Here is a 46,424-nt window from a genome sequence, read left to right on the forward strand (position 1 = left end):
GATTGCTTGAACTCATCGGTGTAGATCTTTGGCATGACTTCCATCCTTCCTGGAACTTATCCAGTCGTGAAGTCAACTAAACCCTCAGCAGTCCCTATGTATTGAGACAGGTGTTGACGATGTACTGAGACTCAACACCGCTAGCCCGACAGATTTTTCCGACACAGTGTCGGAACCGTAGGTCCGGAATCCACAGGGATTCCGGACCTCCGTCATTCAGTGCACCTGACGCCCTCCGCGTCACCGCAGCCCCCTCCTTCCTCGCCCCTTCCTCACCCCTTGACCGGCGTTAGAACATGTGTTCGAATCGTTGTATCGGGCGCAGAGCGCGCCCCGCGCTCCGACGATGCAGGCGCCGGTGGTGCGCACAGCGCCCGGCAGCAGGAGGGCGGCGGCAGGTGGACGGAGGACGACCATGAGGTGGAACCAGCAGAGCGTCCTCGATCCGATGGCGATGGTCAACGTCCGCGGCCTGCTCCGCACGGTGAGCACGCCGGAGTTCGCCGGGATGACCTTCCACGAGGTCCTCGCCAAGACCGCGCTCAACAAGGTCCCGCCGGCCAGCGCCATGCCGTTCCCCTGGACGGTCAACCCCTACCGCGGCTGCTCGCATGCCTGCGTCTACTGCTTCGCGCGCAATACCCACCGCTACCTCGACCTCGACGCGGGTGAGGACTTCGATTCGCAGGTCGTCGTCAAGGTCAATATCGCTCAGGTGCTCGCCGCCGAGCTCGCGCGGCCCCGCTGGGTGGGTGAGCACGTGGCGCTCGGCACGAACACCGATCCCTATCAGCGGGCGGAGGGCCGCTACGCGCTCATGCCCGGGATCATCGACGCGCTCGCCGCGCACGGCACCCCGTTCTCGATCCTCACCAAGGGCACCCTGCTGCGCCGCGACCTGCCGCTGCTCGCCCGTGTCGCCGAGGACGTCCCGGTCGACCTCGCGATGTCGATCGCGGTGTTCGACGACGCACTCCAGCAGATGGTGGAACCCGGTACCCCGACGACGGCCGCCCGGCTCGCCACCGTGCGCGCCGCGGCAGACCTCGGGTTCCGGGTCACGGTGTTCCTCATGCCGGTCCTCCCCTACCTCACCGACTCCCCCGCACAGCTCGAGACCGCGGTGCGTGCCATCGCCGCATCCGGTGCGACCCGGGTCGTCCACGGCGCCCTCCATCTGCGACCGGGTGCGCGCGAGTGGTTCCTCGCCTGGATCGACCGTGAGCACCCGCACCTGAGCCGCCGCTACCGCGCCCTCTATGCGCACTCCTCCCACGCGCCGCGTTCCTACCGCGCCCAGCTGTCCCGGCGGATCGGCCCGCTCCTCGACCGGTACGGGCTCAGTTCGCGGGCGGACGACGACTACGCGCGAGGACGCTCCCGGGATCGGCAGGCAGTTCCGGCCGCCGCCCCCGCGCTCACACCGACGCTCTTCTGACGAGGCCTGCACCCGGAACACGGACTGCAGCAGGAACTGCACCGGCGGGCGGAGACTGTGCAGGCTGCGCCCGCCGGTGCGGTTTCCATCGCACTCCCCCAGCACCCAGCGACCACGCGGGCTCGAACCCCGGAATACCCCGCCGGGGCGTGCTGTTGGGGTTGATGGACACGGCCGCACCAAGGCCTCTGCAGCCTCGACGGACACCGACCGCATTCGACGAAGGGACCCCCATGGGCTTCAGCATCGCCACCACCGCGCTCCGCGCCATCCCCGGCGCCTTCATCCTCAACTCCGGCGTCGGCAAGCTCGGCATGCCGCGCGAGATGGCCGAGGGTCTCCAGGGCATGGCCGCCTCCGGCGTGCCGAAGCTCGGCGAGCTCACCCCGGAACAGTTCGCGAAGTTCGTGAGCTACGGGGAGATCGCGGTCGGCGCGGCGCTGCTCGCCCCCATGGTCCCCAAGCGCATCGCCGGAGCCGCGCTGGGCACCTTCGCCGCAGGGATGCTCGCGATGTACTTCCGCAACCCGGCGATGACCGAGGAGGACGGTGTGCGTCCCAGCCAGGACGGCACCGCGCTGGCCAAGGACGCCTGGCTCGCCGCGATCGCGATCGCGCTGATCTTCGGCCGCAAGTGACGCGCCTCCTCCGGCCGTGACACGGCAGCGCTGAGCGCGGCCGCACGACGGGCCCGAGTTCACGAGCGCACCCTGAGCACGATACAGGCGGGGCACCCGGATTCCGGGTGCCCCGCCTGTGTCGTCTGAACCTGTCCCGGCTCGGGCCGATCCGCCCCCGACTTGCGATCCGGAGCCGGTCCCGAGGCGGGAACCGCGGGTCAGGCTGTGCTCACCCCGACCGTGGCCTTCCGGGCGCGCCGCCGCAGGGCCTTGTCGACCTCGACGGTGAGGAACACGACGACCCCGACGATCACCGGAAGCAGCCAGCCGCTGAGCGGCACGGCGGTGGTGGCGAACGCGACCTGCATGAACGGAAGGTACCCGAAGGCGAGCTGCAGCCCGATCATCAGCGCGACGCACAGCCACGAGATGCCGTTCGTCGTGAACAGCTCACGGCGCATGCTGGACGCGGTGGTGAACCGGCTGGCGAACAGGTAGAAGATCTGCCCGACGACGAGCGTGTGCACCGCGATCGTCCGCGAGGTCTCGAGGTCGAGCCCACCGGACTGCGCGAGCAGGAACGCCCCGATCGTCGCCCCGCCGAGCAGCAGGGACACGTAGGCGATCCGCACGACCGCCTCGGAGTCGAGCAGGGAGGCCCGCGGATCCCGGGGCGGCCGCTCCATGATGCCGGGCTCCGAGGGCTCGAAGGACAGCGCGAGCGACAGCGTCACCGCGGTGATGAGGTTGACCCACAGCACCTGGAGCGGGGTGATCGGCAGGGTCATGCCGGCGACCATCGCGACGAGGATGACGAGACCCTGCGCGCCGTTCGTCGGGAGCATGAAGATGATCGCCTTGCGGAGGTTGTCGTAGATCGTCCGGCCCATCTCCACGGCGGCCGCGATCGAGGCGAAGTTGTCGTCGGTGAGGACGATGTCGGCGGCCTCCTTGGTCGCCTCCGTGCCCTTGATGCCCATCGCCACGCCGACGTCGGCGCGCTTGAGCGAGGGGGCGTCGTTGACGCCGTCGCCGGTCATCGACACGACCTCGCCGTCGGCCTGGAGCGCCTGCACGAGCCGCAGCTTGTGCTCCGGGCTCGTGCGCGCATAGACGTCGTGCTCGCGGACGATCTCCCGCAGTTCCTCGTCGGTGCTCGCCTCGAGCTCCGCCCCGGTGATCGCGCGATCACCGATCCCCATCTCCCGGGCGATCGCGGTCGCGGTGCCGGCGTGGTCACCGGTGATCATCCGCACCCGAACGCCGGCGCGCTGCACGGTGCGGATCGCCTCGATCGCCTCCTCGCGCGGCGGATCGATGATCCCGAACAGGCCGAGGAGCACGAAGCCGCCCGCATCGACGTCGTCCGTGGTGAGCTCATCGGTGCCCGGGTCGGCGCGCCGTTCGGCGGCGGCCAGCACGCGCAGGCCCGAGGCGCCGAGCCGGTCGATCTCCGCCTCCCAGTGGGCCCGGTCGAGCGGGGTGCCCGCATCGGGGCCGTCCCCCTGCCGGTCGCAGCGGTCGAGGAGCCGGTCGGGTGCGCCCTTGAGGTGGACCAGCCGGGTGCCGTCCGCCCCGGCATCGAGGGTGGCCATGTACTTGTACTCGGAGTCGAAGGGCACCTCGGCGAGCCGCTCGGCCTGCGGGTGGGCGCCGGACTTGAGGGCGAAGGTGCGGATGCCGCCGTCGGTCGGCTCCCCGTTGAGGACCCATTCCCCGTCGCGCTCGACGACACGGGAGTCGTTGGCGAGCGCGGCCACCTCGGCGATGGCGGCGAGCCCGGGGTGCGCTGCGAGCTCGATCGTCCCGCCTGCGGCGGCGTCCTCGGTGCCGGCACCCGGGGCGCCCGCGGTGGCAGGATCCGCGGCGCGGATCTCGCCGTCGGGCGCGTACCCGATGCCGGTGACCTCGAACCGGCCGGCGGTGGTGACGACCTCGCGCACGGTCATCTCGTTGCGGGTGAGCGTGCCGGTCTTGTCCGAGCAGATCGTCGTCACCGAGCCGAGCGTCTCCACCGAGTTCATGCGGCGGGTGATCGCGTTGCGCGAGGCCATCGCCTGCACGCCGAGGGCCAGGGTGATCGCGAGCACGGCGGGCAGGCCCTCGGGGATCGCGGCGACGGCGAAGCCGATCGCGGACATGAGCAGGCGCGGCCACGGGTGGTCGTAGAGGAGCCAGGACAGGAGCACCATGCCGACGGCGAGCACCACGGCGACGATCGCGAGCAGCGAGGAGAAGCGGGTCATCGAGCGGGTGAGCGGGGTGTCCATCGACTCGACCTCGCTGAGCATCGTGGTGATGCGCCCGATCTCCGTGCCGGTGGCGGTGGCGGTGACGACGCCGGTGCCGGAGCCCGCGGCGACGACGGTGCCGGAGTAGGCCATCGACGAGCGGTCCCCGAGCACGGCGTCCGCGGCGACCGGGTCGACGGCCTTCTCCGCCGGCACCGACTCCCCGGTGAGCGCGGACTCCTCGATGCGGAGGTTGACGGAGCGGAGCAGCCGGAGGTCGGCAGGGACCTTGTCGCCGGCGCGCAGCCGCACGATGTCACCGGGCACGAGCTCCTCCGCGTCGACCTCGGTCCAGTCGCCGTCGCGCAGCACCTCGCTGTCGAGGGACAGCATCGAGCGGATGCTCTCGAGCGCATCGGCGGCCTTGCCCTCCTGGAAGAACCCGACGAGCGCGTTGATGAGGACGACGGCGAGGATGACGATCGTGTCGATGACCTCGCCGAGGATGCCGGTGAAGACCGCGGCGGCGAGCAGCACGTAGATCATCGGGTCGTGGAACTGGCGCAGCAGCCGCTGCAGCGTCGTCTCCTGCTCGCTCGGCGGCAGCGCGTTCGGGCCGGTCGCGGCGAGGATCTCGGCGGCGCGCGTCGAATCGAGTCCGGAGTCGTCGGTGTCGAGAGCGGAGAGCACGTCCTGCTCGGGCAGCGCGTGCGGCGGGCGGTCGGCGGAGAACAGCTGCGGGCTTGCGGTCATCAGGTCTCCTGCCCCGGTCGGCCTGCCGGCCGGTTCCGGGTATGCGTCGGGTACGGGTCCGACCGGGCGGTTCGGGGACCGGTCGGACGGCATCCGACCCGGCGCCCCCGGCGACAGGGTTCCTTACCGCTCACGAGGTGGTGACCAGCGGTTTCCCCGTCCGGATCGGCTCTGTCGTCCATGCTACGCCCCGACTCCGGTGCGCCTGCTCGCCGGTGTCCCGGAATGGGACGCGCCGTCCCGTCGCACAGCACCCCTCGGTCCCGGTGCACCGCACCTCGCGCCGGGCGGGTGACGCGGGGCGGGCCGTGGACTACCGTGGCCGCATACCGGAGAGAGGGACCGCCATGACCGATCCGACCAGCCGCACCACCGAGCCCGGCCCCGCCACGGGATCCGCGAACGCGGCGCCTGATCCCGCTCCGCTCTCCCCCGTTCTGCCGCCGGACACCGTCGCCGCGTGGGTCGCCGCCGACCGTGTGCAGGAGACCGCGAGGTTGCGCGCCCAGCTCGCCCCGGTCGTCGAGCTCGTCTCCCCGCTCACCGACCGGTTCCGGTTCACCGGCCCGGGTGAGGTCATGGCGGTCCTCGAGTCCGCGTTCGAGCTCCTCGACGACATCGAGATCACCGCGCTCACCGGTTCCGGCCGCGACTGGGTGCTCCACGGGACGAACACCCTCGACGGCGCCAATCTCGAGGAGATCCAGTGGCTCCATCTCGCCGCGGACGGCCGCATCGACCGCATCACCCTGTTCATCCGACCGGCGCCGGCGGCGATCTCCCTGCTCGCGAAGATCGGCCCGCCGCTCGCGCGCCGCGGCGCGCTGCTGCCGGGAGCGGCCCTCGCCTCGCGCGCGGCCGCCCCGATCGCCGCGGTGCTGCGCCTCACCGAACGGGTCGTCATGGGCCGGCTCAAGCGGAGCTGACCCGCACCGGGGCCGGCGTACGGCACCCCGCGGGGCGGGCGCGGCTCAGCCGTCGAGGAAGTCCTCGAGCCCGGTGAGCAGCCGGTCGACGTCGCGCTCATCGGTGTACGGGGCGATCCCCATCCGCAGGCCCACGCGGTCGAGCAGACCGAGGCGGGAAACCGCCTCCCAGGCGTAGAAGTCCCCGGCCGGGGCGAGCACCCGGTGGGCGTCGGCGAGGTGCCGGTAGGCTGCGCGGACGTCGCGGCCGGGCAGGGTGACGCACACCGTCGGGGTCCGTTCCCGGGCCCGGGACCACGACACGACGCGCGGCCCGAGCTCCGCCAGGCCGGTCTCGAGGCGATCGAGCAGCCTGTGCTCGTGCGCGGCGATCGCGGCATAGGACCGGGCGAGGCGTGCCCTGCGACCGGTCTCCCGGCCCGGTGCGATCTCGGCGAGGAAGTCCACGGCGGCGGTCACCCCGGCCATGAGCTCGTACGGCAGGGTGCCGCGCTCGTACCTGTCGGGTACGGCGTCCGTCTGCGGCGTGAGCTTCTCCGGGGTGATCGCGGCGAGGAGCGCGGGGTCGGCGGCGAGCGCGGCGCAGTGGGGGCCGAGGAACTTGTACGGCGAGCACACGAGGAGGTCCGCGCCGAGCGCCTCCCGGTCGATCAGGACGTGGGCGGCGAGGTGCACGGCGTCGACCCACACGAGGGCGCCGTGGGCGTGGGCGAGGTCCGCGACCGCGCGCACCGGTGGGATGGTGCCGAGCAGGTTCGAGGCGCCGGTGAGCGCGACGAGCACGGTGCGCTCGCCGATCACCGCGCGGGTGCACTCGAGGTCGAGCTCCCCGGTGTCCGGGTCGAGGTCGATCCAGCGCACGCTCGCCCCGGTCCGCTGCGCGGTCTGCACCCAGGGACTGATGTTCGAGTCGTGGTCGAGGCGGGTGACGACGACCTCGTCGCCCGGCCCCCAGTCCCGGGACAGGTGCCCGGCGAACTCGTAGGCGAAGGTCGCCGCGGAGCGCCCGTAGACGATGCCGAGCGGGTCGGAGGACACGAGGTCGGCGAGCGCGGACCGGAACGCGGCCATCGCATCGAGGGCGTTGCGCTCGGAGTCGATCCCCGCGCCCTTGTTCGACAGCGGCCCGGTGAGGGTGGAGGCGACGGCCCGGCCCACCGCGGCCGGGGTCTGGGTTCCCCGGGGCCGTCGAAGTGGGCGATCCTGCTCGACTGCGCGGGGAACGCGTGGCGCAGGGCTGCGAGGTCGTAGGTCATGGCGGAGTTCCTCTCCCGGGCGGCCCGGTCCCGGCCCTCGCCTCACACGCTAGGTGCCGGGACGTCGGGAGGGAAGGGGTGGCCGTCGGGCCCGCGGGTCCGTCAGTCCGCCTGCCTGCTCGCCTGCCCGCTCGCACGGTGCGCGGTGCTCACGAGCACCGGATCGTCACCGCCGGCGAGGTGGTCGGCGAGTTCGACCTCCGGATGACTCGTGCAGGTCGGCGGGTCCCAGGGCGGGCCGAGGACGATCGCAGCGGGGTCGAGACCGCCGCGGGCGGTGTCGAAGCCGGTGCCGAGCGCCTTGAGCACCGCCTCCTTCCGCACCCAGGTGCGCAGCAGTGCGGCGAGGCGCTCGGCCTCGGTCGCACCCGCGGCGGCGCGGAACCAGATCCGCTCCTCCGCCGCGAGCGCGACATCGGCGAAGGAGCCGGCGCGGGTGCCGGAATCGCGGAACGGGGCCCACGCCTCGGCGTCGATGCCCACGCTGCCGGGCTCTCCCGGCCCGCTGCACGCCGCGGCGACCCAGCCGGCCGTCCGGGACAGCGACACTGCCACCGGGGCGGCGCCGGCCCGGGCCCGCCGGCCGCGGACGGTCGCTTCGATGCGCACCGCCTCGGCCGACACCGAGTGCACGCGGGCGACGAGACCGGTGAGGAGGGCGTGCGCGGGGTCGACGCCGTCGGGCGCCTGCTCGATGGTCCACTCCACGACATCCTCCTTCCCACCCGCGCGCCCCTGGGGTCCGACTCCGCGCGGTCGGGTCCAGTATCGCCGACCCGGCGCCCTCCCCTCCTCGCTGTGGCCGACGCCTCGGCGCGGGTTCCGGGCCCCGTCACCTGCCCGACGTAGACTCCGGGTGAGACATCGCCGTTCGCACGAGATCGAGAACGAGGCCTGTGAGCATCCACCCCCCGCAGTTCCCCGGCACGCACCGCACCCCGCTGCCGCGCACCCTCATCGACATCATCCTCTCCGTCGCCGCGACCCATCCCGAGGCGCCCGCGCTCGACGACGGCCGCCGCAGCCTGAGCTACACGGAGCTCGTGTCCGAGATGCGCGCTCTGGGCTTCGCGCTCCACGAGGCCGGCGTGGGACCCGGCGACAAGGTCGGCGTCCGCGTCTCCAGCGGTACCCTCGACCTCTACGTCTCGATCCTCTCCGTGCTCATGATCGGCGCCGCCTACGTCCCCGTCGACGTCGACGATCCCGACGAGCGCGCCCGCACCGTGTTCTCCGAGGCCGGTGTCGCCGCGGTCGTCACCGACCCCGCGGCGCCGAGCGAGGAGATCCGCCCGACGATCACCCGCACCACGGACCGGCCGCTCGCCGACACCCCTGCCCTGCGCGCCCCGGAGCCGGGAGACGACTGCTGGGTGATCTTCACCTCCGGGTCCACCGGCACCCCCAAGGGCGTGGCCGTGACCCACCGCTCGGCCGCCGCGTTCGTCGACGCCGAGGCCCGGATCTTCTGCATCGCGGAACCGCTGGGCCCCGGCGACCGGGTGCTCGCCGGCCTGTCGGTGGCCTTCGACGCGAGCTGCGAGGAGATGTGGCTCGCCTGGGGGCACGGCGCCTGCCTGGTGCCCGCCCCGCGCGCCCTCGTCAAGTCCGGCATGGACCTCGGCCCGTGGCTGTCGAGCCGCCGCATCACCGTCGTCTCCACGGTGCCCACGCTCGCCGCGCTGTGGCCGGCGGAGACGCTCGACAACGTGCGGCTGCTGATCTTCGGCGGCGAGGCCTGCCCGCCGGAGCTCGCCGCCCGCCTGTCCGACGGCACCCGCGAGGTGTGGAACACCTACGGCCCGACCGAGGCGACCGTCGTCGCGTGCGCCGCCCCGCTCGGCGCCACCGGTCCGGTGCGGATCGGGCTGCCGCTCGACGGCTGGGACCTCGCCGTCGTCGACGCCCAGGGCGTCCCCGTGCCCGAGGGGGCGACGGGTGAGCTCATCATCGGCGGGGTGGGCCTCGCCCGCTACCTCGACCCGGTCAAGGACGCGGAGAAGTACGCGCCGATGCCGACCCTCGGCTGGGACCGCGCCTACCGCTCCGGCGACCTCGTCGTCAACGACCCGGCCGGCCTGCTGTTCGTCGGCCGCGCCGACGAACAGGTCAAGCTCGGCGGACGGCGGATCGAGCTCGGCGAGGTCGACTCGGCTCTCCAGGCGCTGCCCGGGATCGCCGGCGGTGCGGCCGCGGTGAAGACGACGCCCAGCGGCACCCAGCTGCTCATCGGCTACCTCGCTCCCTCGCAGCGCCCGGCCGCGGCGGACGAGCCCGCACTGCTCGCCGCCTACGCCGAGCAGCTCCGCCGGGTGCTCCCGCCCGCGCTCGTCCCCCGCCTGACGATCGTCGACGAGCTGCCGACGAAGACCTCGGGCAAGGTCGACCGCAACGCCCTGCCGTGGCCGCTCGCCGCGGTCGCCGAGGACGAGGCGGCCGGCCCCCTGCCCGCGCACGCGGAGTGGATCGGTCAGCAGTGGGCGGCGGTGCTGGGCGGCACGCCCGGCATGGACACCGACTTCTTCGACGCCGGCGGCGGCTCGCTCGCCGCCGCCCAGCTCGTGTCCCGGCTGCGCACCGAGCACGCGCAGGTCACCGTCGGCGACATCTACGCTCACCCGCGCTTCGGGGCGCTCGTCGAGCTGTGCACCGGCGCCGACGCCCCGGAGAACGTCCACCGCCGGCCGCGCCGGGTGCGCCGCACCGCCCGCACGATGCAGCTCCTGCAGACGCTCCTCGGGATCCCGGTGCAGATCCTCTCCGGCATGCGCTGGGTCGTCCTCACGCTCGTCGTGTGCAACGTCGCCGGGGCCCTCGGTGCGCCGCTCGTCACCACCCCGTGGTGGTTCGTCATCGCGCTCTACCTCATGTTCGTCACCGCGTGGGGCCGCATGCTCATCTCCGCGGCGGCCGCGCGCCTGCTCCTGCGCGGGGTCGGCCCGGGCGTCTACCCCCGCTCCGGCGGCGTCCACCTGCGGCTGTGGCTCGCCGAGCACATCGCCGAGCAGGCCGCGGCCGTGTCCGTCGCCTCCGCGCCGTGGGTCACCCGCTACGCCACCCTGCTCGGCAACCGGATCGGCCGCGACGCCGACCTCCACTCGATCCCGCCGATCACCGGCCTGCTCACGCTCGAGGACGGCGCGGCGATCGAACCCGAGGTCGATCTCAAGGGCTGGTGGGTCGACGGGGACCTGCTGCGGATCGGCCCGATCCACGTCGGCGCGAACGCCACCGTCGGCGCCCGCTCCACGCTCATGCCCGGCGCCCGGGTGGGGGCAGGCGCCCACGTCGAACCCGGCTCCGCGGTCACCGGCAAGGTGCGGAAGAACCAGGTGTACTCCGGCTCCCCCGCCGCCCGTGTGGGCAAGGCGAAGAACACGTTCCCGGACCCGCCCTCGCGCCGCCGCCACACCCCGTTCTGGTTCTACGCCGTCGGCTCGATCTTCCACGCCGCGATCCCCTACGCCGCGGCCGTGCCCGGGCTCGCGCTCATGGTCGCCGTCTCCGGGGTCGAGGTGTTCGCGGCTCCGCTCGCGCTGCTCGCCTGGGCGCCGGTGCTCGCCGCCGTGTGGTTCGTGTGCACCGCGGTCCTCATCGTCCTCGCCGTGCGCGGACTGGCGCTCGGCCTGCGCGAGGGCACCTACCCGGTGCGCTCGGCGATGGGCTTCCGGGTGTGGGCCACCGAGCGGATCATGGACATGGCCCGCGACCTCCTGTTCCCCCTCTACGCGAGCCTGCTGACCCCCGTGTGGCTGCGGATCCTCGGCGCCCGCGTGGGCCGCGGGGTCGAGGCCTCGACGGTGCTGCTCGTGCCGAGCATGACGCAGATCGCCTCCGGGGCGTTCCTCGCCGACGACACCATGGTCGCCTCCTACGAGCTCGGCCACGGGTGGATGCGGATCGGCCGGGCCAAGGTCGGCAAGCGCGCCTTCCTCGGCAACTCCGGGATGGCCGCCGCCGGGCGCCGGGTGCGCGCGAACTCGCTCGTCGCGGTGCTGTCGGCCGCCCCGCAGAAGGCGAAGAAGGGCAGCTCGTGGATCGGCTCTCCGCCCGTCGAGCTCCGCCGCGCGGAGGTCGCCGCCGACGAATCCCTGACCTACGATCCGCCGCTGCGGCTCAAGGCGCTGCGCGGCACCTGGGAGACGCTGCGGATCCTCGCGGTGCTCACCGCCGGGGTCGTCGTCGCCGGAGTGTTCCTCGCCCTCACCGGTCTGCTCACCGCCGCTGCCGAGGTGACGGGCGCCGGCCCGGCAGCGGGCGCCTCGGGCACGGGACCGGTGACTGCCGGGGTGTGGCCGGCGATCGTCATGACCGCCCTGTCCGGTGTCGTGATGATGCTCGCCGGTGCGGTCACCGCCGGGATCGCCGTCGTCACCAAGTGGCTGTTCGTCGGGCGGGTCAGCGCCGGGGAGCACCCGCTGTGGTCGTCTTTCATCTGGCGCAACGAGGTCGCCGACTGCTTCGTCGAGCTCGTCGCCGCCCCGTGGTTCGCGCGCTCGGCCGTCGGCACGCCGGCGCTCGTGTGGTACCTGCGGGCGCTCGGGGCGCGGATCGGACACGGCGTGTGGTGCGAGACCTACTGGCTGCCTGAGGCCGACCTCGTCGACCTCGCTGACAGTTCGACGGTCAACCGCGGCTGCGTCGTGCAGACCCATCTGTTCCACGACCGGGTGATGGCACTCGATACCGTGGAGCTCGAGGCCGGAGCGACGCTGGGACCCAACAGCGTGATCCTGCCGGCGGCGACCCTCGGGCGGTCGTCGACGGTCGGCCCGACCTCGCTCGTCATGCGCGGTGAGTTCGTCCCCGCCGACGCCTACTTCACGGGCAACCCGGTGGTGCCGTGGGTCGATGCGCCCGCGCTGCCGGAGTCCTCGTTCGCCGCCGAGGCGCCCGCCCCGGCCACCACCGCTGAAGGGAGTCCGACGTGACGGTGCTCGACCGCTGCACCCCGCACTCGGGGACGGCCGCGGTGCGGATCGTGCACTACGATCTGCACCTCGACTACAAGATCCTGCCCAACCGGCTCGCCGGGCAGGCGACCCTGCGCGGTTCGATGCTCGCAGATGCCCGGACGATCGAGCTCGATCTCGTCGGCCTCGCGGCCGGTCGGGTGCTCGTCAACGGCCGCCGGCACCGGTTCAAGCAGACGCGGAACAAGCTCGTCGTCCGGGCGCAGGAGAAGTTCCTCGTCGACGAGCAGCTCGAGATCGAGATCCAGTACTCCGGCACCCCGGGGCCGGCGATGGGCACGTGGGGCGACGTCGGCTGGGAGGAGCTCACCGACGGCGTACTCGTGGCCGGCCAGCCGACGGGCGCGGCGACGTGGTTCCCCTGCAACGACCATCCGAGCAGCAAGGCGACGTTCCGGGTGACGATCCTCGTCGACTCGGAGTACACGGCGGTATCCAACGGCGAGCTCGTCGACACCCGCCGGCGGGCCGGGCGCACCGCGTGGACCTGGGAGTCCGCCGAACCGCTCGCCACCTATCTTGCGACGATGCAGATCGGTCAGTACCGGCGCGGGAGCGTCGACAGCGGCTCGCACGTGCCCTCGCAGGTGCCGATGACGCTCGCGTGCAGTGCGGGCCTGTGGCAGCAGGCGCAGCGGATCCTCGCCAAGCAGCACGCGATGATGACGGTGTTCGAGCGCCGGTTCGGCGAGTACCCGTTCGGGCACTACGGGATCGTCGTCACCGACGACGTGCTCGAGATCCCGCTCGAATCGCAGCCCCTGTCGATCCTCGGGCGCAACCACCTGGCGCAGACGTGGAACGCCGAACGGCTCATCGCCCACGAGATGGCTCACCAGTGGTTCGGGAACTCGGTGACGCCGAAGTCCTGGTCCGACATCTGGCTCAACGAGGGCTTCGCCTGCTACGCGGAGTGGATCTGGTCCGAGGAGTCGGGCCAGAAGTCAGCCCAGCAGCGCGCCCGCGAGCAGCACGTGCGGCTGGCGGACCTGCCGCAGAACCTCGTGCTCGCCGACCCGGGAGCCGCTGACATGTTCGACGACCGGGTGTACAAGCGCGGGGCGCTCACGCTGCACACGCTGCGCCTCCACATCGGGGACGAAGACTTCTTCCGGATCCTCCACCGCTGGACCGGGCAGTACCGGGGCGCGAACGTCACCACCGAGGCGTTCCTCGCGCTTGCGGAACAGGTGTGCGGCCGCCCGGTCGAGCCGCTCATCCACGACTGGCTCTACGCTAAGCCGCTCCCACCGCTCCCCGTGCAGTGGTGAGCGTGAACGGTGCCTGCCGGGACGTCCCCGCTGTGACGTCCCCACGGGGACGCGTCGTGCAGCGGTGAGGCGGTGCGACCGCTACCGGAGCAAGGATGGCATCGCTGTCGTTTTCAGGAGAATTGATCGTTGATCGCCGGCATTCGAATTGCAGATCCCGGCAGTCGCGACAAGCGCCGACTTACCGTCCGGAAACTCAACTCGCAGATGCTCAAAGTTCGGAAATCTTGACAAGAGGTTCGCTACGGTCATGCAATCACGCGCATTGCCCTCGATACTTTGATTCTGAGGAACAAGCTTTAGCAGCACCTCGCTCAGATTTCCATTAGGCACTCCATCTACAACGACGTATTCCGGATACGTCCAACGACCCACGACCAATGAGTGGTCCAACGATTCATCGGTAGAGGCTTTTGCTAGATCATCCGGCGTCAATCGAATCTCTGATTCCAGAGCATTGACATATTCCTCACAGGACCTGTAGGAGACTATTCGATCCTCCGAAACCCCCAGTTCTTGCACAGCAAATTTAGGGCCGTCGATATCCGGATTCACAATTGTCACTATGGAACCAGTATTTGACAGTCGCTCTTCAAACATTCCAGATGAAACCAGGTCCGTCGCCGGAATGCTGTAGCCGACCAGCGCCACATTAGCCGCCGAACCAATGGCATCCGACGCGTCCTTCCACAACTGACGAGTTAGAGGATTCCGGTAGTAGGAAGACTTTGCAGCGGCCGGAGGTACTATAAATGGCTCACGTCCAGGTAGAAGCTGATTCCGATCCACCACACGTGGCACTCCCGGAGCGCCGAATCGTCCATTATCATTCCACCGCCGAATAGTAGTCCCCGTTAGATCTCCGGGCACCCAATAGTTATCAATCGACCCATGCAACTTGATCAATCGAAACGTCTTAGCTGCCGGCAACCCGAATACCAGACCTCGATTCGGCGTTTCAGGCGGAAGAGGCATGTTCTTCAACGCATCCTCGGCTTGAGCTTCGTGCTCGAGATCGTCGTAGAGTCGGCAATACTTAAGCACCAACTCCGGAATCACGTCGTAGTTGAAGGTAACGACATTCGCCTGTCGAAAATGCAAAATTCCGATGAGACGCTGCAGCCACCACGATGGTTGCCCCTTGAGCACTTCATCCTGACATTCACGAATCACTTCTCTAATCGCGGATGTGACAAGTGAGAACATCTCTCGATTGCGAAGATTCTCCGATTCCGACAGATCCGGCTGTTGCTCTGCCAAGCGCGACAACCAAGATTCGAAACGGCGTCCTCTGAACGGTCTTACCGCGTCCTCGGATCGACCAGATTCGCGGATCCTGCGCATCACCCGAACCCCAAGGTCATCGGTCGCTGGAAACACGCCATCCGATGCAGCGATAGAGAAACCAGCGCCTAGAACCACAGTCAAACTCATAAGTCCAACGATACTAGAGATCGGCAAGCGTCACTCAACGGACGCTTAGATTCGAGGCAGTTGACGGACACATGTAATAAGCCTCGGACCGGTGCTATGGGCAGAACTAGGGCTTCGGTTAGGGCGTTATCAGAATTGCGAACCTGCAAATACCTGGCCCCGCTTCAAACAGGTACAGTTTCCAATCCAGTGAGGCTGCTCCCGATCGCCGTTGGCTCGCCAACCGCCCTGGCACGTCTCGTACAGCTCCCGTCTTACGCACCACTATGCACCCAATGCAACTCAGCAAGAAGACGCTCACCCAGATGGTAAGAGTCATCGCAATAAGATATCGCGTCGAAAGTGAAGCTGGTGCTGTCAACGACCGATCGAAGTTTCCAGCGCAAGGAACCGAGAGCAGCTTCTGCGAACGCGCAACCGCCACCTGCTGTGCCGTCCCCGGGGGACGCGTCGTGCAGCGGTGAGGCGGTGCGACCGTTACCATGAGAGCATGACCGACCCGACTCACTTTGACCCCCTCGCGCTCGAATCCCTGCTCGCCCTCGAGCACCGCGGGTGGGACGCCCTGTCCAGCCACCGGGGCGGCGCGTTCTACGGCGCTCTCATGACGCCGGAGGCGGTCATGGTCCTCGTCAACGGGATGGTGCTCGACCGTGAGACGATCGTCGCCGGTCTCGACGACTCCCCCGCCTGGGACTCCTACACCCTCACCGACGCCCGCGTGGTGCCGACCGGTGAGGACTCCGCGGCACTCGTGTACCGGGCGAGCGCACGGCGCGCCGCGGACCCTGCCCCGTTCGAGGCCCTCATGGCGAGCCACTACCGGCTGGTCGACGACGAGGTGCGACTCACCTTCTACCAGCAGACGACGATCACGCACTGAGCGCTGCACTCGGCGGAGTGGATTCGGCCCGCGGGCAGTGCGATGCTGAAGACTCCGTCCGAGCACGCGAGCCGCGCGGCTCGGTTCCGATGAACGAGGTGGCAGTTCGAATGATGGATCCGTCACGCGCGCAGCAGGTCGCCAACCCGCTCGAGGAGCTCGGGCTCGATGAGCTCCGGCAGCGGACGAGCATGAAGTGGCGCGCTCACCCCGCTGACGTGCTGCCGCTGTGGGTCGCGGAGATGGATGTCCGACTCGCCCCGCCCATCGCCGAGGCCCTCCACCGCACCATCGATGCCGGGGACACCGGGTATCCCGTCGGCACCGCGTACGCCGAGGCGTTCTCCGCGTTCGCAGCGGAGAACTGGGCGTGGAACGACCTGGCCGTGGAGCGGACCGCGATCGTCCCCGACGTCATGATGGGAGTCGTCGAGGTGCTCCGGCTGGTGACGGAGCCCGGTGACGCCGTCGTCGTCAACTCCCCCGTCTACGCGCCGTTCTACGCCTTCGTCACCCATGACGGCCGGCAGATCGTCGAGGCGCCCCTCGGTGCGGACGGCCGGGTGGACCTCGGCGTCCTCGAGGACACGTTCCGCCGGATCAGGCAGGGCGGGCGTGGGGCCGCCTACCTGCTCTGCAACCCGCACAACCCCACCGGAACGGTGCACACCCCGGAGGAGCTCGCGCGGATCGCGGAGCTCGCCCGCACCCACGGGGTCCGGGTGGTCGCCGATGAGATCCACGCCCCGCTCGTCCTGCCCGGGGCCCGCTTCACCCCCTATCTCAGCGTGCCGGGGTCGGAGGACGCCTTCGCGCTGATGTCGGCGTCGAAGGCCTGGAACCTCGCCGGTCTCAAGGCCGCGCTCGCGATCGCCGGGGAGGAGGCCGCCGCGGATCTCGCCCGCATGCCCGAGGAGGTCAGCCACGGCCCGAGCCACCTCGGCCTCATCGCCCACACCGTCGCGCTCCGGGAGGGACAGGAGTGGCTCGGCGCGCTGCTGCGGGGTCTCGACGCGAACCGGACGCTGCTGCGCCGGCTCGTCGCCGAGCACCTGCCCGAGGCCGGCTTCCGCGTGCCCGAGGGCACCTACCTCGCATGGCTCGACTGCAGCTACCTCGGCGCCGGGGCACCCGCCGCGCGGGACGGACTCGCCGTCGTGTCCGATCTCGCGGGACCGGCGCAGCTGTTCCTCGACGAGGCCCGGGTGGCGCTGAGCTCCGGTCACGTGTTCGGCACGGGCGGTGCCCAACACGTCCGGCTGAACTTCGCCACCTCACCGGCGATCCTCACCGAGGCCGTCGAGCGGATGGGTCGCGTGCGGCCGGTCGGCTGAGACCGGCCGGCCCACCGTGAGCTGATGCGTCGCCTCTGTGACGTCCTGGTCCATTGCCGAACGGCGTCGGACGTCACAGCGGGGACGTCGGTTCCGCGGGACGAGAGGGGTCCGCCAGTGCATAGGCGGAACAGCTCTCGCACCGTGTGATGAAGTTGTGCCGGCACTCTCGGACGTGCTCGCGGAACGCTTCCGCGGCGTCGAGCTCCGCCCGCTGCCTGCGGATCGCCTCGAGACGAGCGGCGATGACGCCGTCGCGCCCCTGCTCGTCGCGGTGCAGGATGAGGCGGATCTCCTCGAGACCCAGCCCGACGGACCGGCAGGATCGGACGACCTGCAGTCGGCGCACATGCTCCTCGGTATAGTCGCGATACCCTGCAGGGGTCCGGTCCGGCGTGATGCCGCACGCGTCCTCCCAATGACGCAGGACGTGGGTCGCGACGCCGAGGCGCCCTGCGGCCTCCCCGATCCTCATGACACCGTGCTCCTCACGTTCCCGCACCTCTTGCCTTCATGTCGACATGAAGGTCTAGCGTAGCGCGCATGACCGACCTCCCCGCCCCGCCCGAGCGCATCCCGATCCTCGGCACCGAGATCGCGACCTCCGTGCTCGAGCCCGAGACCGGCAACCCCGCCGGTGACGTCGTGCTCTGCCACGGGACACCGTGGTCGGCGGAGACCTGGCTGCCGGTGGCCCGAGCGCTCGCACGGTCGTTCCGGGTCTTCCTGTGGGACATGCCGGGGTACGGGAGGTCGATCCGCGGATCCGATCCGCCGGTCGACCTCGTCCATCAGCGCCACCGTCTCACTGCGCTCATCGATCACTGGGATCTCGATCGACCCCACGTCGTCGCGCACGACATCGGCGGTGCGGTCGCTCTCGGATCCCATCTGCTCGACGGCGCCGCCTTCGCCTCGCTCTATCTCCTCGATGTCGTCGCACTCGACCCGTGGGGCTCGCCGTTCTTCCGACTCGTCTCCGAGCACCACGAGGTGCTCGCCGCACTTCCGGAGAATCTGCACGCCGCCCTCGTCCGGGAGTACATCTCCGGCGCCGGCGGCGACACCCTCACCCCCGCGCGAGTCGAGGAGCTCGCCCGACCGTGGTGCTCGCCGCGCGGACAGGTCGCCTTCTACCGGCAGATCGCCGCACTCACTCCGGACCACACCGCGCCCATAGTCGCCCGACTCGCTGAGACCCGATGCCCGGTGCACATCGGCTGAGGCGCGGACGATTCCTGGATCCCCGTCGCCCAGGCGGCCGAGCTCGCCGGCCGGTTCCCCGGGCAGCCCGGCGTCACGACCTTCCAGGGGACCGGCCACCTCGTGCAGCTCGAGGCGCCGACCGAACTCGCTCTCGACCTCCGGCGATGGCTCGGGACCCTGCCGAGCTGACCGTCCGCCGTGAGCCGAGACGTCCCCGCTGAGACGTCCCCACGGGGACGTCGCAGCGGGCCTCCCCACCCGGACCGGATCGCCGTCCCCGTGCGTTCGCGATGCCGGCGGCTCCGCCGGGCGATGGGCGTCACCCCCGCCGCCTATCGGCGTGCGTTCGGACACTGATCGTTCGCACACCGACCGGCCCCGCGCGCCCCCGTGCCGCACGCGCCGGAGGATCTCCGCCTACGCGGCGGACCCGCGCGCCCGGATCCGCGGGTACACCCGGCGGAGGAGCCGGAACCACGGCGACCAGCGGGGCGGGCCGGTGACCCCAGCTGCGCGATCGAGGAGGTCCTCGAGCACGGCGTCGTGCAGCGGACCGACGAGCACCGCCCATTGCAGACGCCGCCACGGGCCGATGCGGAGCTCGAGGTCGTGCACGAGGCGGCTGCCGCGGGCGGAGGGGACGACGACGAACCGGTGGAAGCCGCGCCAGTGCCGCGAGCCGAGGATCGAGTCGAAGGCGAAGGTCACCGCATCCGGTGAACGCTCCGTGCAGTGGTAGCGCACCGGGCCGTGCCCGCCCGCCGCACCGACGAGGGGCGGGCCGTCGAGGCGCATGGGGAACCACAGGTGCACAGGCCACAGCCCGTCGTCCCGGGTTCCGAGCGTCGACAGCAGCGCCGCGACCTCGGCGGCGGGCCGGTCGAGGTCGCGGGATTGCCGGTTGCGGACCCGCACGGTCTCAGCCCTCGCGCGCCGCGAGGTCGAGCAGCATGACGTCGGAGCTCCCGTTGCGGCCGATGACCGCGAAGCCGAGCTCCTCGTACAGGTGGCGGGACCCGTTGCCGTCCTCGACGGCGAGGCTGATCGCCCGGACACCGGTGAGCCCGGCCATCTGGATGAGCGTCTGCAGGAGGCGGCGGCCGAGCCCCTCGCCCTGCGCCTCGGGCAGGACCGCGATCGAGAGCTCGGGGATGTCGTCAGCGACCCAGCCGAAGCCGGGCTTCTCCCCCATCGTGCGGATCCAGATCGCTCCGAGCGCCCGCGGCTCCGCTCCGGGTGCGGGCGCGTGGTCGCCGTCGGCTCCTGCCCCGGGCTCTGCCGCCAGCGCCATGACGCCGAGGTCACCGACCCTACCCCAGCCCTCGATGTAGCGGTTGAGGTGATCGTCGGCGCGGATCGCCTCGGCGTCGACGGGCGGGCGGTCCATCGACCAGCTGCAGCAGAGCTCGAGGAACGGCAGGAGGATGTGCTCGCCGTCGGACGGGACCGGAACGATGCGCATGCGGGGACTCCTCGGGACTGGGTGCGAGTACGCCCATCATCGTATCCGCGCCCGGGACCGAGGTCCGTGCGAGCGGGCCGCGCTCGCTCTCAGCTGCGGGCTTCGGCGCGACGGATCCAGCCGTCGTTGCGCACCCGCCAGCCGAGGCTGATCGCGCGGAAGGCGACGAAGCCGATCCCGAAGCACGCCCACAGCACGTGGACCGTCGACCACTGCGTGAACACGAGGAGCAGCAGGACCGCGTACCCGAGCAGCGCCCCGAACTGGGCGAGCGCCAGGTAGCGGGCGTCCTCGGCTCCCATGAGCACACCGTCGAGGGTGAAGACGTACCCGGCGATCGGCATCCCGGCGGCGAGGATGAGAGCGAGCGTGCCGATGAGGGCGGCGACCTCGGGATCGCCGGTGAACACCGCACCGAGGACCGGGGAGGCGGCGGCGAGCAGCACGCCGACGACCACCCCGAAGCCGATCCCCCACTGGATGAGCCGCCGGTTGATCGCCGCCACCCGCTCCCGCCGGCGGTGCCCGAGCTCGAGGCCGATGAGCGCCTGCCCGGCGATCGCGAGCGAGTCGAGGACGAGGGCGAGCGCGTTGAACAGCGTCTGGATGACCTGGATCGCGGCGAGCTGTACGGTGCCCAGACCGGTGGCGAGCACGATGAGGAGGATCATCGCAGCGCGCAGCGAGCCGTTGCGCACGAGCAGCCAGCCCGAGGTGCGGGCCGCCCGGATGACGCCCGCCCAGTCCGGGCGCAGCGAGGCCCCGGTGCGGCGGGCGGCGCGGACGGCGATGACGAGGTAGATCGCGCACATCCCGAGGTGGGCGATGAGCGTGCCGAGCGCGGACCCGGCCACGCCCATGTCGAGACCGTAGATGAAGAGCGCGTTGAGCCCGATGTTGGAGAGGAAGCCGCCGGCGGCGACGTAGAGCGGGGTGCGCGTGTCCTGCAGCCCGCGCAGCAGCCCGGTCGCGGCGACGACGGTGAGCATGAAGGGCAGCCCCCACCAGGAGATCGTGAGGTACGCCGAGGCGCCGGCGGCCACCTCGGGCGTGGGATCGAACCAGCCGATCGCCGTGTCGATGAGCGGCAGCCCGATGACGAGCAGGACGCCCGAGGTGATGAGCGCGAGCCAGATCCCGTCGAAGCCGGCGCCGATCGCGCCCGGGGTGTCACCGGCGCCGAGCCGGCGGGCCACGCGCGGGGTCGTCGCGTAGGCGAGGAAGATCATGAGGCCGAGGACGGTCTGGAGGATCGTGCTCGCGATCGCGAGCGAGCCGAGCGCCTCGGGCCCCAGGTGCCCGACCATCGCGGTGTCGGCGAGGAGGAACAGGGGTTCGGCGGCGAGCGCCCCGAGTGCCGGGACGGCGAGCCTGAGGATGTCCCGGTCGAGTGCACGCATGACCACCATCGTAGGACCGGGACGCCTGGACGGGCACGTCAGGCCGGGCTGTTAGGGTCGCCCCCGTGAGAACGGTCGACAACGCACGCACCACCGACACCCGGGCCGGTGCCTTCCAGCGGCACCTGCCCCTCCTCGCCACCGAGGTCATCTGCCTCGCCGCGGTCGTGGTCGCCGTGCTCACCCGGCAGTGGTCCGACATCATCATCCCGGCGCTGCTGATTCCCGCCGGTCTGGTGCCGCTCCTCCTCGAGCACTGGGCGCGCACCCCGATCCCCGCGTGGCTCCAGGGGCTCTACGCGGCGCTGCTGCTCTCCGGCCCGTTCCTCGGCAGCCACCTCCACTTCTACGCGGTGTGGGGACTGTGGGACACCGTGGTCCACTTCTACTCCGGCATCCTCATCGCGCTCGGCACGGTCTACGCGCTCGGCATCGCCTACCGGCGGACCGATCTCACCACCCCGCCGTGGTTCGAGGCCGTCGTCGTCATCGCCGTGAGCGGCCTCGTCGCGCTCCTGTGGGAGATGTCCGAGTTCACCGCGGACATCGTCGTCGGGACGAACGCGCAGCGGAACAACACGGACACGATGGTCGACCTCGTCGCGGGCACCTCGGCGGCCCTCCTCGTCGTCATCCCGCTGCTCCTCCACCGCCGGCGCGGGTGGTTCGCGGCGTTCGGCTCCCTGGTGTGAGCCGGCCCGTCCGGAGGGGGCCGTTCGGAATATCTCGCTCCGCGCGGTGTTGTGCCCAGTGGAAGCCGCAGCCTCATGGTCCGCGGAGCCCCGGCCAGATCACGGGTGACGGACCGGTCCGCTGCGGGACACCTCGGCGCCGGGTCCGGCGCGGAAGGAGAACCCCATGACCGACACCGATCGCATCGTCATCCTCGGCGGACACGGCAAGATCGCCCTGCTCGCCGCCCCCAGGCTCACCGCGGCCGGGTTCACCGTCGACTCCGTCATCCGCAAGGAGGACCAGCGCGATGACGTCAGGGAGGCCGGCGCGAATCCCGTCGTCCTCGACATCGAGACCGCGACCGAGGAGGACCTCGCCAAGCAGTTCACCGGGGCGAAGGCCGTGGTGTTCTCCGCCGGCGCCGGCGGGGGCGACCCGCAGCGCACGCACGCGGTCGACTACGAAGCGGCCGTGCGCGCGATGAAGGCCGCGCAGCAGGCCGGCGTGCAGCGGTTCGTCATCGTCTCCTACGTCACCGCGGGGATCGACGTCGACCGGCTCGAGGAGGACAACTCCTTCTTCCCCTACGCCAAGGCCAAGCACGACGCCGACGCCCACCTGCGCGAGACCGAGCTCGACTACACGATCCTCGGCCCCGGCCGCCTCACCCTCGACCCGGCGAGCGAGCAGATCCAGGTCGTCGACTCCCACGGCGAGGCCGAGGGCCGCACGCTCACCGACGAGGAGAAGGTCACCTCCCGCGACAACGTCGCAGCCGTCATCACCCACGTCCTGCGTGACGGTGCCGGAGTCCGGGAGACCGTCAACTTCTTCGACGGGTCCACCCCGATCGCCGAGGCGATCCGCTGAGACCGGGCGTACGAGTGTAGGACTTCCGACGGAGGGTGGTGGCGTTGATGCCATCACCCTCCGCCGAAAGCCCCACAGTTCGGTCGGACGCCCGGTCGGGCACTGTCAGAACAGGGTGCTGATCCAGCGGCGGGTGTCGGCGGGGTCGATGACGTCGTCGACGTCGAAGAACATCGCCGCGGTCATCGCCCGGCCCTGCTCGTAGGACTCCGCGACGAGCTTCTCGTAGAGCGCCTCGCGCTCGGCCGGGTCCTCGACCGCGGCGAGCTCCTTCGAATAGCCCAGGCGCACCGCGCCCTCCAGGCCCATCGGCCCCATCTCCCCGCTCGGCCAGGCCACGGTGAAGCGGGTGGCGTGGAAGGAGCCGGCGGCCATCGCCATCGCGCCGAGCCCGTAGCCCTTGCGCACGACGACCGCCCCGAACGGCACGCTCAACCCCGCCCCCGTGGTGAAGAACCGACCGAACGCGGTGACGCCCGGCTCGTGCTCGGCCTCCGGGCCGACCATGAACCCGGGGGTGTCGACGAAGGACACGACGGGGATCCCGTGCGCCTGCGCGGTCTCGAGCAGCCGCACGAAGGAGTTCGCGGCATCGACGTCGACCGCCCCGCCGAGGTGGTGGTTGTCGTTGGCGATGATCGCGATCGGCCGGCCGGCGACGAGCGCGAAACCGGTGATCGCGCCCGGTGCGTGATCCGGGCGCAGCTCGAGGAACGTGTCCGCATCGACGACGCTGCGGATCACCTCGCGCATCTCGAAGGCGCGCAGCCGGTCCCCGGGGACCACGGCCCGCGCGCGCTCCGGATCCGGGGCACCGGAGTCCGCGGCCGAGGCGCCCTCCTGGGTATCCGGGGACACGGCACCCGGCCCGGCACCGCCGTCCCCTGCCGGCACGAAGTAGCGCAGGTACTGCTGGGTGGCGGAGACGGCCTCGGCGTCGCCGGCGACGAGCACGTCGATGACACCGCTCACGGTGTGCACGCCGACGGGTCCGATGTCTTCCGGCCGGTAGCGTCCCAGGCCGCCGCCCTCGACCATCGCGGGTCCGCCCATCCCGAGGTTCGCGTCCTCGGTGGCGATGATGACGTCGCACACCCCGGCGAGCGCAGCGTTGCCGGCGAAGCACCGCCCGGACACGATCGCGACGAGCGGCACCCGGCCCTTGAGCCCGGCGAGGGCGGCGAAAGTGTGGACGTTGAGGTGGGCGCCCGGGGCCCGGTCGGTGTCGCCGGGCCTCCCGCCGCCGCCCTCGGCGAACAGCACCACCGGCAGCCCCTTGGACGCCGCGACCTGGATGAGCCGATCGGTCTTCGCGTGGTTGCGCGAGCCCTGGGTGCCGGCGAGCACCATGTAGTCGTAGCTCATGACGACGGCCTCGAGCGGCCCGCTGGGCGTGTCGACGAGTCCGATCCCGCCGATCAGCCCATCCCCGCTCGTGCGCGCGATGAGGTCCTCCAGCGAGCGCCTGGCCATCTGGGCGGCGATGACGAGCGGCCCGTACTCGACGAACGAGCCGGGCACGAGCAGGTCGTCGAGGTTCTCCCGGGCGGTCCGCCGCTGCCGGGCGTGGATCTTCTCCACCGCTTCCGGCCTCGCCTCGTCGAGCACGTCGGCATGCCGCTGCACCACCTCGTCGACGAGCGGGTGCGCTTCGTCCCGGGCGGCCTCCGCCTGGGCGGCGGGGTCCTCGGAGGTCCGCACGAGGAACACCGGATCACCGGCTGCGACGGTGTCCCCGACCGCCACGAGCGCGCGCGCCTCCGCATGGGCCGGTGCCGGGATCGGGTGGTGCATCTTCATCGCCTCGATGAGTCCGAGCTCACCGGGCTTCGCGTCGAGGGACACGATCGTGCCGCTGAGCGGGGCGGCGACGAGCTCCTCCCCCGGCCCGGGTGCGGGCACGGTGCGAGCCGTTCCCGAGGCGCCCTCGGCCGACGAGGCGCCCGCACCTCCCGGTGCACCACCGGAACCGGCGCCGTCCGCGCCACCGTCGTCCGCCTCGAGCTCCGCGGCCCGGGCGACGAGCGCTCCCATGTGCTCGTCGATCCACGTCGTGTGCGCCTCACCGAGCGGCGCGCGCTCGAGGACAGCGCGGAGGAACGCGGTGTTCGTGTCCAGCCCGGTGCAGCCGAGCTCGGCGAGCGCGCCGACGGTCCGGCGCTCGGCGGCCTCGAGGCCCGGCCCGTGGGCGATGACCTTGGCGATGACCGTGTCGTAGAGGGCACCCACGCGGGTGCCGCCGCGCACCCAGGTGTCGACGCGGATCCCGGGCCCGCTCGGCAGGTCGAAGCGCTCGATCGTGCCGGTGGCCGGGTGCACGGTGCCGTCGGCGGCGAGGGTCTCCGCGGCCACCCGCACCTCGATCGCGCTGCCGGTCGGCTCCCACGTCATGTCCTCGGCCACGCCGTGGACGGCGAGGTCCTCACCCAGGCCGAGCGCGATCTGGCAGGCGACGAGGTCGAGCCCGGTGACCGCCTCAGTGACGGTGTGCTCGACCTGGATCCGCGGGTTGACCTCGAGGAGCACCCAGTCGTCGTCGGCGACGAGGAACTCGACGGTGGCGAGCGACAGGTAGTGGAGCGAGTCGAGGAGCTTCTCCGCCGCCCGGTGGAGGTCCGCCCGCAGGTCTGCGGACAGTCCGGGGGCCGGGGCGAGCTCGACGAGCTTCTGCCGACGGCGCTGCAGCGAGCAGTCGCGGTCGCCGAGCGCGTACACGCCGTCGGGCGTGCCGATGCACTGGACCTCGATGTGGCGGGCTGCGGGGAACCAGGTCTCGGCGAACACGCGCGCGTCCCCGAACCCGTGCTCGGCCTCCGCCGCACAGCGCGCGATCGCCGGTTCGACGTCCTCCGGGGAGGTGACGACGGCGATGCCGCGCCCGCCCCCGCCGGCGAGCGCCTTGATCGCGATGCCCGCCGGGTGCCGCTCGAGGAGCTCGAGGGCCGGCGCGGCGGTCTCGAGGACCCCGGTCGCCTCGGCGACGGGGATGTCGAGGGCGGCCGCCCGGTCCTTCGTCGAGGTCTTCGTCCCGGCGATCTCGAGGACGTCGGCGGACGGGCCGAGGAAGGTCAGTCCCGCCTCGTGGCAGGCGTGGGCGAACGCGGCGGATTCGGCGAGGAACCCGTAGCCGGGGTGGACGAGCTCGGCCCCCTCGTCGACGGCGATCCGGATGAGCTGCGCGATGTCGAGATAGGCGCGCGGCCCGATCCCCTCGAGCTGCCGCGCCGAATCGGCGAGCCGGAAATGGAGGCTGTCGGCGTCGTCGGCGGGGTGGACGGCGAGCGTGCGCAGCCCCTGGTCCTGCGCGGTGCGGATGATGCGGGCGGCGATCTCGCCCCGGTTCGCGACGAGCAGCGTGGTCATGCGGTGGGCAGCTCCTTGAGCAGGTCGACCTTGCGGATCTTGCCGGTCGCGGTCATCGGCATCGTGTCGACGACGACGACCTCGGGCACCTTGTACGACGCCATCTGCTCCCGCGCCCAGTCCCGGATGCTCTCCGGCGTCGCCGCGGAGTCCTCCGTGAGCTCGACGAAGGCGACGGGCCGCTGTCCGGTCTCCGGGTCCTCGCGCGGGGCGACGGCGACCCGCACGACGTCGGGATGGCCCTTGAGGAAGGATTCGACCTCGGCGGGGAACACGCTCATCCCCTTGACCTTGATCATCTCCTTGGTCCGGGCGAGGTACGTCAGCGCCCCGTGCGCGTCGAACCGGCCGGTGTCCCCGGTGAGCAGCCAGCCGTCGACGAGCGTGTCGCGGCTCGCCTCGGGCCGGTGGTAGTAGCGGGTGAGGACGGAAGGCGAGTGCACGAGGATCTGCCCGGTCTCCCCGACCGGCACCGGCGCGAGGTCGGCATCGACGACGACGATCCGGGTGCCGGGCACCGGGTAGCCGCAGTAGATCGGCTCGGCACGCAGGTCCTGGTCATCCGCATCGAGGCCGAGGGTGAAGGTGTCGGCGGTGTGCGTCTCCGTCATCCCGTAGGACGCCTCGCGCAGCAGCACGCCGGTCGCCTCCCGCCACTGTCCGCGCAGCTCCGGGTCGAGCTTGCGCACGAAGCTCACCGCAGTGCAGTTGCGCAGCGAGGACGTGTCGGCGCCGGCGAACCCGGGCAGCTCCATGAGCTCGACGTAGTTGTCCGCCGGCGCCACGATCGAGGTGACCTGCTGGGAGGCGATGAGCTCGAGCGCGACCTCGGGGTGCCAGCGGGTCATGAGCACGACGGTGGACCCGTCGACGAGCGGGTTGAGCATGCACATGTCCTCCCCGGCGATCCAGAACATCGGGAGGAAGCCGAGTGCCACGTCTCCACCGGCCCCGGGGGTGCGCCCCTGGCCCAGGAGCGCGCTCACCGCGGTGTAGACCATGTGGCCCTGCGTGTGCTCGCAACCCTTGGGCATGCCGGTGGTGCCGCCGGTGTAGTTGAGCGCGGCGAGCGCGTCCCGGTCCGCCGGCACCGGGTCGGCCGGCGGGCTGTCGATGATCGCCTGCCAGTCCGAGCGCTGCTCCGGGTCGATCGCACCGAACGGGGTGCGCGGCACCGGTTCGCCGTCGATCATGTCCGCCATCCGGGTGTAGGCGACGGTGAGGTCGGGATCGACCCCGTCCGCACCGCGCACCGCGTCGAGGAGCGGGGCGAACTCCGGGTGCGCGAGCACCACGCCGACCCCGGCGTCGGCGAGCTCGTAGGCGAGCTCGCCGGCCTTGAACAGCGGGTTGATCGGCACGTACACGGCGCCGAGGCGGAGGATCCCGAGGAACGCGATCGTCAGCTGCGGGCAGTTGACGAGGTACGCCCCCACCCGGTCGCCGGCGCGCACGCCCTGGGACCTGAGCCACCCGGCGAACGCGGCGGCCGAGCGCTCGAGCTCCGCATAGGACACATCGCGCCCGTAGAAGTGGATGGCGACGGTGTCCGGCCGCTCCACCGCCCACTTCTGCGTGTAGTCGGCGAGCACCGCACCGGGCAGCGGCTCGCTGTACTCCCGGGGGACCTCGGCCGGCCACAGGTCGCGCATCCCGGCGAGCTCCTCGGCCGCCGCCTCCCACTGCTCATGCATCGGTGTCCGGGTCATCTCAGCCGTTCTCCGCCTGCTCGGCACCGACCTTGCGCATCTCGCGGCGCAGGATCTTGCCCGATGCGGTCTTGGGCAGCGCGTCGATGAAGTTGATCTGGCGCGGTGCTTTGTAGGAGGCGAGGTGCTCGCGGCAGAACGCGACGATCTCGTCCTCGGTGATCTCCGCGCCCGGCTGCAGGCTGATGAACGCGACGACGTTCTCACCGCGGTACTCGTCGGGGACGCCGACGACAGCGGCCTCGAGGATCGCCGGGTGGGTGTAGAGGACGTCCTCGACCTCGCGCGGCCACACCTTGAAGCCCGAGGCGTTGATCATGTCCTTCTTGCGGTCGACGATGAACACCCAGCCGTCGGGGTCCATGAAGCCGACGTCGCCGGTGCACAGCTCCCCGTCGGGGATGTTCTCCGCGGTGGCCTCCGGGTTGTTGATGTACTCCAGGGACACCATGGGGCCGCGCACGCAGATCTCGCCGACCTCGTTCGGGCCGACCTCCTGGCCGTTCTCGTCGAGGATCCGCAGCATCACGCTCGCCAACGGCAGGCCGCAGGACAGGTTGCCCGATTCGGGGTCGACGGGGGCACGCAGGTGGCGGGGCACGACGACGCACTGGGCGGTGGTCTCGGTGAGTCCGTAGCCCTGCCCGATGTAGTGCCCGGTGCGGTCCTCGAACTTCTTGACGATCGCCTCGGGCAGCGGGGCGCCGCCGGACATGATCGCGGTGAAGGAGTCGAAGGCGTCGGAGGTGAAGTCCGGGTGCGCGAGCAGCGCCATGTAGGCCGTCGCCGGGCCGGCCATGTACTGCGGCTTATCGGTGCGGAACGTCTGGAGCGCGGCCGCGGGGTCGAAGCGGTAGTTCATCGACAGGGCAGCACCGCAGGCCGCGGCGGCGAGGAACTGGCACACGAACCCGGTGATGTGGAAGACGGGGGCGAGGGTGAAGATCGTCGCGGTCTCGTCGAAGCCCTGGTAGTCGCGCAGCATCTGGGCGTTGACGGACAGGCCGCGGTGGGTGACCGCCGCGCCCTTCGAACGGCCCGAGGTGCCCGAGGTGTAGCCGATGATGCCGACCGAGTCGGGGGTGAGCACGGGGTCCGGCACGGACTTCCCGTCGTACTCTGCGACGACGGTGGCGAAATCGGGCTTCCCGGTGTCGTAGGAGTCGGCGAACATCCCGAAGATCCGCTCGTCGTCCGTGCGCTGGTAGTCCTTCTCGTTGCAGGTGACGACGATCGGCATGCCCTCGGCGTAGGGCTTGACGCGGTCGAGGTAGGCCGCGGCGGACACGACGAGCGCCTTGACCCCGGCGTCGGAGAACACGTGGGCGAGCTCGTCGCGGTACATCGGGTTGAGCGGCACGACGACGCCGCCGGCCTTCCACGCGCCGTACACCGCGACGTAGTAGTGGGGGACGTTCTGGAGGTAGACGCCCAGCCGGTCGCCGGGCTCGAAACCCTGGTCGACGAGGTAGGCGGCGAAGGCATCGACCATCCGGTCGAGCTCGGCCCAGGTGGGCTCGTAGCCGTAGTACTTGATCGCGGGTCGGTCGGGGAAGCTCTCCACCGCGCGGTCGAAGAGCGCGAGGGTGGTCGTCTCCTCGATCTGCTTGTTCAGCCGCTCGTCGTCGGCGACGGTCTTCAGCCAGGGGCGGGTTTCGAAGAAGCTCATGGTGGTCATTCCTTCACGTCGATGTGATCGGATCAGCGGTTGGGGCGGGGAGGGCGGACGACCGGGATCGACCGGCGCGCGCCCGGGACGCAGCGATGGGGATCGTGGTGGTGCAGTGGGCAGGGCCGAGGGGAGGCCCGGGGCGGGTGCGTCGACGCACCCGCCCCGGTGGGGTGGATCAGGCGACCTCGAACAGGCCGGCGGCTCCCATGCCGCCGCCGATGCACATCGTCACGACGACGTACTTGACGCCGCGGCGCTTGCCCTCGATGAGGGCGTGGCCGACGAGCCGTGCTCCGGTCATGCCGTAGGGGTGGCCCACGGAGATGCCGCCGCCGTCGACGTTGTACTTCTCCGGGTCGATCCCGAGCTTGTCGCGGCAGTACAGCGCCTGCACGGCGAAGGCCTCGTTGAGCTCCCACAGGCCGATGTCGTCGACGGTGAGGCCGTGGCGCTCGAGCAGCTTCGGGATCGCGAACACCGGGCCGATGCCCATCTCGTCCGGGCCGCAGCCGGCGACCGCGATGCCGCGGTAGATGCCGAGCGGCTCGAGGCCGCGGCGGGAGGCCTCGGCGTCGGACATGAGCACGGAGGCCGACGCGCCGTCGGACAGCTGCGAGGCGTTGCCGGCGGTGACGGTCGGGTTCTGCGAGGCCACGCCCGGGGCGAGCACCGGCTGGAGCTTGGCGAGGCTGGCGAGGTCGGTCTGCGGGCGGTTGCCCTCGTCCTTGCTCAGGGTGACCTGCTTCTCCGAGGTCTCCTTCGTCTCCTTGTCGACGACGATCTGCGTCGACTCGAGCGGGACGATCTCGGCGTCGAAGCGGCCGGCCTCCTGCGCGGCGGCGGTGCGCTGCTGGGAGGACAGGGCGTACTCGTCCTGCGCCTCGCGCGACACGCCGTAGCGCTCGGCGACGATCTCCGCGGTGTTGAGCATGGGGAGGTAGATCTCCGGCAGGTTCTCCACGAGCCACGGGTCCTTGGCGCGGAAGGTGTTCTGCTTGTCGTTCTGGACGAGCGAGATCGACTCGACGCCGCCGCCGACGGCGATGTCCATGCCGTCGTGGACGATCTGCTTGGCCGCGGTGGCGATCGCCATGAGGCCGGAGGAGCACTGGCGGTCGAGCGTCATGCCGGAGACGGTGACGGGCAGGCCCGCGCGCAGGAGCGCCTGGCGGGCGACGTTGCCGCCTTGCGCGCCCTGCTGGAGAGCGGCGCCGAGGATGACGTCCTCGACCTCGCCGCCCTCGAGCCCGGCGCGCTGCACGGCGTGCTTGATCGCGTGGCCGGCGAGCTCCTGGGACTGGGTGTTGTTGAATGCGCCGCGGTAGGCCTTGCCGATCGGCGTGCGGGCGGTGGAGACGATGACTGCATCAGTCATGAGAGGTCCTCTCGTTGGTCGGACCGGCGGAGCGCCCGCCGGCCGGCGGCGGCCGGAGCCGCCTATGGGTCATGCTGTCAGATCGATGAGCGGAGCGAGCGCGCGCCGCTGGGCGGCGGCGTGTCCGAGGATGAGCTCGTCGGCCTTGGCCCGCTTGAGGTAGAGGTGCAGCGGGTACTCCCAGGTCATGCCGTTGCCGCCGTGGAGCTGGACGGCCTCCTCCGCGGCGTGGACCGCGGTGGTCGAGGCGTAGGAGCCGGCGACGAGCGAGCACAGCTCGACCTCATCCTCCGTCTGCTCCCCGGCCTGCCAGGCGGCGGCGACGCGGGCGGCGTAGATCGTGGCCGCCCCGGTCTGCGAGACCTCGAGCCAGAGGTCGGCCATCCGGTGCTTGATCGCCTGGTAGGAGCCGATCGCACGGCCGAACTGGCGGCGTCCCTTGATGTACTCGAGCGTGAGGTCGAAGGCCCGCTGCGCCACACCGTACTGCTCGGCGGCGAGGATGATGCGACCGAGGATCTCGGCGGTCCGCACGGCCTGCGCGGCCTGCTCGCCGCGTCCGAGCACCGTGGCCGGCGCGGACTCGAAGGTCACGTCGGCGAGGCGACGGGTCTGGTCGAAGCTGAGGAACGCCTCGGTGCGCACGTGCTCGGCCGCGACGAGCGCGACGACGGTGTCGGAACCGGTGCCGGCGACGACGAGGTACTCGTCGGCACCCGCACCGTCCATCACCCCGGCGACGGTCCCGGACACGGTGGCGGAGTCCCCGTCGCCGTCCACGGTGAGCTCGGCACGGATCTGCGGGGAGGACGCCGTGAATGCGATCGCGGCGAACGATTCGCCGGCGGCGAGCCGACCGGCGAGGTCGCCGGCGCGGACGCCGACGGCCAGGGTGGTCGCGAGCACGCCGGAGCTGAGGAACCGCACGGGCGCGACGGCCCGGCCGATCTCCTCGGCGACGACTGCGGCCTCGGCCGCGCTCGCTCCCGCTCCCCCGAGGTCCTCGGGCACGAGCAGGGCCGCGAGGCCGAGCTCCTGGGCCCAGGCCCGGTCGAGTCCGGAGGTGTCGGTGTGCGGGTCGTCGTAGAGCTTCGCGACGGACTCGGCGTCGCTGCGGTCGGTGAAGAGCTTGCGGACGCTGGACCGCAGATCCTCTTCGACTTCGCTGGGCAGGAGATCGATATCGGTCATTTCGGAAGGTCCTTGAATGCCACGTCCTTGTCGACCCGGTGCTCACCGGGCAGACCGAGGACTCGTTCGGAGATGATGTTGCGGATGATCTCGCTCGTGCCGCCCTCGATCGAGTTGCCCTTGGCACGCAGGTACCGGTAGCCGGGGATCCGGCCGGTCATCGAGTACTCGCTCGGGCGGCGCATCTCGTAGGTGTCGTAGCGCAGGCCGTCGACGCCGCGCAAGGTGATGTCGAGGCTCGACAGCTCCTGGTTGTTCAGGGCGAAGGAGAGCTTGGCGCCCGAGCCCTCCGGTCCGGGCTGACCGGCGGCGAGCTTCTGGCTCAGCCGCTCCCCCATCATGCGGGCGACCTCGACCTCGACCCACAGCTCGAGCAGGCGGTCCTGGAGCAGCGGATCGCGGTACTCCGGGTGATCGCGCCACGCCTGGGCGACGACGCCGATCATCCCGCCCTCGCGCGGGGACCCGCCGCCGATCGCCACGCGCTCGTTGTTGAGCGTGGTGTTGGCGACCTTCCAGCCCTGCCCGGGTTCGCCGAGCATGTTCGCCGCAGGGACCTCGACGTCGGTGAGGAACACCTCGTTGAACTCGGCCTCGCCGGTGATCTGGCGCAGCCCGCGGACCTCCACGCCGGGGGCGTGCATGTCGATGAGGAAGTAGCTCAGGCCCTGGTGCTTGGGCACGGAGGTGTCGGTGCGGGCGACGAGGATCGCCATGTCGGCGTTCTGCGCGCCCGAGGTCCACACCTTCTGGCCGCTGACCTTGTAGACGTCGCCCTCGGCGACCGCGCGGGTCGCGACGGCGGCGAGGTCGGAGCCCGCGCCGGGCTCGCTGAAGAGCTGGCAGAAGATCGTGTCGAGCGTGTAGATGTCGCGCAGGATCTTCTTCTGCTCGGTCGTGCCGTAGGCGACGATCGTCGGGCCGGCCATGCCGAAGCCGATCGTGTTGCTGCCCCTCGGCGGCGTCTCGAGCCCGGCGGCGGCGACCTGCTGCGCGGCGTACTCGCGCAGGCTGGTCGACACCCCGAGGCCCCCGTCGCCGGCCGGGAAGTTCACCCAGGCCAGGCCGTGGTCGTAGAGGACTCCGTAGCGCTCACCGGCGCTCATCCCGTCCGTCGTGGCGGCCTGTGCCGCCGCGACCGCCTCGTCGATGCGCCGCTGCTGGGCGCTCAGGGGTTCGGCGCTCAATTCTTCGGCCCTCCTGCGACGTAGATGACCTGGCCGGACACGAAGCCGGCGCCCTCGCTGGCGAGGAAGGAGGCGGTGTGGGCGATGTCCTCGGGCTTGCCGGTGCGGGCGACCGGGATCTGCTTGGCCGCACCCGCGGTGAAGTCCTCGAAGGAGATCCCGACCCGCTCTGCGGTGGCCTTCGTCATGTCGGTCTCGATGAAGCCGGGGGCGATCGCGTTCGCGGTCACGCCGAACTTGCCGAGCTCGATCGCGTAGGTCTTCGTCAGGCCCTGGATGCCGGCCTTGGCCGCGGAGTAGTTCGCCTGACCGCGGTTGCCGAGCGCCGAGGTCGACGACATCGAGATGATGCGCCCGAACTTCTCCTCGACCATGTGCTTCTGGCACGCCTTCGTGATGAGGAAGTTGCCGGTGAGGTGGACGCCGAGCACCACCTGGAACTCCTGCGGGGTCATCTTGAACAGCATGTTGTCCTTGATGATGCCGGCGTTGTTGACGAGCACGGTCGGCGGGCCGAGGGTCGAGGCGACGGAGGCGACGGCCTGCTCGACGGCGGCCTCGTCGGTGATGTCGGCGCCGATCGCCGTCGCCTCGCCGCCGGCGGCGACGATCCGGTCGACGACCTGCTGGGCGTCCGCCTCATTGAGGTCGAGGACGGCGACCTTCATACCGTCCGCGGCGAGCCGTTCGCTCACGGCGGCACCGATGCCGCGGGCTCCGCCGGTGACGATCGCTGTGCGCTGGGTCATGGGTTTCTCCTTCGAATGCTGGTGGAAGTCGGTGGTGCCGCGGCCCCGGCGATGGCCGGGACCGCGGCTGCGGCGGTGCTCAGGAGCGGTACTTCTTGAGCTCCTTGCGGGCGATCGTCATCTTGTGGACCTCATCGGGTCCGTCGACGATCCGCAGGGTGCGGGCGTGGGCGTACATCTCCGCGAGCGGGAAGTCCCCGGTCACACCGCCGCCGCCGTGCACCTGGATGGCCCGGTCGATGACGTTGAGGGCGGCCTTGGGGGCGGCGACCTTGATCTCCGAGATCAGGGTGCGCGCCTCCTTGTTGCCGACCTTGTCCATCATGTCCGCGGCGTGGAGGGTGAGCAGGCGGGCCTGGTCGATCTCGACGCGGGATTCGGCGATCCAGTCCTGGATGTTCGCCTTCTCCGACAGCTTGGTGCCGAACAGCACGCGGGACTCCGCCCGGCGGCACATGAACTCGAGGGCGCGCTCGGCCATGCCGATGGCTCGCATGCAGTGGTGGATGCGGCCCGGGCCGAGGCGGGCCTGGCTGATGGCGAATCCCTCGCCCTCGCCCTTGAGGACGTCCTTGGACGGCACGCGGACGTTCTCGAAGAGCACCTCGGCGTGGCCCTCGCGGTCCTCGTAGCCGAACACGGTGAGGTTGCGCTTGACGGTGACGCCGGGGGCGTCGATCGGCACGACCATCATCGACTGCTGGCGGTGGGTCTCCGCGTTCGGGTCGGTCTTGCCCATGACGATGAGGACCTTGATGAACGGGTGGCAGCCGTTCGAGGTGAACCACTTGCGGCCGTTGAGGACGTACTCGTCGCCGTCCTTCTCCATCGTCATCTCGATGTTCGTCGCGTCCGCGCTCGCGACGGCGGGCTCGGTCATCGCGAAGCCGGAGGCGATCTTCCCGTCGAGCAGCGGACGCAGGTACTTCTCCTTGTGCTCCTCGGTGCCGAAGAGCGTGAACACCTCCATGTTGCCGGTGTCCGGGGCGTTGCAGTTCGTCGCCTCCGGGGCGAGGTGGATCGAGCGGCCCATGATCTCGGCGAGCGGGGCGTACTCGAGGTTCGTCAGGCCTGGGCCCCACTCCTCGTGCGGGTGGAACAGGTTCCACAGACCGCGCTTGCGGGCCTCGACCTTGAGGTCCTCGAGGATCTGCGGCTGGGTGTGCGGACTGTCGGCGGCCGCCATCTGCTCCTCGTAGACGGATTCGGCCGGGTAGACGTGCTCGTCCATGAAGGCGAGCAGGTCCTCGCGGTACTTCTTGGCGCGTGCGGTCTCTTCGAACATGGTCACTCCTGTGTGGGGTGTCGGGTGCGTCAGCGGGTGGGGTGATGGGTGGCGGGTGCGTGGTGGACGGTGCCCGGCGGCGGGCCGCTCAGCTCGCGGATCCGCCGGCGAGTGTGCGGCGGTAGCGGCGCATGCCGCGCAGCCAGCGGTCGTAGTCGGAGCCCTTCATGCGGTACATGTCGAGCACCTCGGGGTGCGGGAGGATGAGGAAGGTCTCGGATTCGACCGCGGCGAGCACGACCTCGGCGACCTCGGCGGGCTCGAGCACCCGCCCGGCAGACGTCACGGCCTTGTTCGCCGTCCGGTCCGCCGCGTCCGCGGCGCGCTCCCCGCCGGTGAGCAGCGGGGTGTTGACGCCCATCGGGCACAGGCAGGAGACGCGGATGCCGTCGTCGCCGTAGGTGATGTTGAGCCACTCGGCGAAGCCGACGGCCGCGTGCTTGGTGGTCGAGTAGCCGGCCTGGCCGATCTGGGTGAGGAGTCCCGCAGCCGATGACGTGGACACGAAGTACCCCTCACCGCGGGCCTGCCAGCCGGGGACGAGGGCCTTGGCCGCACGGATGTGGGCGCGGACGTTGATGTCGAACACGCGATCCCACTCGTCCTCGTCCTCGCCGATCCCGGTGGGGCCGACGATGCCGGCGTTGGCGAAGTAGAGATCGACGGGCCCGTGGGCGGCCTCGGCGGCGGCGAGGAGCTCGGTGACCCCGTCGGCGGCAGCGACGTCGCCCTGCCAGGAGGCGGCGCCGATCTCCTCGGCGACCTGGCCGACGGTGGGGGCGATGTCCGCGATGAGCACGCGCGCGCCGTGGCGGATGAGCTCCTCCGCGAGGGCTCGCCCGATCCCGCCGGCGCCGCCCGTGACGACTGCGGTCTTCGAGTTCACATCCATGTGGTTCCTCTCCGATTGAAAACGGTGACGTCCTTGTGACCGACCTCACCATCTATCTATAGTTGAGGCAGGCCTCAATTTCAAGCCTGACCAAACATTCGTTCGTCACGAATTCATCGACACCGATCCAATGGAGGGCCGGATGGGCGCCAAAGCCGAGCGCACCCGAGCGAACCTCGTGCAGGCCGCGCGCGCCGTCTTCGCCGAACAGGGGTACTTCGACACCAAGCTCTCCGACATCACCGACCGCGCCGGCTGCTCGACCGGCACCCTCTACACGTATTTCCGCAACCGCGAGGACATCCTCGCTGCGATCATCGAGAGCGCCTACACCCCGGTCCTCTCCCCCGACCACTCCGGTGAGGTCGTCCTCGACCGGGTGTCGCGGATCCGGCGGGCCAACCGCGAATACATCGAGTCCTACCGGGAGAACGCCGACCTCATGGGGCTCATGGACCAGGTGGCGCACGTCGATGCCGGCATCCGCGAGGTGCGGCTGCGCCGGGCGCGGGCCTTCGTCGAACGCAACGCCCAGGGCATCGCGAAGCTCCAGGAGACGGGGGCGGTCGACCCGCACCTCGACCCGCTGCTCGTGTCCCAGGCGCTGTCCTCGATGGTGAGCCGGATGTGCTTCCACATCTTCGTCGACGATCGCGAGAACCCCCGCTTCCGCACCTCGCAGGGGATCGATGAGCTCGTCGACACGCTCACCACGCTGTGGGTCAACGCGCTCGGGCTCAGCGCCGAGCCGGACGCCGACGCCCGCATCTGCACCACCGGAACCCGCCCCACCGACTCGTCGGCACCTGCCGACACCCGTCCCACCGACATCACCGTCCCGACAGGAGTCTCATGACCGCACCCGCCCCCTCGACCGCCTCCGCAGCGCCGCGGAACCCCGTCGACGCCTTCATCGCCAATGCCGCGGCGGACCCGAGCGCCGTCGCGGTGCGCGGGCCGCGGCGGGCCGACCGGGTGGAGCTCACCCGCGCCGGCCTCGTCACCGCGATCGCCCGGGCCGCCGAGCGGTTCTCCGCCGCCGGTCTCGCCGCCGGGGACCGGATCGTCCTCATCGCCCCGACCTGCCCGGAGTTCCTCGCGGAGTTCTTCGGCGCGCAGGCGCTCGGGATCGCCGTCGTCGCGGTGAACCCGCTGTCCACCCAGCGCGAGCTCGACTTCTTCATCACCGACTCCGGCGCCCGGCTCGTCCTCGCCCACCCGGCCGTCGCCGAGGCCGGACGGGCATCCGCCTCGACCACGGGGACCCGCTTCGAGACCATCGAGCCGCTCGCCGGCGACCCCGAGCCGGTCAGCGATCCGGCGGACTTCGCACCGCTGCCGCGCGACCCCGGCGATCTCGCCGCACTGCTCTACACCTCGGGCACCACGGGCAGGCCCAAGGGTGCGATGATCACCGTCGGCAACCTGCTCGCCGTCGCCGAGGTCGGCCGGCAGATCTCCGGCATGGGGCCCGAGGACCGCTCGGGCACCGCGCTGCCGCTGTTCCACGTGTTCGGGCTCGCCTCGGTCGCGACGGTGTCGCTGACCAGCGGCGTGCCGCTCACCCTGCTGCCGCGGTTCGACGCCCGCGAGCTCTACGACACGATCATCGACGACCGGCTCACCGTGGTCGCCGGGGTGCCGACGATGTGGAACGCGATCCTCCGCGTCGAGTCGGACCGGGTGCCCACGACGCTGCGGCTCGCCCTGTCCGGCGGCGCCTCGATCGCCGTGGAGCTCATGCGGCAGTTCGAGACCCGGTTCGAGGCGCAGATCGCGGATGGGTACGGACTCACCGAGACGAGCGCCTTCGGCACCTTCAACCCGTGGAACGGGCGGATCGTCCCCGGCTCGGTCGGAGTGCCGGTACCGCAGCTCGAGGTGCGGGTCGTCGGCCCGGACGGTGCGGACTGCGCCGTCGACGAGGTCGGCGAGGTGTACCTGCGCGGCACGATGGTCATGGCCGGGTACTGGAACAATCCCGAAGCGACCGCGGCGGCCTTCGACGAGCACGGCTTCTTCCGTACCGGGGACCTCGGCCGGCTCGATGCCGACGGCTACCTCTCCATCGTCGACCGGATCAAGGACCTCATCATCCACGGCGGCTACAACGTCTACCCACGCGAGGTCGAGGAGGTGCTCTACGAGCATCCGAAGGTCCTCGAGGCCGCCGTGATCGGCAGCCCCGACGAGCACTACGGGCAGACGGTGACAGCGGTGATCGCCCCGATGCCCGGGCAGACGCTGACGGAGGCCGAGGTCGAGGCCTTCTGCCGCGAGCAGCTCGCAGCCTACAAGATCCCGCGGATCATCCGGTTCGTCGACGCCCTGCCGAAGGGCCCCACGGGGAAGATCCGGAAGCGCGACATCACCCCCTGAGACCGCAATTTCAGGAGGTTCCTGAGAGCATTTCCGCCGTTCTCCGCAATCTCAACCGACCCGATCGAGATCGCAGAATCGTGCGGATCCGTTCACAGGAACCGCCTGAAATCGAGTGGTCAGGTCTCGTCGATGTCGAAGCGGTCGACGTTCCCGGCGCCGACCCGCCGCACCACCGGGGCGCCCTCGGTGAAGTCGATGACGGAGGTCGGGACGACCCCGGGGACGCCGGAGTCGATGATGATGTCGACCTCGCGGCCGATCTCCGCCTGGACGTCCTCGGCATGGGTGAGCGGGTCGTCCGCGCCGGGCAGCAGGAGGGTCGAAGACAGGATCGGCTCGCCGACCTCCCCGACGAGGGCGAGCGCGGTGCGGTTCTCCGGGATGCGCGCGCCCACCGAGTGCTTCTTCGGGTGCATCATCCGCCGCGGCACCTCCTTCGTCGCCTTCATGATGAAGGTGTACGGCCCGGGCGTGAGCGACTTGATCGTGCGGAACGCGGAGTTGTCGACGATGACGAACTGCCCGAGCTGCGCGAAGTCGTCGCACATGAGCGTGAAGTGGTGCTTGGAGTCGAGCTTCCGGATCCGGGTGATCCGCTCGATCCCCTGCTTGTTCTCGAGCGCGCAGCCGAGCGCGTAGCACGAGTCGGTGGGATAGGCGACGAGCCCTCCGGCGGCGATGACCTCGGCGACCTTGCGGATGAGGCGGGGCTGCGGGTTGTCGGGGTGGATCTCGAGTATTTCAGCCATACGTCATGGTAACCGCAGATGCCGCCCGCGTCAGGGGGTCCGCGGGTCTCCCCCGGCCGGGCCGTCTCCGGCGTCGGACCCCTCGCGCCGGTCGCCCCGGGTGGATCCGGTTCCGTCCCCGGATCCCGCGCTCTCCACGCCCTCCGGGTCGTCGGGGTCGACGGACTCGTCGGCGACCTGTTCGGGCGGACGGAGGAAGGGGGCGCGCATGACGAGCTCCTCCGGCGCCGGCTCCTCGACATCGGGCCACGCGCCCGAGGCGCCCGTCCCCGTGGCCGCGGCACCGTCCACCGCGGAGCTCTCCGCGGAGCTTCCCGCAGCGCCGCGGTCGGCCACGTTCCCATGCGCGGGCTCCGCCGGTTGGCTGTCCGGTGCCGCCGCCCCCGCGCCCGAGGCGCCCGCAGCACTCGCACCGGCGGCCGCCCGCATCCGGTCGAACTCGCCGGGATCGCCCGGCACCACGACGGAGCGCCCGGTGATCCCCTGGGCGGCGCGGATCGGGCGCACCGGCAGGCTCGACCCGGTGGACAGGTCGGATGCGATGAGGTTGTTGACCCAGCGGGCGCGCGGGTCCGCATCAACGAGGAGCGCCTTGAGGAGCAGGGTCGCCGGCAGCGCGAGCAGTGCGCCCATCCAGCCGAGCACCCAGTACCAGAACAGCAGGGAGAGGAACGACATGAACGGGGTGACACCCACCGATTCGCCGGTGAATTTGGGCTGGATGATCGACTGGATGACGAAGTTGAGCACCGAGTAGGCGATGACCACCCACAGCGCGTCCCACCAGCCGCCGCTCACCAGCGCCATGAGCGCGGGCGGGACGAGGCCGATGACGAAGCCGATGTTGGGGATGTAGTTGGTGAGGAACGCGAGCACGCCCCACACGAGCGCGAGCGGCACGCCGATGATCCACAGCGCCACGAGGTCGAGCACGGCGACGATGAGGCCGAAGATCGTCGCGACGACCCAGTACCGGCGCACTCCGGCGGCGAAGATCTGCATCGCACGGCCGAACCGCGGACGGATCGCCGAGGTCACCTGCAGGCGCCGCGGGAAGGACATCGAGTCCATCGCGACGAAGAACACCGCCATGATCACGGTGATGAGCGCGGTGAGGACGAGGCTGACGTTCGACAGCAGCGAGCCGACGGTGGAGAACAGGGTGGATACGTCGAAGGCGGCGAGCTGCTGCTCGACGAACCCGCTCGTCACCCCGAGCGTCGACAGCCAGGCGAGCGCCTCGCCGTAGGTCGCGGTGATCTCCTCGGTGTACTCGGGGATGACCATGACGAGCTCGGCGATCGACCAGGCGGTGAGGCCGAAGAACCCGAGGAGCACGACGAGCACGACGACGACGGTGACCATCGCGGCGAGGAACCGCGGCACCCGGACCCGCACGAGCCAGCGCTGCAGCGGGTAGGCGACGATGACGAGGTTCATCGCGAGGAACACCGGGGCGACGATCGACTGCAGCGACTGGAAGAAGTGCACGCCGTAGGCGAGCCCGGCCACCCCGAGCACGACGACGAGGTAGCGCGGCCAGAGCGCGCCCGCGGCTGCCTCCGCGCTGCTCGCCGGAGCGGTGGGCGGCTCCCCGCCGGGCCCGAGGTGCCCTGCCGGGTTGCCGGACGCGGTGCTCACCGCCGCTTCCGCTTCTCGCGGATGCGCATGCCGATCTCGAGCGGGGTGCCCTCGAAGCCGAAGGTCTCGCGCAGGCGCCGGGTGATGTAGCGGCGGTAGCCGGGCTCGAGGAACCCGGTGGTGAAGAGGACGAACTTGGGCGGCCGGTTCGAGGCCTGCGTGCCGAACAGGATGCGCGGCTGCTTGCCGCCGCGCACCGGGTGCGGGTTGGCCGCGACGAGCTCACCGAGGAAGGCGTTGAGCCGGCCGGTCGGGATCCGGGTGTCCCAGCTGTCGAGCGCGCGCTCCATCGCCGGCACGAGCCGGTCGGCGTGCCGTCCGGTCTTGGCGGAGATGTTCACCCGCGGCGCCCATTCGACGTGCTGGAGGTCCTGCTCGATCTCGCGCTCGAGGAAGTGCCGGCGGTCCTCGTCCATGAGATCCCACTTGTTGAAGGCGAGGACGAGCGCGCGGCCGGTCTCCGTCACCGTCTTGATGATGCGGACGTCCTGCTCGCTCAGCGTCTGGTCGGCCTCGAGGAGGACGACGGCGACCTCGGCGCGCTCGAGCGCGGTCTGCGTGCGCAGCGCGGCGTAGAAGTCGGCACCGCTCGCCTGCCGGGCGCGCTTGCGGATGCCGGCGGTGTCGACGAAGCGCCACTGCCGCCCGCCGAGCTCGACGAGCTCGTCGACCGGATCGCGGGTGGTGCCGGCGACGTTGTCGACGAGCACCCGCTCGCTCCCGACGAGCCGGTTGAGCAGAGAGGACTTGCCGACGTTGGGCCGGCCGACGAGGGCGACGCGGCGCGGTCCCCCGACCTCGGAGAGGGCGTCGATGCCGGACACCTCTGGCAGCACGTCGACGAGGACGTCGAGGAGGTCGGCGACCCCGCGCCCGTGCATCGCGGAGACCGGGTGCGGCTCGCCGAGGCCGAGCGACCAGAGCTCGGCTGCGGCGAGCTCGCCGCGCTCGTCGTCGACCTTGTTCGCCGCGAGCACCACGGGCTTCCCGGCCCGGCGCAGCATCCGCACGACGTGCTCGTCGGTGGCGGTCGGGCCGGTGGTGGCGTCGACGACGAACACGACGGCGTCGGCCATCTCGACGGCGACCTCGGCCTGCTCGGCGATCCGGGACGCCATGCCCTTGGCATCGATGTCCCAGCCGCCGGTGTCGACGAGGGTGAGCGGGCGTCCGTTCCACTCCGCGGAGTAGCTCACGCGGTCGCGGGTGACGCCCGGGACGTCCTCGACGACGGCCTCGCGGCGGCCGAGGATGCGGTTGATCAGGGTGGACTTGCCGACGTTGGGACGGCCGACGACGGCGAGCACGGGAGCGGGCCCGGTGACCTCGGGGCCGGTGTCGCCGTCTTCGTAGGCGCTCAGCAGCGCCCGGTCCTCGTCCTCGAGCTCATAGGATTCGAGGCCGGCGCGCAGCGAGGAGGCGCGCTGCTCGGCCTCGTCGTCGGCGATCCCGGCGACGCGGTCGGCGAGGTCCTCGTCGGGGCGGGCGAGGAAGTCCTCGGCCGCGGAGGAGGTGCCGGAAGAGGTGCCGGCGGAGCCGCCGGTGGGGTCTGATTCAGTCATGTTCGGCCTTCTCGACCAGACCCATGACGGCTGCCACGGACTGCTCGAAATCGATGTCGGTGGTGTCGAGGGTGTGGACGCCGTCGGCGGCGGTGAGGAAGCTCGTGGTCTGTGCGTCCTTCGCGTCGCGGTCGACGATCTGGGAGCGGGTGGCCTGCACGGCCGCGGCGTCGGCGCTGCCGTGGAGCTCCTTCGAGCGGCGGGCGATGCGCACGGACTCGTCGGCGGTCATGAGGATCCGGACCTCCGCCTCGGGGGCGACGACGGTGGTGATGTCGCGGCCCTCGACGACGATCCCGGGTGCGGCGGCGGCGATGATCTGCCGCTGGAGCTCGATGAGCTCGGTGCGCGCCTCGGGCACGGCGGACACGATCTGCGCGTTCGCCGACACCTCGGGCTCGCGGATCTCGGTGGTGACGTCGATGCCGTCGATCGTCACCTCGGCAACGTCGGGGTCGGTGGAGATCTCGAGGTCGGCGCCGCGGACGAGCTCGACGACGTCGCCGGGGTCGGCGGTCCCGCGGTTGAGGCACAGCCACACGACGGCCCGGTACATCGCACCGGTGTCGAGGTAGCCGTACCCGCTGCGCCGGGCGACCTCGCGGGACACGCTCGATTTGCCGACGCCGCTGGGCCCGTCGATGGCGATGACTGTCATTCTCTTCCTTCGGTGTCGATTGCCGCCTCCGGCACCCACCAGCCGCGCGCGGCCAGTCCTTCGGTGAGGGTGACCTGGGCGGACGGGATGACGGAGATATCCACACTGCCCAGCTTAATGCCGGTGGCGTGGTCGATGCGGATGTCCTCGACGTTGACGCCGAGCTCGCCGACGTCGGTGAACAGGCGGGCGAGCGCGCCGGGGGTGTCGTCGATGAACACCGTGACGGAGGAGTACCGGGCCGGGGCCTGCCCGTGCTTGCCGGGGATCCGGTCGTGGCCCTCGTTGCCGGCGGCGAACAGCCCGGCGATCGTGGCGAGCGCACCCGGCTCCAGGTCGAGGGCGCCGATGAGGGCGTCGAGGTCGGCGCGGACGTCGGCGAGCACGGCGCGCACCTCGGCGGCGTTGCCGGCGAGGATCTGCGTCCACAGGCCCGGATCCGAGGCGGCGATCCGGGTGACGTCGCGCAGGCCCTGCCCGGCGAGCGCCACCCCGTCGGCGGGCATGTCCTTGAGCCGGCCGGCCATGAGCGAGGCGAGCACCTGCGGGGCGTGGGACACGCGGGCCACGGCGGAGTCGTGGAACTCGGGGTCGAGGTGGACGACGGCGGCCCCGGTGGCCTCGGCGAGCGCGACGACGGCGGCGAGGCGGTCGGCGGGGGTGTCCTCGTCGGAGCACACCACCCAGGGGCGGGCGAGGAAGAGGTCGTCGCGGGCGGCGATCGCCCCGGACTTCTCCCGGCCGGCCATCGGGTGGCAGCCGATGTAGCGGGCGAGCACGGGGTCGCCGGTGAGCGTGCGGGCCTCGGCGAGGACGGCGGTCTTCACGCTCGCGACGTCGGTGACGGTGGCCTCGGGCCAGGTGTCGAGCGCTGCGACGATGGTGCGGGCGGCGACATCCGGCGGGGTGGCGACGACGACGATGTCCGCGGTCGAGGGCTCCTCGGCGGTGCCGGCGCCCATGTCGGCGGCGAGCCGCACCGCGGTCGGCGAGTGGTCGGACAGCGTCACCGGGTACTCGGCCCGGCGCAGCGCGAGGCCGAGCGAGGTGCCGAGCAGGCCGGTGCCGATGATGTGGACGTGGGGCAGGGTCACAGGCGGACGGCTTCCATGAGCGCGCCGAGCTCGTCGGGGCGCAGGTCGCGGACCTTGCCCTGGCGCTGCTCGGCGAGCGGGATCGGCCCGAACTGGGTGCGCACGAGGCGCTGCACGGGGGTGCCGACGGCGTCGAACAGGCGGCGCACGATCCGGTTGCGCCCGGAGTGGAGGACGACCTCGACGAGCGCGTAGCCGGGGGTGGAGTCGACGAGCTTGAAGGAGTCGACGCGGGAGATCCCGTCCTCGAGCTCGATCCCCTCGCGCAGGCGGGCGCCGGCGTCCTTGGGGACGGGACCGCGGACCTCGGCGAGGTAGGTCTTCGAGATCTCGTAGGAGGGGTGGGTGAGCCGGTTGGAGAGCTCGCCGTCGTTGGTGATGAGGAGCAGGCCCTCGGTCTCGTAGTCGAGGCGGCCGACGTGGAACAGGCGCTCGGGGCGGTCGCGCAGGTAGTCGGCGAGGCAGCGGCGGCCCTCGGGGTCGCTCATCGCGGTGACGACCCCGGCGGGCTTGTTGAACGCGAGGTACACCTTGTCGGTGTGGGCGGTGATCGGCATGGTGTCGACGCTCACCGTCTGGGTGGCGGGGTCGATCCGGGTGCCGAGCTCGCGCACCGTCTCCCCGTCGACCGTCACGCGGCCCTCGGTGATGAGCTGCTCGCAGGCGCGGCGGGAGCCGAGGCCGGCCTCGGCGAGGATCTTCTGCAGGCGCACGCCGTCGGGCCGGTGGGCGTCGACGGCGGGACCGGGGGTCTGCCGTCCGCGCTCCTTGCGGCTGGGGCGCTTGGAGCGGTGACCGGGCGACCGGGGATCTGAGGCATTCATGGGGTCCATTGTCTCAAACTCGCACGGCCCCGATGACCACGGCCGCAGCGGGCGCACTCGGTGGCGGCACGCTGCGTCCGCCCACCGACGACGAAGGTGCATCGAACCGGTGCGGTTCCGGGCGGAGATCCGTGCTCGACCGGAACGACACGAGGAATCGACAGCTCATCCGGGGGCACGTCGAGCCAGGATGGCGCCATGCGGCCGATATCCGGCGCCGGTCCGCGTATGGGCCTCGACGACCTCGAACCCGGCGTCGATCAGCTCACTGCTCATCGCTTCGACCGGCCAGCGATATGCACTCGCCACAGCGTGGTCGAACTGCTCGATCCTCGGGCCTGTGAAGAATCCCACGAGGAGCCCCCCGCCCGGACACAGGACACGGGCGAACTCCGTGAGAGATTCCCGGAGCACCGACGGCTCCTGGTGGATCAGCGAGTACCAGGCGAGCACTCCGGCGACGCCGCCCGAGGGGTCCGGCAGCTCGGTGAGATCGCCGAGCTCGAAGAGCACCCCGGGGTGGGTGCGCCGCGCATGGTCGATGAAGCGGCGGACCTGATCGACCCCGCGGATCCTCACTCCTCGGGCGGCGAGGTGGCTCGTCCACTGGCCCGGTCCGCACCCGGCATCGATCACCGGCCCGGCGAGCCGCCCGGCCCAGTCGGTGACGAGGTGCGCATCGGCAGGATGGACGGCGGACATCGAGCCGAGCGTCTCGATGTACTCGGGAGCGCGGCGTGAATAGCGCTCTTCGACGTCGGAGTGCATGCCCGCCACCCTAGTCCGATCGGGTGCGTGGACCACGGGTTGGATGACCGGCCGCGCAGGACACCTCCACCCACGGGGTGCGTGCCCCGTCGACGGCGCGGTACCCCGCCGCGCCCCTCACTCCCACCGCCCCGGAACCAGGGCAAGCCTCCTGACGTGGTGGGATCACGCGTTCTGCGTACGATGGACTCATGAGTTCGTCGGTCACGGTCACGCCCAGGACGCACTGGATCAACGGCTGGTTCCTGCGGATCTTCGCCCGTCCGGTCGTGATCGTCGACGACGTGGAGCACAGAGCGGGCTGGGACCGTGCACTCCGGGTCGACGTCGCTGCCGGTCGTCATCGAGTCGCTGTCGGCGCCTGCTACCGCGGCACGTCGAGCATCGTGGGTGCGGAGGAATCGAGCCTCGAAGTCGATCACGGGCAGGTGATCGCCGTCGAGGCCAAGAACGGCGTCTTCAACCACCATCCATTCACGGTGGCGGTCGTACCCCGCTAGGGCGTGTCCGATAAATGGTGTAGCCACGCAATAGCCGCGTTGAGTACGACTGCTGCGCGGTAGACGATGGCGAGTTTGTCGTAGCGGGTGG

Annotated in this window: 37 protein-coding genes and 1 pseudogene; 13 read left to right on the forward strand and 25 right to left on the reverse strand. The window is 71.0% G+C overall.

Annotated features, from left to right (window positions below; genetic code table 11):
- Positions 1-415: 415 nt before the first annotated feature.
- Positions 416-1,438: an Rv2578c family radical SAM protein gene (locus tag AB0I45_RS12965; RefSeq protein ID WP_137319983.1), complete on the forward strand. Its 1,023-nt coding sequence runs from the start codon at positions 416-418 to the stop codon at positions 1,436-1,438.
- A gap of 233 nt (positions 1,439-1,671) precedes the next feature.
- Entirely contained in the window at positions 1,672-2,076 is a 405-nt protein-coding gene (locus AB0I45_RS12970; RefSeq protein ID WP_137319984.1) for a hypothetical protein, read from the forward strand.
- A 200-nt stretch (positions 2,077-2,276) separates the two neighbouring features.
- Here AB0I45_RS12970 and AB0I45_RS12975 read toward each other — a convergent pair whose 3' ends face one another.
- A complete protein-coding gene (locus AB0I45_RS12975) occupies positions 2,277-5,042 on the reverse strand; it encodes a cation-transporting P-type ATPase (protein WP_345032536.1) in 2,766 nt (921 codons plus the stop codon).
- A 347-nt stretch (positions 5,043-5,389) separates the two neighbouring features.
- Here AB0I45_RS12975 and AB0I45_RS12980 point away from each other — a divergent pair, with 347 nt between their 5' ends.
- Positions 5,390-5,968, forward strand: a complete 579-nt coding sequence (locus AB0I45_RS12980; RefSeq protein WP_345032534.1) for a hypothetical protein — start codon at positions 5,390-5,392, stop codon at positions 5,966-5,968.
- Positions 5,969-6,013: 45 nt separating this feature from the next.
- On the opposite strand, the gene AB0I45_RS12985 is transcribed toward AB0I45_RS12980, so the two are convergent.
- Both AB0I45_RS12985 and AB0I45_RS12990 read right to left on the reverse strand, forming a co-directional pair.
- Positions 6,014-7,126 carry a cysteine desulfurase-like protein gene (locus AB0I45_RS12985; RefSeq protein WP_345032532.1) on the reverse strand — a complete coding sequence of 371 codons (1,113 nt, stop codon included), beginning with the start codon at positions 7,124-7,126 and terminating at the stop codon, positions 6,014-6,016.
- A gap of 200 nt (positions 7,127-7,326) precedes the next feature.
- Positions 7,327-7,932, reverse strand: a complete 606-nt coding sequence (locus AB0I45_RS12990; protein WP_345032530.1) for a 4'-phosphopantetheinyl transferase superfamily protein — start codon at positions 7,930-7,932, stop codon at positions 7,327-7,329.
- 188 nt (positions 7,933-8,120) lie between these two features.
- Between AB0I45_RS12990 and AB0I45_RS12995 the strand changes: the two genes are divergently transcribed.
- Together AB0I45_RS12995 and AB0I45_RS13000 are read left to right on the forward strand one after the other, a co-directional pair.
- Positions 8,121-12,155, forward strand: a complete 4,035-nt coding sequence (locus AB0I45_RS12995; RefSeq protein ID WP_345032529.1) for a Pls/PosA family non-ribosomal peptide synthetase — start codon at positions 8,121-8,123, stop codon at positions 12,153-12,155.
- A complete protein-coding gene (locus AB0I45_RS13000; RefSeq protein WP_360318718.1) occupies positions 12,152-13,468 on the forward strand; it encodes a M1 family metallopeptidase in 1,317 nt (438 codons plus the stop codon). The genes AB0I45_RS12995 and AB0I45_RS13000 overlap by 4 nt, the downstream gene beginning before the upstream one ends.
- An 81-nt stretch (positions 13,469-13,549) precedes the next feature.
- On the opposite strand, the gene AB0I45_RS13005 is transcribed toward AB0I45_RS13000, so the two are convergent.
- Complete coding sequence (locus tag AB0I45_RS13005) at positions 13,550-14,902, reverse strand: hypothetical protein (protein WP_295689047.1); 1,353 nt, start codon at positions 14,900-14,902, stop codon at positions 13,550-13,552.
- A gap of 490 nt (positions 14,903-15,392) precedes the next feature.
- Here AB0I45_RS13005 and AB0I45_RS13010 point away from each other — a divergent pair, with 490 nt between their 5' ends.
- Together AB0I45_RS13010 and AB0I45_RS13015 are read left to right on the forward strand one after the other, a co-directional pair.
- Positions 15,393-15,785, forward strand: a complete 393-nt coding sequence (locus AB0I45_RS13010; protein WP_137319989.1) for a nuclear transport factor 2 family protein — start codon at positions 15,393-15,395, stop codon at positions 15,783-15,785.
- Positions 15,786-15,895: 110 nt separating this feature from the next.
- Positions 15,896-17,119, forward strand: a complete 1,224-nt coding sequence (locus AB0I45_RS13015; RefSeq protein WP_295689044.1) for a MalY/PatB family protein — start codon at positions 15,896-15,898, stop codon at positions 17,117-17,119.
- 73 nt (positions 17,120-17,192) lie between these two features.
- On the opposite strand, the gene AB0I45_RS13020 is transcribed toward AB0I45_RS13015, so the two are convergent.
- Positions 17,193-17,594 (reverse strand): MerR family transcriptional regulator, encoded by a 402-nt coding sequence (locus AB0I45_RS13020; RefSeq protein ID WP_345032522.1) that lies wholly within the window; start codon positions 17,592-17,594, stop codon positions 17,193-17,195.
- A gap of 68 nt (positions 17,595-17,662) precedes the next feature.
- Here AB0I45_RS13020 and AB0I45_RS13025 point away from each other — a divergent pair, with 68 nt between their 5' ends.
- Positions 17,663-18,343: an alpha/beta hydrolase gene (locus AB0I45_RS13025; protein ID WP_345032520.1), complete on the forward strand. Its 681-nt coding sequence runs from the start codon at positions 17,663-17,665 to the stop codon at positions 18,341-18,343.
- A 399-nt stretch (positions 18,344-18,742) separates the two neighbouring features.
- Here the strand turns inward: AB0I45_RS13025 and AB0I45_RS13030 are convergent, their stop codons facing one another.
- The 3 genes from AB0I45_RS13030 to AB0I45_RS13040 all read right to left on the reverse strand — a co-directional run bounded on the left by AB0I45_RS13030 (position 18,743) and on the right by AB0I45_RS13040 (position 21,187).
- Positions 18,743-19,240: a hypothetical protein gene (locus AB0I45_RS13030; protein ID WP_345032518.1), complete on the reverse strand. Its 498-nt coding sequence runs from the start codon at positions 19,238-19,240 to the stop codon at positions 18,743-18,745.
- 4 nt (positions 19,241-19,244) lie between these two features.
- Positions 19,245-19,787 (reverse strand): GNAT family N-acetyltransferase, encoded by a 543-nt coding sequence (locus AB0I45_RS13035; protein WP_137319993.1) that lies wholly within the window; start codon positions 19,785-19,787, stop codon positions 19,245-19,247.
- A gap of 89 nt (positions 19,788-19,876) precedes the next feature.
- A complete protein-coding gene (locus AB0I45_RS13040) occupies positions 19,877-21,187 on the reverse strand; it encodes an MATE family efflux transporter (RefSeq protein ID WP_345032516.1) in 1,311 nt (436 codons plus the stop codon).
- A 65-nt stretch (positions 21,188-21,252) separates the two neighbouring features.
- On the opposite strand from AB0I45_RS13040, the gene AB0I45_RS13045 reads away from it, so the two are divergent.
- Positions 21,253-21,879, forward strand: a complete 627-nt coding sequence (locus tag AB0I45_RS13045; protein WP_345032514.1) for a hypothetical protein — start codon at positions 21,253-21,255, stop codon at positions 21,877-21,879.
- A 166-nt stretch (positions 21,880-22,045) separates the two neighbouring features.
- Positions 22,046-22,732 carry an SDR family oxidoreductase gene (locus tag AB0I45_RS13050; RefSeq protein ID WP_345032512.1) on the forward strand — a complete coding sequence of 229 codons (687 nt, stop codon included), beginning with the start codon at positions 22,046-22,048 and terminating at the stop codon, positions 22,730-22,732.
- Between the two features lie 105 nt (positions 22,733-22,837).
- Here AB0I45_RS13050 and AB0I45_RS13055 read toward each other — a convergent pair whose 3' ends face one another.
- The 9 genes from AB0I45_RS13055 to AB0I45_RS13095 all read right to left on the reverse strand — a co-directional run bounded on the left by AB0I45_RS13055 (position 22,838) and on the right by AB0I45_RS13095 (position 36,155).
- Positions 22,838-26,095, reverse strand: a complete 3,258-nt coding sequence (locus tag AB0I45_RS13055; RefSeq protein ID WP_345032510.1) for a carboxyl transferase domain-containing protein — start codon at positions 26,093-26,095, stop codon at positions 22,838-22,840.
- A complete protein-coding gene (locus tag AB0I45_RS13060; RefSeq protein WP_345032508.1) occupies positions 26,092-27,804 on the reverse strand; it encodes an AMP-binding protein in 1,713 nt (570 codons plus the stop codon). The genes AB0I45_RS13055 and AB0I45_RS13060 overlap by 4 nt, the downstream gene beginning before the upstream one ends.
- Before the next feature lies 1 nt (position 27,805).
- Positions 27,806-29,473 (reverse strand): AMP-binding protein, encoded by a 1,668-nt coding sequence (locus AB0I45_RS13065; RefSeq protein WP_345032506.1) that lies wholly within the window; start codon positions 29,471-29,473, stop codon positions 27,806-27,808.
- Positions 29,474-29,651: 178 nt separating this feature from the next.
- The gene (locus AB0I45_RS13070) at positions 29,652-30,851 is read right to left on the reverse strand and encodes an acetyl-CoA C-acyltransferase (RefSeq protein WP_137319999.1); all 1,200 of its coding nucleotides are present in this window, start codon (positions 30,849-30,851) and stop codon (positions 29,652-29,654) included.
- Positions 30,852-30,920: 69 nt separating this feature from the next.
- On the reverse strand, positions 30,921-32,042 hold the full coding sequence (locus AB0I45_RS13075; protein WP_345032502.1) for an acyl-CoA dehydrogenase family protein: 1,122 nt from the start codon (positions 32,040-32,042) through the stop codon (positions 30,921-30,923).
- The gene (locus AB0I45_RS13080) at positions 32,039-33,229 is read right to left on the reverse strand and encodes an acyl-CoA dehydrogenase family protein (RefSeq protein WP_345032500.1); all 1,191 of its coding nucleotides are present in this window, start codon (positions 33,227-33,229) and stop codon (positions 32,039-32,041) included. Before AB0I45_RS13080 ends, AB0I45_RS13075 begins: the two co-directional genes overlap by 4 nt.
- A complete protein-coding gene (locus tag AB0I45_RS13085) occupies positions 33,226-33,978 on the reverse strand; it encodes an SDR family NAD(P)-dependent oxidoreductase (protein WP_247618998.1) in 753 nt (250 codons plus the stop codon). Before AB0I45_RS13085 ends, AB0I45_RS13080 begins: the two co-directional genes overlap by 4 nt.
- Before the next feature lie 79 nt (positions 33,979-34,057).
- Positions 34,058-35,263 carry an acyl-CoA dehydrogenase family protein gene (locus tag AB0I45_RS13090; protein WP_345032497.1) on the reverse strand — a complete coding sequence of 402 codons (1,206 nt, stop codon included), beginning with the start codon at positions 35,261-35,263 and terminating at the stop codon, positions 34,058-34,060.
- 88 nt (positions 35,264-35,351) lie between these two features.
- Positions 35,352-36,155 carry an SDR family oxidoreductase gene (locus AB0I45_RS13095; protein WP_345032495.1) on the reverse strand — a complete coding sequence of 268 codons (804 nt, stop codon included), beginning with the start codon at positions 36,153-36,155 and terminating at the stop codon, positions 35,352-35,354.
- A gap of 142 nt (positions 36,156-36,297) precedes the next feature.
- On the opposite strand from AB0I45_RS13095, the gene AB0I45_RS13100 reads away from it, so the two are divergent.
- Complete coding sequence (locus AB0I45_RS13100) at positions 36,298-37,011, forward strand: TetR/AcrR family transcriptional regulator (protein WP_217494865.1); 714 nt, start codon at positions 36,298-36,300, stop codon at positions 37,009-37,011.
- Entirely contained in the window at positions 37,008-38,534 is a 1,527-nt protein-coding gene (locus tag AB0I45_RS13105; RefSeq protein ID WP_345032493.1) for an AMP-binding protein, read from the forward strand. Before AB0I45_RS13100 ends, AB0I45_RS13105 begins: the two co-directional genes overlap by 4 nt.
- Before the next feature lie 119 nt (positions 38,535-38,653).
- On the opposite strand, the gene AB0I45_RS13110 is transcribed toward AB0I45_RS13105, so the two are convergent.
- From AB0I45_RS13110 to AB0I45_RS13140, 7 genes are all read right to left on the reverse strand, one after another.
- Positions 38,654-39,286, reverse strand: coding sequence for an L-threonylcarbamoyladenylate synthase (locus AB0I45_RS13110; RefSeq protein ID WP_345032491.1), 633 nt, complete (start codon positions 39,284-39,286; stop codon positions 38,654-38,656).
- A 30-nt stretch (positions 39,287-39,316) separates the two neighbouring features.
- Positions 39,317-40,927 (reverse strand): AI-2E family transporter, encoded by a 1,611-nt coding sequence (locus AB0I45_RS13115; protein WP_345032489.1) that lies wholly within the window; start codon positions 40,925-40,927, stop codon positions 39,317-39,319.
- Positions 40,924-42,489, reverse strand: a complete 1,566-nt coding sequence (gene der, locus AB0I45_RS13120; protein ID WP_247619003.1) for a ribosome biogenesis GTPase Der — start codon at positions 42,487-42,489, stop codon at positions 40,924-40,926. Before der ends, AB0I45_RS13115 begins: the two co-directional genes overlap by 4 nt.
- Complete coding sequence (cmk, locus tag AB0I45_RS13125) at positions 42,482-43,147, reverse strand: (d)CMP kinase (RefSeq protein WP_345032486.1); 666 nt, start codon at positions 43,145-43,147, stop codon at positions 42,482-42,484. Before cmk ends, der begins: the two co-directional genes overlap by 8 nt.
- Positions 43,144-44,241 (reverse strand): prephenate dehydrogenase, encoded by a 1,098-nt coding sequence (locus AB0I45_RS13130; protein ID WP_360318737.1) that lies wholly within the window; start codon positions 44,239-44,241, stop codon positions 43,144-43,146. The genes cmk and AB0I45_RS13130 overlap by 4 nt, the downstream gene beginning before the upstream one ends.
- Positions 44,238-45,065, reverse strand: coding sequence for a pseudouridine synthase (locus AB0I45_RS13135; RefSeq protein WP_360318740.1), 828 nt, complete (start codon positions 45,063-45,065; stop codon positions 44,238-44,240). The genes AB0I45_RS13130 and AB0I45_RS13135 overlap by 4 nt, the downstream gene beginning before the upstream one ends.
- 165 nt (positions 45,066-45,230) lie before the next feature.
- Positions 45,231-45,833, reverse strand: coding sequence for a class I SAM-dependent methyltransferase (locus tag AB0I45_RS13140; RefSeq protein ID WP_360318743.1), 603 nt, complete (start codon positions 45,831-45,833; stop codon positions 45,231-45,233).
- A gap of 191 nt (positions 45,834-46,024) precedes the next feature.
- Between AB0I45_RS13140 and AB0I45_RS13145 the strand changes: the two genes are divergently transcribed.
- Positions 46,025-46,333 (forward strand): hypothetical protein, encoded by a 309-nt coding sequence (locus AB0I45_RS13145; RefSeq protein ID WP_360318746.1) that lies wholly within the window; start codon positions 46,025-46,027, stop codon positions 46,331-46,333.
- Here the strand turns inward: AB0I45_RS13145 and AB0I45_RS13150 are convergent.
- Positions 46,330-46,424 (reverse strand): annotated as a pseudogene (locus tag AB0I45_RS13150) (IS5/IS1182 family transposase); the annotation flags it as partial. The gene AB0I45_RS13145 and the pseudogene AB0I45_RS13150 sit on opposite strands and share 4 nt — an antisense overlap.

This window comes from Brevibacterium sp. NPDC049920, assembly GCF_040656435.1.
In the GTDB taxonomy this organism is placed as follows: domain Bacteria; phylum Actinomycetota; class Actinomycetes; order Actinomycetales; family Brevibacteriaceae; genus Brevibacterium; species Brevibacterium pityocampae.

What these genes read in the sequence shown, in the direction of transcription:
- AB0I45_RS13055 (WP_345032510.1), bottom strand. Translation starts at nt 26,095, where the DNA reads ATGACCACGCTGCTCGTCGCGAACCGGGGCGAGATCGCCGCCCGCATC.
- AB0I45_RS13135 (WP_360318740.1), bottom strand. Translation starts at nt 45,065, where the DNA reads ATGAATGCCTCAGATCCCCGGTCGCCCGGTCACCGCTCCAAGCGCCCC.
- AB0I45_RS13050 (WP_345032512.1), top strand. Translation starts at nt 22,046, where the DNA reads ATGACCGACACCGATCGCATCGTCATCCTCGGCGGACACGGCAAGATC.
- AB0I45_RS13110 (WP_345032491.1), bottom strand. Translation starts at nt 39,286, where the DNA reads ATGGCTGAAATACTCGAGATCCACCCCGACAACCCGCAGCCCCGCCTC.
- AB0I45_RS13090 (WP_345032497.1), bottom strand. Translation starts at nt 35,263, where the DNA reads ATGTTCGAAGAGACCGCACGCGCCAAGAAGTACCGCGAGGACCTGCTC.
- AB0I45_RS13005 (WP_295689047.1), bottom strand. Translation starts at nt 14,902, where the DNA reads ATGAGTTTGACTGTGGTTCTAGGCGCTGGTTTCTCTATCGCTGCATCG.
- AB0I45_RS13035 (WP_137319993.1), bottom strand. Translation starts at nt 19,787, where the DNA reads ATGCGCATCGTTCCGGTCCCGTCCGACGGCGAGCACATCCTCCTGCCG.
- AB0I45_RS13040 (WP_345032516.1), bottom strand. Translation starts at nt 21,187, where the DNA reads ATGCGTGCACTCGACCGGGACATCCTCAGGCTCGCCGTCCCGGCACTC.
- AB0I45_RS13070 (WP_137319999.1), bottom strand. Translation starts at nt 30,851, where the DNA reads ATGACTGATGCAGTCATCGTCTCCACCGCCCGCACGCCGATCGGCAAG.
- AB0I45_RS13140 (WP_360318743.1), bottom strand. Translation starts at nt 45,833, where the DNA reads ATGCACTCCGACGTCGAAGAGCGCTATTCACGCCGCGCTCCCGAGTAC.
- AB0I45_RS13100 (WP_217494865.1), top strand. Translation starts at nt 36,298, where the DNA reads ATGGGCGCCAAAGCCGAGCGCACCCGAGCGAACCTCGTGCAGGCCGCG.
- AB0I45_RS13095 (WP_345032495.1), bottom strand. Translation starts at nt 36,155, where the DNA reads ATGGATGTGAACTCGAAGACCGCAGTCGTCACGGGCGGCGCCGGCGGG.
- AB0I45_RS13025 (WP_345032520.1), top strand. Translation starts at nt 17,663, where the DNA reads ATGACCGACCTCCCCGCCCCGCCCGAGCGCATCCCGATCCTCGGCACC.
- AB0I45_RS12980 (WP_345032534.1), top strand. Translation starts at nt 5,390, where the DNA reads ATGACCGATCCGACCAGCCGCACCACCGAGCCCGGCCCCGCCACGGGA.
- AB0I45_RS13010 (WP_137319989.1), top strand. Translation starts at nt 15,393, where the DNA reads ATGACCGACCCGACTCACTTTGACCCCCTCGCGCTCGAATCCCTGCTC.
- der (WP_247619003.1), bottom strand. Translation starts at nt 42,489, where the DNA reads ATGACTGAATCAGACCCCACCGGCGGCTCCGCCGGCACCTCTTCCGGC.
- AB0I45_RS13145 (WP_360318746.1), top strand. Translation starts at nt 46,025, where the DNA reads ATGAGTTCGTCGGTCACGGTCACGCCCAGGACGCACTGGATCAACGGC.
- AB0I45_RS12965 (WP_137319983.1), top strand. Translation starts at nt 416, where the DNA reads ATGAGGTGGAACCAGCAGAGCGTCCTCGATCCGATGGCGATGGTCAAC.
- AB0I45_RS13015 (WP_295689044.1), top strand. Translation starts at nt 15,896, where the DNA reads ATGATGGATCCGTCACGCGCGCAGCAGGTCGCCAACCCGCTCGAGGAG.
- AB0I45_RS12970 (WP_137319984.1), top strand. Translation starts at nt 1,672, where the DNA reads ATGGGCTTCAGCATCGCCACCACCGCGCTCCGCGCCATCCCCGGCGCC.
- AB0I45_RS13065 (WP_345032506.1), bottom strand. Translation starts at nt 29,473, where the DNA reads ATGAGCTTCTTCGAAACCCGCCCCTGGCTGAAGACCGTCGCCGACGAC.
- AB0I45_RS13105 (WP_345032493.1), top strand. Translation starts at nt 37,008, where the DNA reads ATGACCGCACCCGCCCCCTCGACCGCCTCCGCAGCGCCGCGGAACCCC.
- cmk (WP_345032486.1), bottom strand. Translation starts at nt 43,147, where the DNA reads ATGACAGTCATCGCCATCGACGGGCCCAGCGGCGTCGGCAAATCGAGC.
- AB0I45_RS13085 (WP_247618998.1), bottom strand. Translation starts at nt 33,978, where the DNA reads ATGACCCAGCGCACAGCGATCGTCACCGGCGGAGCCCGCGGCATCGGT.
- AB0I45_RS13020 (WP_345032522.1), bottom strand. Translation starts at nt 17,594, where the DNA reads ATGAGGATCGGGGAGGCCGCAGGGCGCCTCGGCGTCGCGACCCACGTC.
- AB0I45_RS13060 (WP_345032508.1), bottom strand. Translation starts at nt 27,804, where the DNA reads ATGACCCGGACACCGATGCATGAGCAGTGGGAGGCGGCGGCCGAGGAG.
- AB0I45_RS12975 (WP_345032536.1), bottom strand. Translation starts at nt 5,042, where the DNA reads ATGACCGCAAGCCCGCAGCTGTTCTCCGCCGACCGCCCGCCGCACGCG.
- AB0I45_RS13075 (WP_345032502.1), bottom strand. Translation starts at nt 32,042, where the DNA reads ATGACCGATATCGATCTCCTGCCCAGCGAAGTCGAAGAGGATCTGCGG.